General features: G+C 62.2%; 53 protein-coding genes and 1 tRNA gene (1 of these 54 running past the window's edge). 26 read left to right on the top strand and 28 right to left on the bottom strand.

Annotated features, from left to right (window positions below):
- A protein-coding gene (locus tag LQK81_RS00270) for a pirin family protein (protein WP_230802675.1) crosses the window boundary here: on the bottom strand, positions 1 to 78 show its start. It extends 858 nt beyond the left edge of the window; the window shows 78 of its 936 coding nt (coding positions 1-78); it begins with the start codon at positions 76 to 78; its stop codon lies beyond the left edge, outside the window.
- A 613-nt stretch (positions 79 to 691) separates the two neighbouring features.
- On the opposite strand from LQK81_RS00270, the gene LQK81_RS00265 reads away from it, so the two are divergent.
- The gene (locus LQK81_RS00265) at positions 692 to 1150 is read left to right on the top strand and encodes a type II 3-dehydroquinate dehydratase (protein ID WP_230802674.1); all 459 of its coding nucleotides are present in this window, start codon (positions 692 to 694) and stop codon (positions 1148 to 1150) included.
- Complete coding sequence (locus tag LQK81_RS00260; RefSeq protein WP_230802673.1) at positions 1147 to 2076, top strand: 2-hydroxyacid dehydrogenase; 930 nt, start codon at positions 1147 to 1149, stop codon at positions 2074 to 2076. Before LQK81_RS00265 ends, LQK81_RS00260 begins: the two co-directional genes overlap by 4 nt.
- 4 nt (positions 2077 to 2080) lie before the next feature.
- On the opposite strand, the gene LQK81_RS00255 is transcribed toward LQK81_RS00260, so the two are convergent.
- Positions 2081 to 2998, bottom strand: coding sequence for a LysR family transcriptional regulator (locus LQK81_RS00255; protein ID WP_230802672.1), 918 nt, complete (start codon positions 2996 to 2998; stop codon positions 2081 to 2083).
- 346 nt (positions 2999 to 3344) lie between these two features.
- Between LQK81_RS00255 and LQK81_RS00250 the strand changes: the two genes are divergently transcribed.
- The 15 genes from LQK81_RS00250 to argE all read left to right on the top strand — a co-directional run bounded on the left by LQK81_RS00250 (position 3345) and on the right by argE (position 18120).
- Complete coding sequence (locus LQK81_RS00250; RefSeq protein WP_230802671.1) at positions 3345 to 4388, top strand: ABC transporter substrate-binding protein; 1044 nt, start codon at positions 3345 to 3347, stop codon at positions 4386 to 4388.
- A 68-nt stretch (positions 4389 to 4456) separates the two neighbouring features.
- Positions 4457 to 5308, top strand: a complete 852-nt coding sequence (locus LQK81_RS00245; RefSeq protein ID WP_230802670.1) for an ABC transporter permease — start codon at positions 4457 to 4459, stop codon at positions 5306 to 5308.
- Position 5309: 1 nt separating this feature from the next.
- Positions 5310 to 6125, top strand: a complete 816-nt coding sequence (locus LQK81_RS00240; protein WP_230802669.1) for an ABC transporter permease — start codon at positions 5310 to 5312, stop codon at positions 6123 to 6125.
- The gene (locus LQK81_RS00235; protein ID WP_230802668.1) at positions 6109 to 7248 is read left to right on the top strand and encodes an ABC transporter ATP-binding protein; all 1140 of its coding nucleotides are present in this window, start codon (positions 6109 to 6111) and stop codon (positions 7246 to 7248) included. The genes LQK81_RS00240 and LQK81_RS00235 overlap by 17 nt, the downstream gene beginning before the upstream one ends.
- Positions 7249 to 7740: 492 nt before the next feature.
- A complete protein-coding gene (locus tag LQK81_RS00230; RefSeq protein ID WP_230804348.1) occupies positions 7741 to 8724 on the top strand; it encodes a TRAP transporter substrate-binding protein in 984 nt (327 codons plus the stop codon).
- Positions 8721 to 9527 carry a maleate cis-trans isomerase family protein gene (locus LQK81_RS00225; protein ID WP_230802667.1) on the top strand — a complete coding sequence of 269 codons (807 nt, stop codon included), beginning with the start codon at positions 8721 to 8723 and terminating at the stop codon, positions 9525 to 9527. The genes LQK81_RS00230 and LQK81_RS00225 overlap by 4 nt, the downstream gene beginning before the upstream one ends.
- A complete protein-coding gene (locus LQK81_RS00220; protein ID WP_230802666.1) occupies positions 9524 to 10042 on the top strand; it encodes a TRAP transporter small permease in 519 nt (172 codons plus the stop codon). The genes LQK81_RS00225 and LQK81_RS00220 overlap by 4 nt, the downstream gene beginning before the upstream one ends.
- Positions 10042 to 11322 (top strand): TRAP transporter large permease, encoded by a 1281-nt coding sequence (locus LQK81_RS00215; protein ID WP_230802665.1) that lies wholly within the window; start codon positions 10042 to 10044, stop codon positions 11320 to 11322. The genes LQK81_RS00220 and LQK81_RS00215 overlap by 1 nt, the downstream gene beginning before the upstream one ends.
- A gap of 302 nt (positions 11323 to 11624) precedes the next feature.
- Positions 11625 to 12875, top strand: coding sequence for a flavin-containing monooxygenase (locus LQK81_RS00210; RefSeq protein WP_230802664.1), 1251 nt, complete (start codon positions 11625 to 11627; stop codon positions 12873 to 12875).
- A gap of 78 nt (positions 12876 to 12953) precedes the next feature.
- Positions 12954 to 13982 carry an NAD(P)H-quinone oxidoreductase gene (locus tag LQK81_RS00205; protein WP_230802663.1) on the top strand — a complete coding sequence of 343 codons (1029 nt, stop codon included), beginning with the start codon at positions 12954 to 12956 and terminating at the stop codon, positions 13980 to 13982.
- Positions 13983 to 13993: 11 nt separating this feature from the next.
- On the top strand, positions 13994 to 14620 hold the full coding sequence (locus LQK81_RS00200; RefSeq protein WP_442967071.1) for a glutathione S-transferase family protein: 627 nt from the start codon (positions 13994 to 13996) through the stop codon (positions 14618 to 14620).
- 140 nt (positions 14621 to 14760) lie between these two features.
- A complete protein-coding gene (locus tag LQK81_RS00195) occupies positions 14761 to 15174 on the top strand; it encodes a RidA family protein (RefSeq protein ID WP_046796875.1) in 414 nt (137 codons plus the stop codon).
- A gap of 44 nt (positions 15175 to 15218) precedes the next feature.
- The gene (locus LQK81_RS00190) at positions 15219 to 15893 is read left to right on the top strand and encodes a DUF1028 domain-containing protein (RefSeq protein ID WP_230802661.1); all 675 of its coding nucleotides are present in this window, start codon (positions 15219 to 15221) and stop codon (positions 15891 to 15893) included.
- Positions 15894 to 15927: 34 nt separating this feature from the next.
- Entirely contained in the window at positions 15928 to 16866 is a 939-nt protein-coding gene (locus LQK81_RS00185) for a LysR family transcriptional regulator (RefSeq protein ID WP_230802660.1), read from the top strand.
- A 69-nt stretch (positions 16867 to 16935) separates the two neighbouring features.
- The gene (gene argE, locus LQK81_RS00180) at positions 16936 to 18120 is read left to right on the top strand and encodes an acetylornithine deacetylase (protein WP_230802659.1); all 1185 of its coding nucleotides are present in this window, start codon (positions 16936 to 16938) and stop codon (positions 18118 to 18120) included.
- A 330-nt stretch (positions 18121 to 18450) separates the two neighbouring features.
- On the opposite strand, the gene LQK81_RS00175 is transcribed toward argE, so the two are convergent.
- The 10 genes from LQK81_RS00175 to LQK81_RS00130 form a co-directional block, all read right to left on the bottom strand.
- Positions 18451 to 19767, bottom strand: a complete 1317-nt coding sequence (locus tag LQK81_RS00175; RefSeq protein ID WP_230802658.1) for a M20 family metallopeptidase — start codon at positions 19765 to 19767, stop codon at positions 18451 to 18453.
- A 2-nt stretch (positions 19768 to 19769) separates the two neighbouring features.
- Complete coding sequence (locus LQK81_RS00170) at positions 19770 to 20726, bottom strand: ABC transporter permease (protein WP_230802657.1); 957 nt, start codon at positions 20724 to 20726, stop codon at positions 19770 to 19772.
- Positions 20723 to 21700 carry an ABC transporter permease gene (locus LQK81_RS00165; RefSeq protein ID WP_230802656.1) on the bottom strand — a complete coding sequence of 326 codons (978 nt, stop codon included), beginning with the start codon at positions 21698 to 21700 and terminating at the stop codon, positions 20723 to 20725. The genes LQK81_RS00170 and LQK81_RS00165 overlap by 4 nt, the downstream gene beginning before the upstream one ends.
- 18 nt (positions 21701 to 21718) lie before the next feature.
- Positions 21719 to 22705, bottom strand: coding sequence for an autoinducer 2 ABC transporter substrate-binding protein (locus LQK81_RS00160; protein ID WP_230802655.1), 987 nt, complete (start codon positions 22703 to 22705; stop codon positions 21719 to 21721).
- 30 nt (positions 22706 to 22735) lie between these two features.
- Positions 22736 to 23509 (bottom strand): ATP-binding cassette domain-containing protein, encoded by a 774-nt coding sequence (locus LQK81_RS00155; protein ID WP_230802654.1) that lies wholly within the window; start codon positions 23507 to 23509, stop codon positions 22736 to 22738.
- 21 nt (positions 23510 to 23530) lie between these two features.
- Positions 23531 to 24304, bottom strand: coding sequence for a glutamine amidotransferase (locus LQK81_RS00150; protein WP_230802653.1), 774 nt, complete (start codon positions 24302 to 24304; stop codon positions 23531 to 23533).
- Between the two features lie 38 nt (positions 24305 to 24342).
- Positions 24343 to 25521 carry a carbohydrate kinase family protein gene (locus LQK81_RS00145; RefSeq protein WP_230802652.1) on the bottom strand — a complete coding sequence of 393 codons (1179 nt, stop codon included), beginning with the start codon at positions 25519 to 25521 and terminating at the stop codon, positions 24343 to 24345.
- A gap of 182 nt (positions 25522 to 25703) precedes the next feature.
- Positions 25704 to 26948, bottom strand: coding sequence for a Zn-dependent hydrolase (locus LQK81_RS00140; protein ID WP_230802651.1), 1245 nt, complete (start codon positions 26946 to 26948; stop codon positions 25704 to 25706).
- A 10-nt stretch (positions 26949 to 26958) separates the two neighbouring features.
- A complete protein-coding gene (locus tag LQK81_RS00135; protein ID WP_230802650.1) occupies positions 26959 to 27603 on the bottom strand; it encodes a TenA family protein in 645 nt (214 codons plus the stop codon).
- A 1-nt stretch (position 27604) separates the two neighbouring features.
- On the bottom strand, positions 27605 to 28447 hold the full coding sequence (locus tag LQK81_RS00130) for a BtpA/SgcQ family protein (protein WP_230802649.1): 843 nt from the start codon (positions 28445 to 28447) through the stop codon (positions 27605 to 27607).
- A gap of 37 nt (positions 28448 to 28484) precedes the next feature.
- Here LQK81_RS00130 and LQK81_RS00125 point away from each other — a divergent pair, with 37 nt between their 5' ends.
- Positions 28485 to 29396, top strand: a complete 912-nt coding sequence (locus tag LQK81_RS00125) for a ribokinase (protein WP_230804346.1) — start codon at positions 28485 to 28487, stop codon at positions 29394 to 29396.
- 166 nt (positions 29397 to 29562) lie between these two features.
- Here the strand turns inward: LQK81_RS00125 and LQK81_RS00120 are convergent, their stop codons facing one another.
- The 15 genes from LQK81_RS00120 to LQK81_RS00050 all read right to left on the bottom strand — a co-directional run bounded on the left by LQK81_RS00120 (position 29563) and on the right by LQK81_RS00050 (position 47364).
- A complete protein-coding gene (locus LQK81_RS00120) occupies positions 29563 to 30333 on the bottom strand; it encodes a glutamine amidotransferase (protein ID WP_230802648.1) in 771 nt (256 codons plus the stop codon).
- 31 nt (positions 30334 to 30364) lie between these two features.
- Positions 30365 to 31429 carry a phosphotriesterase family protein gene (locus LQK81_RS00115; RefSeq protein ID WP_230802647.1) on the bottom strand — a complete coding sequence of 355 codons (1065 nt, stop codon included), beginning with the start codon at positions 31427 to 31429 and terminating at the stop codon, positions 30365 to 30367.
- Between the two features lie 7 nt (positions 31430 to 31436).
- A complete protein-coding gene (locus LQK81_RS00110) occupies positions 31437 to 32438 on the bottom strand; it encodes an ABC transporter permease (RefSeq protein ID WP_230802646.1) in 1002 nt (333 codons plus the stop codon).
- Positions 32435 to 33250 carry an ATP-binding cassette domain-containing protein gene (locus tag LQK81_RS00105; RefSeq protein ID WP_230802645.1) on the bottom strand — a complete coding sequence of 272 codons (816 nt, stop codon included), beginning with the start codon at positions 33248 to 33250 and terminating at the stop codon, positions 32435 to 32437. The genes LQK81_RS00110 and LQK81_RS00105 overlap by 4 nt, the downstream gene beginning before the upstream one ends.
- Positions 33247 to 34197 (bottom strand): substrate-binding domain-containing protein, encoded by a 951-nt coding sequence (locus LQK81_RS00100; RefSeq protein WP_230802644.1) that lies wholly within the window; start codon positions 34195 to 34197, stop codon positions 33247 to 33249. The genes LQK81_RS00105 and LQK81_RS00100 overlap by 4 nt, the downstream gene beginning before the upstream one ends.
- 37 nt (positions 34198 to 34234) lie before the next feature.
- On the bottom strand, positions 34235 to 35257 hold the full coding sequence (locus LQK81_RS00095; RefSeq protein ID WP_230802643.1) for a LacI family DNA-binding transcriptional regulator: 1023 nt from the start codon (positions 35255 to 35257) through the stop codon (positions 34235 to 34237).
- Between the two features lie 517 nt (positions 35258 to 35774).
- Complete coding sequence (locus LQK81_RS00090) at positions 35775 to 37394, bottom strand: GMC family oxidoreductase (protein WP_442967070.1); 1620 nt, start codon at positions 37392 to 37394, stop codon at positions 35775 to 35777.
- A 2-nt stretch (positions 37395 to 37396) separates the two neighbouring features.
- Positions 37397 to 38926, bottom strand: coding sequence for an FGGY-family carbohydrate kinase (locus LQK81_RS00085; protein WP_230802642.1), 1530 nt, complete (start codon positions 38924 to 38926; stop codon positions 37397 to 37399).
- 103 nt (positions 38927 to 39029) lie between these two features.
- A complete protein-coding gene (locus LQK81_RS00080; protein ID WP_230802641.1) occupies positions 39030 to 39872 on the bottom strand; it encodes a class I fructose-bisphosphate aldolase in 843 nt (280 codons plus the stop codon).
- On the bottom strand, positions 39845 to 41593 hold the full coding sequence (locus LQK81_RS00075; protein WP_230802640.1) for a glycerol-3-phosphate dehydrogenase/oxidase: 1749 nt from the start codon (positions 41591 to 41593) through the stop codon (positions 39845 to 39847). The genes LQK81_RS00080 and LQK81_RS00075 overlap by 28 nt, the downstream gene beginning before the upstream one ends.
- Positions 41594 to 41605: 12 nt before the next feature.
- A complete protein-coding gene (locus tag LQK81_RS00070) occupies positions 41606 to 42601 on the bottom strand; it encodes an aldo/keto reductase (RefSeq protein ID WP_230802639.1) in 996 nt (331 codons plus the stop codon).
- Entirely contained in the window at positions 42598 to 43599 is a 1002-nt protein-coding gene (locus tag LQK81_RS00065; RefSeq protein ID WP_230802638.1) for a sugar-binding transcriptional regulator, read from the bottom strand. Before LQK81_RS00065 ends, LQK81_RS00070 begins: the two co-directional genes overlap by 4 nt.
- 1 nt (position 43600) lies before the next feature.
- The gene (locus tag LQK81_RS00060) at positions 43601 to 44590 is read right to left on the bottom strand and encodes an ABC transporter permease (protein WP_230802637.1); all 990 of its coding nucleotides are present in this window, start codon (positions 44588 to 44590) and stop codon (positions 43601 to 43603) included.
- 16 nt (positions 44591 to 44606) lie between these two features.
- On the bottom strand, positions 44607 to 46133 hold the full coding sequence (locus LQK81_RS00055) for a sugar ABC transporter ATP-binding protein (protein ID WP_230804342.1): 1527 nt from the start codon (positions 46131 to 46133) through the stop codon (positions 44607 to 44609).
- 202 nt (positions 46134 to 46335) lie between these two features.
- On the bottom strand, positions 46336 to 47364 hold the full coding sequence (locus tag LQK81_RS00050; protein WP_230802636.1) for a substrate-binding domain-containing protein: 1029 nt from the start codon (positions 47362 to 47364) through the stop codon (positions 46336 to 46338).
- A gap of 459 nt (positions 47365 to 47823) precedes the next feature.
- On the opposite strand from LQK81_RS00050, the gene LQK81_RS00045 reads away from it, so the two are divergent.
- The 8 genes from LQK81_RS00045 to LQK81_RS00010 all read left to right on the top strand — a co-directional run bounded on the left by LQK81_RS00045 (position 47824) and on the right by LQK81_RS00010 (position 56631).
- A complete protein-coding gene (locus tag LQK81_RS00045) occupies positions 47824 to 49095 on the top strand; it encodes an MHYT domain-containing protein (protein WP_230802635.1) in 1272 nt (423 codons plus the stop codon).
- A gap of 179 nt (positions 49096 to 49274) precedes the next feature.
- Entirely contained in the window at positions 49275 to 50141 is an 867-nt protein-coding gene (locus LQK81_RS00040) for an FAD binding domain-containing protein (protein ID WP_230802634.1), read from the top strand.
- 10 nt (positions 50142 to 50151) lie between these two features.
- Entirely contained in the window at positions 50152 to 50652 is a 501-nt protein-coding gene (locus tag LQK81_RS00035; RefSeq protein ID WP_230802633.1) for a (2Fe-2S)-binding protein, read from the top strand.
- Positions 50649 to 53078 (top strand): aerobic carbon-monoxide dehydrogenase large subunit, encoded by a 2430-nt coding sequence (locus tag LQK81_RS00030; protein ID WP_230802632.1) that lies wholly within the window; start codon positions 50649 to 50651, stop codon positions 53076 to 53078. Before LQK81_RS00035 ends, LQK81_RS00030 begins: the two co-directional genes overlap by 4 nt.
- A 14-nt stretch (positions 53079 to 53092) precedes the next feature.
- Positions 53093 to 53974 (top strand): AAA family ATPase, encoded by an 882-nt coding sequence (locus LQK81_RS00025; protein WP_230802631.1) that lies wholly within the window; start codon positions 53093 to 53095, stop codon positions 53972 to 53974.
- Position 53975: 1 nt separating this feature from the next.
- Complete coding sequence (locus LQK81_RS00020; RefSeq protein ID WP_230802630.1) at positions 53976 to 55163, top strand: vWA domain-containing protein; 1188 nt, start codon at positions 53976 to 53978, stop codon at positions 55161 to 55163.
- Positions 55164 to 55165: 2 nt separating this feature from the next.
- Positions 55166 to 55996 (top strand): XdhC family protein, encoded by an 831-nt coding sequence (locus tag LQK81_RS00015; protein WP_230802629.1) that lies wholly within the window; start codon positions 55166 to 55168, stop codon positions 55994 to 55996.
- Between the two features lie 2 nt (positions 55997 to 55998).
- A complete protein-coding gene (locus LQK81_RS00010; RefSeq protein WP_230802628.1) occupies positions 55999 to 56631 on the top strand; it encodes an SRPBCC family protein in 633 nt (210 codons plus the stop codon).
- Positions 56632 to 56916: 285 nt separating this feature from the next.
- Here LQK81_RS00010 and LQK81_RS00005 read toward each other — a convergent pair.
- Positions 56917 to 56993, bottom strand: a tRNA-Met gene (locus tag LQK81_RS00005).
- Between the last annotated feature and the right edge of the window lie 45 nt (positions 56994 to 57038).

The following is a 57038-nucleotide window of genomic DNA, read 5'->3' as shown; positions in this document are numbered from 1 at the left end:
AGGAACGATAAGGGTCTCGATCGCGTCGATGCCGACGTCGTCGGGACAGCCTGGTTCGATTGCAGGGTTCCAACTCATACGCTTTGACCTCTCCTCTTCGTTCGGCGGCCCGGCCCTGCCCGGAGTGCAGGAGCCGTCATCACCACAGGTGACTAACGGGTGAGCATCCTCGCCACTAGTTGCGCGGCGCGGTGAGCTGTGTCGCAAGAGGCGGAACGCGCGATGGAAGACGTCAACTCGCACCCCTCACATATGCGGGTTTCCTTCGAAGGTTTCGATCAGGAGTTCCGAAAGGATGTGCACTTTTCTCGCCGGGCGAGCTAGGTGACCGTGAACCACCAGCGCGGAAGTCGCTCGTTTGCTCTTCTTCAAGGCCATCGGCGTTTATCAGGCTTGATCGCGATCCGAAAACCGCGACCAGCCGGACATCAGCCCCGTAACTTGCCGATAGCGTACGCCGAGACAGGAGCAGGCTTGCTGTCGCCCGCCTCCCAACCTGCGATGGCAATCCTATATGTTTTCATTCTCTCCGACCATTTGCCGAGCTTGATCAATATTGAGGCTCCGGACAAGTCGGCGGGCCTGGAATTCGCCGCGGACCATATGCGTAGCCGGTTTAGTAGATAGCTTTTTATTATTCGATCGCACCGCTGATTTGGCTATGTTTCTCGCCATATCAAGGAGCGCCACCATGACCCCTTTACCCACCGTGTTCTTTCTGAACGGGCCGAACGCGAACCTCTATGGTCTCGACAAAACCGGGACCTACGGAACCGAGAGTTTCCAATCGATAGGCGACCGCTGCCTGGCCCATGCCGCAGCACTCGGCCTTGATCTGAAGTTTCGCCAGTCCAATCATGAAGGACAGATCGTCGACTGGATTCAGGAGGCACGGCACTCGGCTCAAGGCCTGATCATCAATGCGGCAGGTCTGAGTTACAGCTCCATCCCCATCCTCGACGCTTTGCTCGCTTATGACGGCCCGATCATCGAGGCGCACATGAGCAACATCTGGAAGCGCGAGCCGTTTCGCCATCATTCATATGTTTCCAGGGCCGCCACAGGCGTTATCGCCGGCCTTGGTGCGATCGGTTACGAGCTCGCAATTTCGGCCGCCGCAACCCTGATCCGCGAAGGCGGCCCGAAATGACGAAGTCGCGCATGGTCTTCTACAGCGAACTCGACGACTTCGAGGCCTGGAGAAAAGCGCTGGAACCGGAAGCGATCGAGCTCTGCCGCAACGAGGACATAACCGATGTCGACGGTGTCCGCTCTGCGCTCGTCTGGAAGCCGCCGCATGGCTTTTTCCAATCCTTCCGCAATCTCGAACTCGTCGTCAATCTGGGGGCTGGCGTGGATGCGCTGGTTGGCCGCAACGACCTGCCGGACATTCCTATCACCCGCCTTTCCGATCCGCGCATGGCCCGGATGATGGCAGGCTTCGTCCTGTTTGCCGTCACCCGCTATGCCCGGGACATCCCGCAATTCGAAAAGGCACAGCGGCAACGGCGCTGGCATTACCTTCATCCGAAGGATCCGGCCGATATTACCGTCGGCGTGCTTGGTCTCGGAGAACTCGGCCTTGAGGCCGCCCGGGAATGCGCCAGACACGGCTACCGCGTGCTCGGCTGGTCCCGGACGCAAAAGGATGTGGACGGGATTTCCTGTTCCAGCGGCGCCGAGGCACTGGCTTCCGTCCTTCCCCAGTCCGATATCGTCGTCTGCATGTTGCCCAAAACCCGGGAGACGGACGATCTCCTCGATGCCGGCAGGTTCCGGTCCATGAAGCAGGGCGCATTCTTCATCAACGTGTCGCGCGGCAGTGTCGTGGACGAGCCGGCATTGATCGAAGCCCTGCAGTCCGGCTGGCTCGGCGGGGCCACGCTTGACGTGTTCGCCAAGGAACCGCTTTCCGAAGACAGCCCGCTCTGGGACATGGAAAACGTCCTTATCACGCCGCATCTGGCGTCCATCGCGCTGCCCTCTTCGGCCGCAAGGCAGATTGGTGAGAATGTTCGTAGGATCGCGCGCAACGAGGTTGTTCTAAGCAGGATCGATCCGCGTCGCGGCTACTGATCCGTCAGCTTGGGCCGAACATACCGCCCTTGGCGAAAGCCTCCTGCAAATAATCGGCGAAGGCCTGCACTGCCGGGCGTGCGCCGTGACGCGTCAAACGAAGAAAAGTGACGGAGGCAGGAGGAAGCGGCTCGGAGATCGGCAACAGCGCGATCCTGCTTCCGTCGTATCCAATGGTGGTGCGAGGCAGAACATTGTGCAGCGAATAGCCCTGCCCATGGCCGACGAGCCCCCTGATCAACTCGGAGGAACGCGTTCTGAACGCGACCTGCGGTTCCAGCCCGCAGGCGGCGAAGAGGGAAAAGAAATAGTCTCGTGAATGTGGCAGATCGAGGAGAATGAAAGGCTCGCTCGACAGTTCCGCAAGGCTCACCTCGTCACGCCCGGCAAGTCGATGATCGGCGGAAACCAGGGCATAGGGCGGCAGGTCTGCCAGTTTCTCCCCCGTGATCTCGTCGGGAACGGCGAAATTATACGACAGCGCCAACTCGGTGCGCCCAGAGATCAGGTGCCCGATCATCTCCTGTTGATCCCCCTCCTCAAGCTTGACCGATATCCCGGGGTATCGTTGCGCGAAGCCGGACAGGAGTGCGGGCATGAAACGTATTGCCAATGTCGGGAAACTGCCGACGACGATCTCTCCCCGCAACGAATCGCCGAGCGCCTGTGCGTTGTTGGCAAAGTCACGCGCATGGTTGAGCAATAGCCGCGCATCATTGACGTAGCGTTGTCCTGCGGCCGAAAGCGTAACACCGCGGGCATGGTGGCGAACAAATATCTGGATGCCAAGCTGCGCCTCCACCTGGGCAAGCGCCGTCGATACGGATGGCTGCGACACATTCAGCCTCCGCGCTGCTTCGGTCACGCTTCCATGGTCGGCGGTTTCCACGACATAGCGAAGAACCCGAAGCGACACATTCATAGGTGAAACCTATCCAATCCAGAGGATAATAATATTTTCTGGATGTTAGAGCCTGCATCAATATCCGTCCAGCACAAATTTAGAGCAAACAAGCGGCAGCCGGCATACATGATTATATAATGTGCATCACCAACTGACGATAACCTGAAAAGGCAAACAGAACGGCTTCCACGCGATCCCGTCTCATATCGTTCCAAGACGGGCAACGTCGAACGGTCCGGCGCTTTCGGACGCAACTCCGAAATTCTCCCGCCAGTAGCGGAAGGCAGACCTGCGGGTGCCCGCGGGAAACGGAGAGTGCGAACAACGTACACGGAATTGACCTTCAACAAGAAAGGCAGGGAACATGCATCGCAGATCCATATTGATGGCCGGAGTGGTTTCGGCCCTGACACTCTTCTCGCAAACCTACAGCGCTCACGCCCAGGACAAGCTGATCGTCAGCACCTGGGGTGGCAGCTTTCGCGATCTGATCGACCAGGCGATCGGGCAGAAATTCACAGAGGAAACCGGTGTCGAAGTAGAATATGTCACCGGCGGCACGATGGACCGCCTCAATCAGGCCAAACTCGCCGGTGGCACACCGGAGAGCGATATCACGTTCACCACCGCGCATGTCGGCTGGCTCTACGCCAATGACGGCCTGTTCGAGACGCTTGATCTGTCACAGATCCCGAATGCCGCGCATCTCGTCGAACAGGCAAAGATCAGCCCTTACCACATCGGCGCCTGGGCCTATGTCTACACGATCGGCTACCTGCCCGACCAGTTGCCCGAGGGCGTCAAGTTCGACAGTTGGGAGGGCCTCTGGAATCCAGCGCTCGCGGGCATGATCGCCTCGCCGGACTTCGATCCCAGCCATGTGATCGCGGCGTCCGCGAAACTGGCAGGCAGCGACGCGGCAGGGTGGGAAAAAGGCCAGGAAAAGCTGGCTGCGCTCAAGCCGAACTACAAGGCGTTCTACACCAATGATGCCAACAGCCAGCAGCTGTTCGCCACCGGAGAAACGCCGGTGCAGGTGATCCTGTCGATGAACGCCTACTACATGCGCGACCAGGGCGTGCCGGTAGAGATCGTCATCCCCAAGGAAGGCGGCGTGCTCGGCGTCGATACGATGGGCATCATGAAGGGCTCAACAAAGAAAGAACTTGCCTACAAGTTCATGAACATTGCGCTCGATCCGGCAGTGCAGGCAAAGATCGCCGAACTCAAGAAGGGCAGCCCGGTCGTCGACAATGCTTCGCTCAGCGCCGAAATCGCCGCACTGCCCGGCATCTTCACCACCGCCGACCAGTGGGCGAGCCAGACGCTAATCATCGACCACAAGCTGCGTGCCGAGAAGACCGCCGAGTGGCGCAAATGGTTCGCGGAAAACATGATCGGCCAGTAACGCAGCACACGAGGCCTCCGGCATCGCCTGCCTAGACGGCAGGCGATGCCGCGAGCAGAGGATATCACATGAAGCAACGGCCATTCCTGGGCTGGTTCGTTTCGCCCGCTGCGCTCGTGGCACTCGGACTGACTGCCGCCATGGCAGCCATTCTGCAATACAGCGTGCGCGCCTACGTGCCGGGTTCGCTCAATGTCGGTGGCCTGACACTCGATAATTTCACGGCCCTTCTCCGTCCGCTCTATGCCTGGGCCTTCTGGGGCACGATCCTCCTGTGCCTGTTGACCGCCGTCTTCACGTTGATCCTTGCCTACCCGGTCGCTTATGCTCTGGTGCGCGTCAGAAGCAAGGCGCTGAAATCGTTCATTCTTATCGCCTCCGTCACCCCGCTTTTCCTCGGCGAGGTGGTGCGCACCTACTCCTGGATGATCGTGCTCGGCAACAACGGCTTCATCAACAGCGTTTTGAAATCGCTCGGCATCATCGACCGCCCGCTGCAGATGATGTTTACCACATCCGGCGTCGTTGCCGCCCTCGTGCATGTGACGATGCCGATCATGGTCATCATGCTGGCGGCCGGTCTTTCCCACATCGACAGGAACTACGAGAAGGCGGCCGAAAGCCTCGGTGCCGGCCCGGTCCGCCGTTTCATGACCATCACCCTCCCGCTTTCCATGCCGGGCATCGTCGCCGGCTTCTCCACCGCCTTCGCCTGGACCTTCAGCGCATTTGCAACGCCGCAACTGATCGGCGGTGGCAAGGTCAGTACCGTGTCCACCCTCGTCTACCAGTTGGGATTCGCCTCCTTCAACTTTCCGTTCGCCGCGAGCCTCTCGCTGGCCGGCCTGGTGATGACCTTCGCCGTCATCGCCCTGATGAAGCGGGCGATGCGCCCCGTCGAACGCCTGGGGGAACAGTGATATGTCCTATCCGATGCGCAGATCGCCGCTCGCCGTGGCGGGAATACTACTGGTCGCGGCCATCCTCGGCTTCGTCATGCTGCCGGCGGTCGTCGTCACCATTACCGCCTTCAATGACAAGGCCATCCTGGCATTTCCGCCGCAATCCTATTCCTGGCGCTGGTTTGAGCGTGCGATCAGCTATGACGATTTCCGCAAGGGCTTCTGGAACGGGCTGATCGTCACCGCATGGGCGTCTACGCTCGCACTGATCGTCGGCACCGGCTTTGCGCTCGCCCTGCACCGCTACACGTTTTCGCTCAAATCGACGTTGGAAGCACTGCTTCTATCGCCGCTCGTCATTCCGCATTTCACCATCGGGCTGGGACTGTTGATCCTGTCGGCGCAATTGACGGTCGGTCGCGGCTATCCGCTCGTAGTCCTCGCCCACGTCATCCTTGTTCTTCCCTTTGTGCTGCGCAGCGTCTTTATCTCGCTGAAGAACCTTGACGGGCGGCTGGAACTGGCGGCGAGCAGCCTCGGCGCCTCGCCCCGCCGCGTCCTTTTCACCATCACGCTGCCATTGCTCGTGCCCGGCCTCGTGAGCGGCTGGCTGTTTGCCGCGATCCTTTCCTTCAATGAGTTCACCGCCACGCTCTTCGTCTCCAACCAGGCGACACAGACCTTGCCGGTCGCCATGTACAACTATGTCCGCGAATATGCCGACCCGACGCTCGCGGCCCTTTCAGTGATCTACATCGTTGTCACAGCGCTGCTGCTGACCCTCGCAAACTTCTTCTTCGGGCTTGGAAAGATCCTTAATGTTGATGCGCACTGACACTGGCACGGCCGCCCCGTCGCTCCCTGAAGCCCGGCCTGCCGTACAGCTCGATGGAGTCACCAAGCAGTTCGGCGATGCGACCGCGCTGCACGAGGCATGGCTGAAGATCGTGCCGGGTGAATTCATGACGCTGCTCGGCCCGTCCGGCTGCGGCAAGACCACGCTTCTCAACCTGATTGCCGGCTTCCTGGACGCAGATGCCGGCGAGATATTCATCGACGGCACGCTTGTGACCGAGACACCGGCCCACAAGCGCGAGATCGGCATCGTCTTCCAGAACTATGCACTCTTCCCGCACATGACGGTGGCGAACAACGTTGCCTACGGCCTGAAGACCCGTGGCGTCGAAGCCGGCGAAATCAAGCGGCGCGTCGATGAGGCGCTCGCCCTGGTCAAGCTTACGGGATTCGGCGACCGCAAGCCCCGGCAGCTTTCAGGCGGCCAGCAGCAGCGGGTCGCGTTGGCGCGTGCGCTCGTGATCCGCCCGAAGGTGCTGCTGCTCGACGAACCGTTTTCGGCGTTGGACAAGAACCTGCGCGCCGCCATGCAGATCGAACTCAAGGAAATCCAGCAGCGGCTGGGCGTCACGACCATTTTCGTGACCCATGACCAGGCTGAGGCGCTATCGATGTCGGACCGGATCGCCGTCATGTCGGCCGGGCGCATTCACCAGATCGCTGGCCCGCAGGACATCTACCGTCGGCCGCAGGACCGTTTTGTCGCCTCCTTCATCGGCGACGCCAGCGTCCTGACGGGCAAACTCTTGTCGGCAAACGAAACCATGGCGCAGGTCGCTCTCGGACCGTTGACCGTCGAGGTCTTGGCCGCTCCTCTTGCCGGGCTCACGGCTGGCGCAGATGTCGACCTGTTCGTGAGGCCCGAACATCTGATACCGGTCGATGGAGATGCAGCGGGGACGGGGCTGCCGGGCACGGTCAGGACACAGGTTTTCCAGGGTGGCCATGTAGATCTCTACATTGATATGCCTGGCTACGCCGCACAGCCGGTGCTGCTTCGCTCCTCCGGGGCGCATGCGCCATCGATGCCGAAGACAGGAGACCTCATTCGTATCCGGCCGGCATCTACGGACCTGGTAGCCTTCCCCAGGCAGGGCGATTGAGCAGCCCCTTCGGTCACGCAGGCACCCTGACACCGCCGATGCTTGGGCACGCCTCGCACCGACCCGCGGCCCTGCCGGAGATGGCATGGGCCGTTTCTTTTGCACCGGCACGTCGGTTCACACACCGGGGCATGACACGCATGCGCCAACTCGTTGAGGTGTCTTCCAACACGCTGGCGAAATGCCGCGCACGCCACTTGGAGCCGCGCAGCCAACACCCACCAGGCTGCACTAACACGCCGTTGGAGCCCAGTCTCGACATAGCAAGACTTTGTACGCCGAAGAGATGGAGCCTATCCAGTTCACGGATCGAGATAGTCACGGCTTATGATAGGAATCGCGGAATAATATGGGCTCCAACAATGCGACAAATGACTATAAATTAATCGGAATAAAGCGAAGTATTGCCCATTTTGTAATCACCAAACACCTTGAATTTTCTGACTTTGATCAAGAATAATTGGTCACCAACAAGAGAAGAGGGTGACCAAAATGACCGTGATGAGAAAAATGGGCCTTGCGCTCGGCATCGTTGCCAGCGTCCTGTCCGCCGATCTGGCGGCAGCACAGACGAAGATGCGGCTGGCGGTGGAGACCACCAGCGGCGATCCGACCAATGTCATGCTTGTGGCCTTCCGTGACGAACTCAAGAAGACGACCGGCGATGCCTTTGCCATCGAGTTCGCCGACGGCGGTTCGCTCGGCGACGAAAACGCCCTTGCCGAACTCATTCGCGCTGGCGTGGTCGAAGTCATCCCGCTGGGCTCGGACGGTGTTGCGGCACTCGACACGAAGTTTTCTGTCTTCGATGCGCCGTTCCTGTTTTCCGGCAAGGAACAGGCCCGCGCCGCGCTCGACGGCGAACTTGGCCAGATCATGGCGGCCTCGTTGAAGGAAAAGGCCAATCTCGAAGTATTGGCTTTCGGCGAACTCGGCGTACGCGTCATCAGCAATTCCAAGCGCGCGATCAGCACACCTGACGATCTGAACGGCCTCAAGATCCGCACGCCGAACAGCCCGACCCGCATCATGGCATTCCAGACGCTCGGCGCCGCCCCCACGACGCTCGCCCTCGGCGAGGTCTACATGGGCCTGAAGCAGGGCGTCATCGACGGGCAGGAAAACCCGCTGTCCGTGATCAAGGAATTCTCCCTCTTCGAGACGCAGAGCCACATCTCCCTCACCAACCACATCTATACTCCGATCACTCTGGTGATGAACGGGACAGCGTTTGACGCGCTTTCCGACGACCTGAAGGCCAAGGTCAAGGCCGCTGCCATGGTCGGCGTCGAGAAGACCCGCGCCCTGTCGGACGCAAGCGACGCAAGCCTTGTCGCCGAATTCGAGAAGGCGGGCGTAACCGTGACCAAGCCGGACGTCGCCGCATTCCAGTCTGCCGCCGCTCCGGTTCGCGAGAAGATCGCAGAGGTCGTCACACCAGAATTCATGACCAAGGTCGAGGAGACACTTCGTTGACCGCCGTCGCATCCCAGGTTCCGTCGCAAGCCGGAACCTATCCGCGCTTTCGCTACGACGGCTCGGGCAGCCTGGCGCGTATCGGCCTCATCTACATCGCCTCCAGCGTCGTGATGGAAGAGGAAATGTGGGCGATGTCGGCAGAAGGCGTATCGACCCACACGGCCCGCATCAAACTGCCGAAAGTCACCATTCAGGGCATCGAGGAAATGATGAACGCCCCGGAACTGGAAACCGCGGCACGCATGGCCGGCGCCGCCCCCATCGACGTCCTGTTGTTCGGCGGAACCAGCGCCTCGTTCCTGCATGGCACCGCCTATGACAAGGCGCTGATCGAGAAGATCAGGCAATGGGTTCCAGGCCCCAAGGTGACGACGGCTTCGACGGCGACGCTCGCCGCGTTGAAGAAAGTCGGTGCGGGCAAGGTTGCACTCGCGACGCCCTATCTTCCGGAGATCCACGAACGTGCCATTCGCTTCCTGGAGGAGAATGGCCACTCCGTCGTCAAGAGCGGCTATCTGAGCATCTCGGATGATCACGCGCTGGCGGAAGTCACGATCGAGGAGGTCTATGACCACGTGCTCTCTGTCGACCATCCCGATGCCAGCGCGATCTTCGTCTCCTGCACCAACTTCCGCACCGTCGGCGCAATCGAAGCGCTGGAGGACCGCCTCGGCAAGCCGGTGATTTCGGCGAACCAGGCATCGTTCTGGCACTGCCTGGAGCTTGCAGGCGTTTCGGGTGCCCGCCCAGGTTACGGTTGCCTTTTCAAAGGCTATATCCGTGAGGGGAGCGAACGATGACGCAGGCGGCCGCTCCCACCCCGAGCGAGATTCTGAGCGAGGATATCACGCGTCGCTCGAAGCTGCGTAAAGCGTTCCAGTGGCTGGCCGAAACCGCAGCGATCGTGCTGCTGGTGTTTCTGGTCGCCCTGGTGCTCGCCAATTCACTCGGGCGCTATCTATTCGCAAGGCCTCTGCCCTGGACCGAGGAAATCGTGACCGCGTTGCTGATGTGGCTCGGCGCGCTCGGCATCACCATCGGCGCGCTCAAGAACGAACTCATCAGCTGCGCCATCTGGACAGGACGCCTCACCGGAATCTCGAGGTATGGGCTGGCGACCTTCCAGTCGGTGTTTTCCATCGCGGTCGTGGCAGTGGTCGGCGTGCTTGCCTGGCGCTACCTCGGCATTTTCGGTTCCGACCGCACCCCGATCCTCGGAATATCGAAGGCCGTCGCCATCTCCGGCATCCTGGCTACCTGCGCCGGCCTCGGCATCGCCTTCGTCCTCAATATCGTCGAAGAAAGGAAGGGCTGATGCTGGGTCTTGCAGCCATAACGCTTTTCGTTCTTTGCGCCTTCGTGCTGATCGGGCTGCCGATCGTGATATCGCTTGCGGCCTCGGTCCTGTTCTTCATCGCCTTTAGCGGCGGTTGGGAGCTGGCCTTGCCGCAGCAGACGCTCGGCGGGGTGGGAGACTACATTCTCATAACGCTGCCGCTCTTCATTCTGGCGGGCGGCATCATGAACGCCACGGGGATAGCCGACAAGCTCTTCGATTTCGGCGTCGCGCTGGTCGGCTGGCTTCGCGGTGGCCTTGCCCATGTCGATGTCGTCGCCAGCGTCATGTTCGGCGGCATGATCGGAACCTCGGTTGCCGATCTCGCCGGCAGCGGCTCCGTCACCATCCCGAAACTCAAGGCCCATGGCTATCCGGGCCCGTTTGCCGCCGCGGTCACGGCAACCTCTTCGGGGATCGGCGTTCTTATCCCACCGAGCTCGCCGATGATCCTCTACTCGGCGGTCACCGGAACCTCGCTCGGCGCGCTTTTCCTGGCCGGTGTCGTCCCGGGGCTTCTGATGGCGCTCGCGATGATGATCACCATCTCCATCCTGGCACGCCGAAATGGATGGAAGCCCTTGGGAACGTTCCAATGGGCTGAAGTCCTCCGCACGGGCAAGCATGCGATACTGCCGCTCGGGATGCCAGGCCTCATTTTGTTTGGCCTGATGTTCGGAGTGTTCACCGCAACCGAAGCAGGTGCGTTCGCGGTCGCCTACGCACTAATTCTGGCATCCGTGGTCTATCGGACCCTGACCCTCTCCAACCTGCGCCGTGCGCTTGTCGATTCCTGCATCCTGACCGGCGAAGTGCTGATGGTCGTGGGCTTCTCGACAGCCCTCGGCTGGGCTTTGTCGCAGGCTGGCGTTCCCGCAGCGCTCGCCAGCGGGCTGGAAACGGTATTCCCGTTCGAGAATACGGTGCTCAAGATCTTTGCACTCCTAACCATCGCGCTGATCGCTGGCATGGTTCTCGATCCGCTGATCCCGATGATCATGCCGGTGCTTCTGCCGTCGCTGATGATGATGGATGCCGATCTGGTTCACTTCGGCGTGCTGATGGTCATGACAGTCGTTATCGGCCAGGTGACGCCGCCCGTCGCGATCGCGCTGCTTGTTGCGGCAAAGATCGGAAACGAGGACGTCGTGCAGGTGACGAAGGCAAACATGCCCTTTCTCATCGCGCTCTTCCTGTTCCTGATCCTGTTGACGCTTTTCCCGGTCCTTTCGACGGCCCTTCCGAACCTGCTGAAATAGAGGACGGGAGGGAACGTTATCGGGAGCTGTTGGATCTTTTTTCGCCGGTGCGCGAATGCCGGCTGGACGACGCACGTCCGCACTCAATCCATTGGTCCGGCCTCGCGCCGGGCCGACAAGGCGGAGAGAAAAGCCCGCGGCCGGCCGCTAAGTTTTTCCCGAGCTTCTAGCAAGGAAGATACTTCTTTTCTCCTCGTCCAGTCACCCGCAGGTTTCTGCCGGATATATTTTCGGCCAGCCATCCGGCTTCCGTGGGACGGAACCTCATGTCTGGTCGCGTTGCCAAAATCTAGGAAGTTGAGATGACAATCGAAAAAATCGACACGCTCGTGGTTGGCGCCGGTCAATCCGGGATCGCGATGAGTGAACACCTGAAGGATTGCGGTGTCCCCCACATTGTTCTCGAGCGGAACCGGGTGGCGGAGCAGTGGAGGTCCGGACGTTGGGATTCCCTCGTCGCCAACGGCCCGGCATGGCACGACCGCTTTCCCAACCTCGAATTCGACGACGTCGCCCCCAACACCTTTCCTCCCAAGGAAAGAATGGCACGCTATTTCGAAGACTATGCCAAGATGATCGACGCCCCGATCCGCACCGGCGTCGAGGTCAAGCGCGTCGAGCGCAACAAGGGGCGCCCGGGCTTCCTGGTCACCACCTCCGAGGGCCAGATCGAAGCCCAGCGTGTCGTAGCCGCGACCGGTCCGTTTCAGGTGCCGCACTATCCCGAGATCGTCCCCGCAGACGCCGACATCCATCAGATCCACTCGTCGGCCTACAGAAATCCAGGACAACTGGCGGATGGCGCCGTGCTTGTCGTCGGCGGCGGAGCCTCCGGTTCGCAGATCGCCGAAGAGTTGCAGCGCGCCGGCCGCAAGGTCTACCTGTCCATCGGCGAGCACTACCGCCCGCCCCGATCCTATCGCGCCCGCGACTACGTCTGGTGGCTGGGCGTCCTGGGCAAGTGGGACGAGATCAAGACGATCGCCAAGAAGAAGCACGTCGCCTTCGCCGTCAGCGGCTATGACGGCGGCAAGACCATCGATTTCCGCAACCTTGCCAAGAACGGGGTAACCGTCCTCGGCATGACCAACGGCTACGACAACGGCATTCTCGCCGTTGCCGACGACCTCGCCGTCAACATCGCCGAAGGCGATCGGGCCTATCTGGACGTGCTGCGCGAAGCCGATGCCTATGTCGAGCGAAACGGCATAGACCTGCCGCTGGAGCCGGAAGCCTGGGAGATCCAGCCGAACCCGGACTGCATCGCAAATCCGATCCTCAAGCTCGATCTCGCCGCAGCCGGGATCAAGACGATCATCTGGGCGACCGGCTTCAAGTTCGATTTCAGCTGGCTGGATGTCGATGCCTTCCACGACGACGGCACCCCGTTTCACAAGCGTGGCATCTCGGCGGAAACGGGCATCTATTTTCTTGGCCTTCCTGAACTCACCAACCGCGCATCCTCCTTCATCTACGGATGCTGGTACGACGCGAAATACATCGCGACCCACATTGTAGTGCAGCGGAATTACGTTGCCTACACGAAGGACTAAGGACAGATGCCAGCGCGCGTCGGACGGGCCATCGCCCTGCCCGACGCTGCACATTATTCCTCATTCGGAAGATTCCCCATGACCGCCGAGACCGCCGAGGCTCCTGCCATCCCGCCCACCATGACTGCCGTGATCGCCGAAACCGCCGGTGGGCCGGAAGTCCTGAAATCGGTGCAACGCGACGTTCCGCATCCTGCCGCCGGCGAGGTGTTGATCGCCGTTGCCTGCGCAGGCATCAACCGGCCCGACATCATGCAGCGCTCGGGCGCACTGCCGGCGCCGGCGGAAGTGTCGGACGTTCTGGGGCTGGAGGTGGCGGGACGGGTGATTGCCTGTGGTGACGCCGTCGACCCCGGTCTCGTCGGAACCGAGGTCATGGCGCTGGTCAAGGCGGGTGGATATGCGACACATGTCTGCGCCCGCGCCGACCATTGCCTGCCGATCCCCGCGAGCCTCTCGCTGATAGAAGCTGCCGCTCTTCCCGAGGGGCTCTTCACCATCTGGCATAATCTCTTCGACCGGGGCAGGCTGAACGCCGGCGACGTGCTTCTGATCGAGGGAGGCGCATCCGGCATCGGTACGCTGGCGCTGCAACTCGCCCAGGCTGCGGGCGCAAGCGTGATCGCGACTGCGGGCGGAACGGAAAAATGCGCCCGCCTCACCGCAATGGGCGTCTGCGCGATCGACTACCGTGAACCGGGCGGGGATGACCGCATTCTGGCGCTGACTGAAGGTCGTGGCGTCGATGTCGTCCTCGACATTCTCGGCGGCGAGGCCGTTACCCGTCATCTGGCGGTAATGGCGCCTGGCGGGCGCCATGTCGGTCTGTCCTTCATGACCGGAGTAATAGCCGGTGTCGACCTCGGGCTTTTGATGCGAAAAGGGCTATGGCTGACCTCCTCGACGCTGCGGCCGAAGTCGGATGCGGAAAAAGCCGGTATCGCCAGGGACATCTCCCAGCATTTGCTGCCACATCTCGGTGGCACGGGCGTGCGCCCCGTCATCGCCACCGTCCTGCCGCTCGCACAGGCAGCCGAAGCGCACCGCCTGCTCGAAAGCGGCCGGAACTTCGGCAAGATCGTCCTGCAGATGCCGGAGGAAGCATGACCACGTCCCGCCTGTCGCTTTACTGGGGCTCGGCCTCACCCTTCGTACGCAAGGTCATGGCCTGCGCCCATGAACTTGGCCTCGCCGACCGGATCGACATCCTCGACAGCGCCGCAAATCCGATCGACCGCGATACCCGCATCCAGGCCTACAACCCCTTGGCCAAAGTACCTGCCGCCCGAACCTCGAACGGGCTGGCACTCTATGACAGCCGCGTCATCTGCGAATACATGGATACGCTGGCGGCGGAAGAGAGCGGCATCGCATCGCCCCGACTGTTTCCGCTTGCCGGCCCGGCGCGTTGGTCGGCCTTGCGCCGGCAGGCTCTGGCCGACGGCCTGCTCGATGCGGCATTGCTGGTGCGCTACGAGAACCTCCTGCGGCCGGAGCAGCTGCGCTGGTCCGAGTGGATCGACAAGCAGAGCGAAAAGGTGGCGGATGCGCTCGATGCCATGCTCGCGGACGTTCCCGACCTGAGCGCCGTGGATATCGGCACGATCTCCTATGCCTGCGCGCTGGGATGGCTCGATTTCCGCTTTCCCGATCTCGATTGGCGAAGCGGCCGCCAGCAGCTGGCCGATTGGCAGGCCACCTTCGACGCTCGCCCCGCAATGACTGCAACACGGCCCCGGGCATAGGAACGCGGCGATGACGCGATCCCAAGACTGCACTGACTTCAGTGTCCGCCAGCACGAGAGCAAGAGCCGGCGAATTCCAAGCTAACCGACGCCGCGCCGAACGGGCGCGGCAACAACCAGCCAAAAAGGTACCAGCTCATATGGCACATATCCGTCATCGCAAGTTCAATACCCGCGAAACCTATCCGGAGCAGAAGCTCGACAACGATCTGGCGCAGGCGGTGGTCGCGCGCGGGACGACCATCTTTTTGCGTGGCCAGTGCCCGCAGGATCTTGATACGGCAAAAAACATCGACAGCCACGATCCGGTCGAGCAGACCCATAAGGTCATGCAGAACATCCGCCAGCTCGTCGAGGAATGCGGCGGCAGGATGGAGCATGTAACCAAGCTCGTCGTCTACCTCACCGACGTGCGTCACCGCGAAGCCGTCTATCGCACCATGGGCGATTATATTCGTGGCGTTCACCCGGTCTGCACCGGCCTGGTGGTCGTAGCACTCGCCCGTCCGGAATGGCTGGTGGAAATCGACGCTACGGCCGTCATTCCGGATTGACCAGCTAGTGCCCGATCCAAATTCCATTCCATTGAGGAATCGCCATGACATTTTCAATCGTCGGTCACTGCCCCGAGACGGGGATGTTCGGCCTCGCCATTTCCTCCTCGTCTCCCGCCGTGGCGGCGCGCTGCGCCTTTGCCCGCGCGGGTGTCGGAGCCGTCTCCACCCAGAACGTCACCGATCCGCGCCTCGGCCCCCAGGCCCTGGACCTGATGGAGCGCGGCGCCACGCCTGGCGAGGCATTGGCGATCCTTGAACGCACCGGCAATTACATGGCATGGCGTCAGGTACTGGCGGTCGGGCGTACCGGCGAAAGCGCCATTTACTCCGGGACGGAAGTTCTCGGACGATGGAGCGAGGCACAGGACATGAACGTCGCCGCGGCAGGCAATCTTCTTGCCGATACAGCTGTCCCGGAAGCGATGGTCGCCACCTTTCGCACGACGACCGGCGGGCTCGGCCATCGGCTGATGGAGGCGCTCGTGTCCGGTCTTGCCTCGGGTGGCGAAGCCGGGCCGGTGCATTCGGCGGGGCTCCTGTTGGTGGATCGCCAAAGCTGGCCCCTTGCCGAATTGCGCATTGACTGGACCACCGATTGCCCGATCGCAGCCCTCTCGGAAGCGTGGAAGGTCTTCGAGCCGCAGATGGATGCCTATGTCACCCGCGCGCTCGATCCACGCAGCGCTCCTTCCTATGGTGTGCCCGGCGACGAGTGACCGGAGGCGCCGACAGCGAGAGGAGACGGAAAACATGCCGCTTCGGTTCACGCTTCGACAGCTCGAATATTTCATCGCCGTTGGCGAGGTGGGCAGCATAGCCATGGCTGCCGACAGGAAGAATGTCTCCGCCCCCTCGATGTCGTCCGCCATCGCCCAGTTGGAATCCGGGTTCGGCGTCCAGCTGTTTACCCGTCGCCATGCGCAGGGGTCCGTTCTGACGCCGACGGGCAAGCGGTTCATGGAACAGGCGCGCGCGGTATTGGCGGAAGCCGCCCGACTGGACGACCTGGCGACGGTCTTCGCCGACATGGTGAGGGGTTCTCTGCGCATCGGCTGCATGCGCACGTTCGTCCAGATCATCATTCCGCAATTGCGGCGCGGCTTCGAAGAGAAGCACGAGAACGTCGATTTTTCGCAGCAGGAACTGGATCAGGCGCAAATCTTCGAGGCGCTGGGACAAGGCCGCATAGACGTCGCGTTGACCTACGATCTCGCGCTTCCCAGCGACGTCACCTTCAAGCCACTGCACACGTTGCCACCATTCGTGATGATCAGCCCCGACGATCCGCTCGCAGGGCGAGAACGACTGCGGCCGGAGGACCTTCTGGACCGTTCCATGGTCCTGCTCGACCTGCCGCATAGTGCCGATTACTTCATGTCCCACTTTCGTCATCTGGGACGACGTCCGCGCATCTCCGAACGCACTGTCGAGATCGCGGTCCAACGCAGCCTCGTCGCATCCGGATACGGTTTTGGCATCACGAACCTGCGCACGATTTCGACGGAATCGCTCGATGGCAGGCCGCTGAGATTCATTCCGCTGGAAAGCGATGTCCGACCGTTGCAGCTTGGGTTGGCCATGTCGCGGGTCGCCCATGTGTCGCGTACGATTAAGGCCTTCATCGATCATTGCCACGAAGCGGCGGACAACGGCGGCTTGCCCGGCATCGTGACCTCTTCGAGGACGTGACCGACACATTCAATCAATCCCGTGCTGTGTACGGCCCGGCCATAGACAGCAGAACCGGACCGTAAGCCAATGCCAACTGAAATTCCCGAGATCCTGTCCCGACTGATCGGTTTCCGCACGCTATCCCTGCAATCGAATCTGGCGCTTCTCGACTATGTGGAAAGCCTGTTCGCGCCGGCAGGCATCACGGTCCGGCGGTTTGCCCATCCCGATGGCACCCGGGCCAATCTGTGGGCGACGATCGGGCCGGAGATTGACGGCGGCATCATCCTCTCCGGACACAGCGACGTGGTACCGGTGTCAGGTCAGGATTGGAGCTCCGATCCCTTTATCCTCCGACAGGAAGGTGGACGCTGGTATGGTCGCGGTACCGTCGACATGAAAGGCTTCGTCGCCGTCGCGATCCATACACTGCTGAAGGCAGCGCACCGCGACCTGAAGCGCCCGTTGCACCTCGCGCTGTCCTACGATGAGGAAGTTGGATGCCTCGGCGTAAGGAGCATGATCGAAAGTCTTGCTGAGGAGCCGCTGCGACCCGCCTTCTGCCTGATCGGAGAGCCGACGGGAATGCGCATTGCGACGGGCCACAAGGGAAAGACGGCGCTCAGGGCCTGTTGTCAGGGCCAGACAGGGCATTCTGCCTTGGCACCGCAAGCCCTCAATGCCCTTCATCTCGGTGCAGCCTTCCTGCAGCGTTTGCAGGAGCGCCAGACAGAACTCGCCACAAGCGGTGCGCAGGATCCCGCCTACGCGGTACCCTATTCGACGATCCATGCCGGCATCATGCGTGGCGGTGAGGCCCTCAACATCGTGCCCGGCGCCTGCGAGATCGACTTCGAGATCCGCCATGTCGCTGCGGACGATCCCGATGCAATCCTGCAGAAGCTGTTTGTTGATGCCGAAGCCATCGTCGCCCCCCATCGAGATCGCTTTGCAGGCGCGGCGATCAGGATCGAGACGCTGTCAGGCTATCCGGGGCTCGATACGCCGCCCGACAGCCCCATCGTGACGCTCCTGGCAGCGCTTCTTGATACCGATCTGCCGACAATCAAGGTGGCCTTCGGCACGGAGGGTGGCCTTTTCGCCGAAGGACTCGATATCCCCGTGCTGATCTGCGGCCCTGGCGAGATGGCGCAAGGGCACAAGCCCGACGAATATGTCGAAATGGATCAGATGGAGAAATGCGCGCGCCTCCTCGACCGCATGGTTGATGTTCTGGAGGACGGCCTGCCTCCCAGTTCCATCCCGTTGTGAGTTCACTCTGGCGGTCTTTGGTTGCTATATTCGGGTCGGTAGCCGCCAATTGCGGTGCGGCGCGATCTCAACTGCGCAACACCGGGCCTGAGCCCAATTATCCTCCGGCAATTCATCCCGGAAACGCAAAAACCCCGTCGCTATGCGACGGGGTTTTTGCGATCGATTTGGTTGCGGGGGCCTGATAGCACAGAGACTTATAAAGTCTCCGCTCTTGAGCGCAGCCAACATTCGACCCCGATGCTCGCAATCTGCAGCCTTGCTTATCGGTGACACGTAATCAGAGACTTTCTCATGATAGAGCCGATCGATACAGCCTGTGCGTCCAGGTCAGCCGGACCACTTGTGAACCGCGAGTGCAATCGCCTTGGTGCAATCGACGAGGTCGCGAACCGACACCCTCTCGTTCGGCTGATGCGCCTGTGCCGGATCGCCGGGGCCGAAGTTGACCGTCGGGGTGTTGCCAAGTCCGGTCGGCAGGCCGATGTCGCTATGGGCTCCGAAGCCTGAAAGCGCAGGCGACAGATTGGCTGTCTCGACCGCCTGCTGGAAGATCGAGACGAACGGGCTGTCGGCCGGGATTTCCGCGCAATCCGCATCGAGGATCCATTCGACACGCGCCGGATGCTCCCGCAGATACGGATCCGCCTGGCAGACGTTTCGAACGTGTTCCTCGATCTCGCGCTTCACATGGCCGCCGAGGCCGAACTCGTCCTTCTCGCTCGGCAGATATTGTGCGTCGATGATGATCTCGGCACGGCCGGCCATGGAGGACGGATGTTCGCCGGCGTTCATCTGGGTGACGATGATCTGGTTCGGCAGGTCCATCAGCGGGTGGTTCTTCTTCGGATCGAACATCCAGCGGCGGTTGAGGATATCGATGCCGTCCAGCATCTGGCGGCAGAGCTGCACGGCATCGACCGGGCCGCTCGTATACCAGGCATTCGGTGTGAGTTCGGCATGGCCGCCGATACCGTCGATGACGATCCTGCCCCAGAGAATGCCGTGGCAGAGCGGGGCGATGCGGTTTGCGGTCGGCTCCGTCATGATGCCGGCATCAGCCTTGAAGCCGCGATCGACCATGGCAAGCGAGCCCATGCCGCCGATCTCCTCATCCACCACGGTGGTGAACACGACATCGCCCTTCAGTTCGATCCCCATCTCCTTCAGGATCTCGACCGCCATCAGCATGCAGGCGACGCCGCCCTTCATGTCGACGGTGCCACGGCCATGCAGGAAGCCATCCTTCAGGACCGGGACGAAGGGATCGGTGGTCCAGTGTTCTGCTGCTCCCGGCGGCACCACGTCGATATGGCCGGTCAGCATGATCGAGCGGCCATCGCCGGTCCCTTTCAGCGTCCCGCCGAGGTTCGGGCGGCCTTCGAATGTGCGGCCCTTGTTGGCGCCGGGGCGGCCTTCATACTTGGCGTAGAGCGCCGGGCCGTCCGGGTCCCACAGGTCGGTGGTGAAGCCGAGTGCTTCCAGCCGCTTCTGCAGGTAGAGCTGGCAGTCGCGCTCGCCGGGCCCTGCTTCCTTCGGGTTCGACTTGACGATCGACGGGAAGGCGACGAGGTCGCTCAGCGTCTGGACGATGCGCGCTTCTGCGGCTTCGACGCGGTCGGCGATCTGTTCTTCGATGGATGGCATGCTTAACTCCAGCGTTTTGAAAGACGTTCGATGAGCAGGACGGCGATCAGCAGCCCGCCGACGATGCCGACCTGCCAGACGGTGTTGACGTTGAGCTGCAGAAGCCCGGTCTTCAGGGTGACGAGGAGGATCACGGCCGCGATCACGCCGCCGACGCCACCGACACCACCGGTGATGGCAACACCGCCGAGCATCACCGCCGTCAGCGATTCAAGTTCCAGGTTCTGTCCGATATTCGGCCTGGCGCTTCCGAGCCAGGCAAGCGACACAAGCCCCGCCAGCCCAGCGAACAGGCCGCTCAGGCCATAGACAAGCAGCCGGGCGCCATCGACGGGAATGCCGACGAGACGTGCCGAGCGTTCGTTGAAACCCATGGCAAACAGCCAGCGGCCCCAGGCGCTGTAGAGAAGCAGCACGGCGGCGATGATGAAGACCGGCAGGACCACAGTCACGAAGGGCATCGGCAGCGACAGGATCATTCCCCGCCCCCAGGGAAGCAGCCAGGTCGGCACGCCCGACTGTGCCGCGCCACCGGTCAGAGCCAGCGCCAGCCCGGAATAGACGAAGAGCGTGCCGAGCGTCGCGATCAGCGGCAGGATCTTCAGCCGCGTGACGAGGATGCCGTTCAGCAAGCCGAGCAGGAGGCCCGCTAGGATACAGCCAACCGGCAGAAGCGCCGGCGGCAGACCGGCCTTGACCGCGAGCATGGCGAGCACGACGGACAGCGAAACGATGCCACCGACCGAGAGATCGATGCCGGCGCCGCCCGCCAGAATGACGAGGCATTGGCCGAGCGACACGAGCGCCAGAATGGTCGAGAATTGCAGAATGGTCGTCAGCGTCGAGGCGCTGAACATCGTCGGCTTCAGGGCCGCGAAAAGCAGAATGACGGCAAGCCACAGGACGGCGAGAAGCAGAAGGATGCGGCTGGAGCCGGCCGGTTTCAAAGGGCTCTTCATCGCTGCATCCACTTCGTCTTCATCTCGCCCATGCGCGAGACCGGAAGTTCGAGCGCGAGCACGCCAATCAGCAGCGCTCCCGTCACCACCGGCTGCCAGAGCGATGGCACGCCCATCAAAAGCAGGCCGTTCTGCAGGATGCGCAGCAGGATGACGCCGAGCGCGGTGCCCAGCAGGCTGCAGCGCCCGCCCATGATGCTGGTACCGCCCAGAACGACAGCGGCGATCGCATCGAGCGCCAGCGTGCTGCCGATCGCCATTTCGACATTTCGGTAATTTGCGACGTAGAAGCTCGCTGCAAGGCCGGTCAGTGCGCCGCTGATAACGAAGGTCGCGATCCTGACCTTGGTCACGGGAACGCCTGAGAGCCGCGCCTTCTCCTCGGCGTTGCCGATCGAAAGCAGATGCGGGCCATAGGGCGTACGGCGAAGCGCCAGCCACACCGCGAGATAGGCGAGCCCGATGACGAAGACGGAAAGGGGTATGCCGAACAAGGCGCTCGACAGCAGCGCCGTCAGGTCGGCGGGCAGCCCGGAAAGCCACTGCCCCCCGAGAAGGGCGAATATGCCCATGCGGTAGACCCCGAGCAGGCCGAGCGTGCCGACGATCGCCGGCACGCGGCCAAGGACGACGACCAGCGCCGTCACGAGGCCGAGGCCGGCACCGGTGACCGGGCCGACGAGCAAGGCGAGCGCCGGAGATACCGACGCCAGCAGGGCGTGGGCGACAGCGATTGCGGCAAGCCCCATGAGGATGCCGATCGACACGTCGATGCTGCCCATGGCAAGCAGCAGGGTCATGCCGAGCCCCGCCAGCATCAGCTCGGTGCTGTTGCGGACGATGGTCGCGGCATTGCCTGCCGTCGCGAAATAGGGTGACGCGACAGAAAAGACGATCGAGGCGAGAATGACGGCGCCAAGCAGCGCCCATTCACGTCCGCCGATGGCGAGAAGACGTGGACTTGACTGTCGCATCACAGACTTTATCCGGCCTTAGAAGTCGAACTTGTCGACGTTTTCAGCAGTGAAGACGGCCGGCGGGCCGAGCAGCAGGATGCCGCTGTCGGCGTCGTAGGTGACCGGCGAGGCAAAGCCCGGCACGCTGTTTTCGGCCTCGAATGCTTTGCCGTCGATCAGTTGCTTGCCGGCCCATACCGTCAGGTAGCCGAGCTGCGCCGGATCCCAGAGCACCGAGAAGCCGAACGAGCCGCTCTTTAGGTAGGCGCGGGCGGTGTTCGGGCTGCAATAGCCGGTGCCGACAACCGTGCCTGTCTTGCCGGCCGTCTCGATCGCCTGGGCGACGCCTGGGCATGTCGAGGATGCGACCGCGATGATGCCCTTGATATCAGGGTTAGCGGTCATCAGGTCGCCGGCGATCTGCGCCGCACGCTGGGCGGTGCCACCGGCATATTGCGGCTCGAGCAGCGTCAGCTTCGGATACTTCTCCTTCGCGTGGCTCTGCATGAAGCCGATCCAGGCATTGAGGTTGGAGGCCGTCGCCTCGCCCGAAACGATGCCGATCTTGGCGTCTTCACCGACGCGCTTGACCAGTTCGTCGATGATCGTCGTGCCGAGGCCCTCGTCGGTCGCCTGCGCGACGTAGACGGCGCGACCGCTGTCGGGAGCGTCGCTGTCGCTAGTGAACAGCTTGGCGCCCTTGGCCTTGGCGGCCTCGACGACGGGAGCTATGGCAGACGCGTCGAGCACGCTGACCGAGACGGCGCTGACGCCTTGGTCGATCAGGTTCTGGACGATCTGGAGCTGGTCGACGGGGTTGGTATCGACCGGGCCGGAATAGATGAATTCGACGCCGAGTTCTTCAGCGGCACGCTTGCCACCGGCCTCCATGGCGTTGAAATAGGGAATGCCGATCAGCTGCGGCACGAAGGCGACCTTCGGCTTGTCCTGGGCGAAGGCAGTGGAGCTGAGGGCGAGTGTCAATGCTGATAAGACAAAGGCATTCTTGACTGTATTGAGCATGGGAACCTCTCTGGAACGGTTGGACGCGCTTTATTGATTGTTTTGTTCAAGCGCCCGCACGTCGGGATGAGCGCCTGTGATGAGGGAGACGATCTCTTCGGGATTGGTCTCTTCCTTTCGCCGCTCGGCGACCTTGCGGCCGCGGCGGAAGACGACCATGCGGTCAGCGACCTCGAAGACATCGGCAATGTTGTGGCTGATTAGCACGACCGCGCAGCCACGTTCTGCAAGCTTGCGGGTGAGTTGGAGCACCTTTCGGGTTTCGGCGACGGCCAGGGCCGCCGTCGGCTCGTCCATGATGACAAGCTTTGCATTGAGATTGAGCGCCCGGCAGATCGCAACCGCCTGACGCTGGCCGCCAGAAAGGCTGCCGACCGGCGCTTCCGGATCGGAAATATGGGCGTCCAGCTCATGCAGAAGGCCATCCACCCTGTCGCGCATCGCCTTGCGCCGCAAAAACGGAATCCCAAGCACCGAGCGCTTCAGCTCCCGTCCGAGAAAGACGTTCTCAGAGATCGACAGGTTCTCTGACAACGCGAGTTCCTGGAAGATTGTCGCAATACCGGAGCTTGCAGCATCCTTCGGCGAGGAGAACTGCACCGACTGCCCCTCGACCAGAAGTTCACCTTCGCTCTGGGGATGAGCACCGGCAAGGATCTTGATGAAGGTGGACTTGCCGGCGCCGTTGTCGCCGAGAAGTGCCAGAACCTCGCCGCCATTGATCTCGATATCGACGCCCTTGAGTGCTGTAAGGGCGCCGAAGCGTTTCGTAATGCCGGTTGCGCGCAGGAATGGAACGGTCATCGTGCTATCCTTTGCGGCCGCTCAGTTGGCCTTAGCTGCCCAGCGAAGAATGTTCTTCCAGATTGTCGCGTAGCCGGGCCAGGCAATGAATTCGTTCGGTACCCAGTGCGGCCCGATGTCGGATGTCCAGGCGACGGTGCGGCCCTTGCCGTAGCTGCCGGTGACGAGGAGCGGATGGCCGCCTTCCTCTTCCGGAAGCTTGGCAAGCACCTCGACGTCTTCGCCTTCCTTGGCGACGACCTCGTTGGCTCCAAGAAGCAGCGGCCACTCCCCGTCGATGCCTACGAGAATGGGGTGGGACTTCGCACCCGTGACGACCGCCTTGAAGCCGTCCGGAACCTCCAGCCGGTCGTCATAAGGCAGGCACGTGACGGGGAGAGCCTCTTCCACCGGTGTGCGGCGCCAGCGCGCCTTGCCGTCTATGCCCTGGAAGGAGAAATAGCCGCCGGCCATGACGAGGCCACCACCGGCCTTGATCCACTCGCGGATGATTTTCAGGCGGTTGGGAACCGGCTTGCCATGCAGCCATACGGCCGGCGGCAGGAGCAGTGAATTCGCGCCGATATCGGAGAGCAGGATGACCTGATATTCGGACAGGCCCTCGAGCGTGAAGGGAAACTTTTCGACGCAGTCATGCGCCGTCATGTAGGTGATGTCGAACTCGTCGCCCTGAAGTGCTGCGACCAGCGGTTCGGCGCCGAGATGGAAGGTTACGCTGCCGAACTGGTCGAACCCCTTGTAATGGGTTGCCGAGCTGACCCAGCTCTCTCCTACCAGCAAAACCTTCGTCACCATGTCAGTCTCCTTGTCCTTGGATTCCATATGTCTTGAGATCAGCCCGCCTTCGCCTCCACGGCGCAGAGCAGGGTTTCGAGTTCCTGTGCTGTCGCGGTGCGGCCCTGCGCCCCTTCGGCGGTCGTGGTCAGGCTTGCGCCCACGGCCGCGTGGCGCGCCGCCTCCAGGAGGGAGCGCCCATGCAGCCAGAGGCTCAGGAAAATTCCGGCGAATGCATCGCCTGCACCCGTTGCGTCGACCCGGCTGACCGGAAGCGCCGGCACCTCGATCGGCGGACCGCCGCCGTTGCGAAAGACGACGGCGCCGAATTCGCCAAGCGTCAGCACCACGTCGCCGCGCGGCCGGACCCGCGCGATCGTGCGGGCGGCTTCCTCGATCATCGAGGCAAGCGGCGTGCGAATGGAATAGATCTCGCGCAGCGTGTCGTCGTTGATGAAGGTGAGGTCGACCTGGCCGATCAACCGCTCGAAGGCTTCCGGATTGCGCGAGCCTTCCGGCAATCCTGCCGTATGCAGGCTCACATTCCAGCCGGCCTGATGGAAGCGCGCGATCGACGGCATCATCCGCTCGTAGTGGAAGCCCTCGATATGCAGGCAGGAGCGCACCGGACCGGGGGCAATATCCATGTTCGCGGTAAGGTCGATCTCGCTGAGTTCGAAGGTCTCGTGGATGATCGTACGGCCGCCATTGGCCTCGATGATCACCATTGCCCGCGGCAACCGGTTCTTGCCCGGCCGGCGGATCGGCAGCACGTTGATGCCATGGGCGAGCAATTCCGCCATGGCCCATTCGCTGTCGGCATCATCGCCGACAGCCGTGGCGAGATCGATCTGCAAACCAAAGGGATCGCCGACCGCGGCAGCCGCGACGGCAAGGTTCGCCGCCGGACCGCCAAGCGCCTTGTCGATATGGCTCGCCGCCACCCGGTCGTCGCGATGGGGCAGGACCTGCACGCGGCAGAGATAATCCACACAGATGTGGCCGACCACCAGAAGCCGCGGATTGCCCTCAGCAGCCTTGACCCTGCGGGCCGACATCATCGGCAACGATCGCGCAAACACGCTTGGCCGATAGGCCAGCTTCTGGATTGCGACCTGGATCTTCTCAGCGGTCTCGGCTTTGACGGGCACTGTCCCATTGAGGAAATTTGACACGGTACCGACCGAAACACCGGCTGCACGCGCAACATCCGTGATGGTGGGACGGCCCTTTTTCATCAGTTCCCCGCCGATTGAAGCGCTTCAAAGCGTATGGGTGGGCCTTGCAGCCGTCAAAGAAACATTTTTCCAATTATCCGGGAAATTCACCTTGAGCACCAAGCGCCTCGCCCCATCCGTTAGAACGCATGGCTTCAAAATCCTGAAATTGAAAATATTTCAATCCATCCGCTCGGCACATTTCAACGGCGCGTTTCGCCCGCGAGAGACACCGTGGCACGCGCCAGCACCTGGCAGCCGGCGACCGCGTGTCGGGGCTCGACGAATTCCGCCTCGTTGTGGCTCAATCCGTCTCGGCAGGGAACGAAAATCATCGACGCCGGTGCGACACGATTGACGAACAGCGCGTCGTGAAATGCTCCAGACAGCATGCGCGTGCTCTTGAAGCCTGCGTTCGCAGCAGCCCGCTCGATCGTGTCCTGCAGTTCCGGCGGGAACGTGCAGGGAGGCATGTCGAAGGATCGCGCGATGGAGACCGAGCAGCGCTGCTGTCCGGCCTCTTTCTCGATGGCGGACGCAACCTGTTTCTCGAGTTCATCCAGCCTGTCCGGATCGGGGTGTCGGATGTCGACCGTGCAGCGGGCTTCCTCGGGAATGGCATTGACCGAGCCGGGCTCGACCGAGATGCGCCCGATCGTGAACCTTGCATCGGCATCGGCGGGCATGATGGCTTCATAGAGGTTGGCAAGTCCCGCAGTCAGCGCCCGCAACGGGTCTCTGCGATATGCCAACCCCGTGGTGCCGGCATGCGCCGTCTGCCCCCTCACCGTCACATCCAGCCACCGCGTACCCTGGATGCCGCCGACGACGCCGATCGGGATATCGTTCGCCTCAAGCGACGGGCCCTGTTCGATATGCACTTCGAGATAGGCATGGACGGGAAAGCCGAGCGGGACCATCTGTGCCCCCGGCAGACTTTCGATCGTCGCGGTCAGTTCGCCGGCGAACGGCGCCCCATCGGTCGCAAGCTTCCTATGCCATTCGCTCGGGATTTCCCCCGCAGAAAACGCCATGGACCCCATGCAGCCTGGCGCGAAACGGCAGCCTTCCTCGTTCGTCCATGCCACCACCACAACCGGACGCTCCGTCTCGATACCGGCATCCTCGAGGCTTTCCAGCACCTCGAACGCTGACAGCGTGCCAAGCGCACCGTCGAAACGGCCACCTGCCGGCTGGCTGTCGAGGTGGCTGCCGATCAAAAGCGGCGCGAGGCTGTCGTCCCGACCTTCGCGACGAATGAAGAGGTTCGCCATCGGGTCCTGCGAGACGGAGAAGCCCCTGGCCCGGGCGAGATCTGCGAGAAGCTGTCGAGCGCGGCGGTCGCCCTCCGCCAGGGCTTGGCGATTGACGCCCCCCTTCTGCGTGGCGCCGATGACAGCGAAGGCCTCGACCCTGCCATTGAGACGGTTGCCGTCGATCTCGATCATTCGCTTTTCCTCAGAGATAGGGAGCATCGTGGAAGGCGATCTCGAGTGCCTGCGCATGGCCGAAAATACCGCTGAGGCGCGAACGCTCCTCCAGGTCCATGCCCTCGCCGGCCGCGTCGAGTTCCGCCTTCAGCCACCTGGCCTGCGCCGCGAAATCCTCGTGCGCGTGAAGATCCACCCACTCCTTCAGGAGTGGATCGCTCATCGGATGCCGCGCGGTCTCCTTCGACCATGTCCAGTACATCCACTCGGCTGCGAACATGGCAGCGACCGTGTCGAGATAGCCGCCGTCACGAGAGATTGCGAACATGCCGTCGCAGAACGCCGCGACTTCGGGGATGGACGTATCGAAGGCAGCGGGATCGATACCGCGCTCGGCAAAGGTCTTCTCGAAATAGGCGATCTGCTGGTTGGCCAGTGCGTCGAGCACGCCGATCAGCCATCGCTTCTGCGCGATCGTCTCCGCCTTGGCGGCAGCAAACGCGAAGATCGAGATGGCGGTATCGACGAAGGCGCCTTCGAACACGAGGTAGCGTTCGAACACCGCCTTGGGCAGGCGATCCGCCTTGATATCCTCGACGAAGCGATGGCCGACCATCGCATCGAAGACAACCTTGTTCTCGCGCAGAATCTGCTCGGACAGCGTCTCGCTCATCTCACGCACCCAATGCCGGGCGAGCGGCTTCGACGAACGCTTTCACGCGGGCAGGCTCGACCGGGTTCCACCACACCCCGCCTTCCTTCAGCGAAGAGGCGACGATGACGCCGTTGGTGCGCTTCAGGATCTCGACGATATTGTCCTTGGTGACGCCGGACCCGACGAGAAGCGGCAGATGGGTGGCGGACGCAACCGTCTCGATCTCCTCCACCGTCGCGGAATTGCCGGTGCGCTGGCCGGTCGCGATCACCGCGTCGGCATCGAAGAAGGCGAGGTCGCGGGTCAGTTCCTCGATCGTCCGGTCGGCGGTGATCGCATGCGCGCCGTGCTTCACATGGCTATCGGCAAAGACCTTGATATGTTCGGCGCGCAGGAGCGAGCGGTAGCGCATGGCTTCAGCCGCACGGCCTTCCATGAAGCCTTCGTTGGCGACATAGGCATTGGCCCACTGATTGACGCGGATGAACTTGGCGCCGCCGGCCATGGCGATGGCAAAGGCCGGGATCGGCGCGTTTGCCAGGACGTTGATGCCGAGCGGGATGCCGGTCGCACGCGCGATCCGGTCGGTGATGACGGACATGAACGCGGATGTCTCGGGGCCGATATCATCAGGCTTGGAAAATGGGATGTCGCCGTGGTTTTCGATGATCAGCCCGTGCAGCCCGCCTTCTATCAAAGCCTCGGCGTCCCGCATGGCCGCGTCGTAGACGGTCTCAATCGGGGCCCCGCGATAGCGCGGCGCGCCGGGAAACGGCTGGCAATGGATCATGCCGATCAGCGCCTTGTCAGTGCCGAATATTTCCCTTATGGCGCTCGAATTGTTGTCCGATATCGTCTGCATTTTCATTTCCTTTCGAAGGCCAGACATGCCTGACCAAATGCCTGCCACTGTTCGTGCCTATGTCATCGGTAACGTCTGCGTCGACGAAACCATATCCGTATCGACCATGCCGGAAGCCGGAGCTTCGATCCTCGGTCGCGAAGAAACGCGCGACCTCGGCGGCAAGGGTGCGAACCAGGCCGTGGTCATGGCCCGAACGGGGCTCTCCACCGCCCTTGTCGCGGCCGTGGGCGAGGATTTCCGCGCCCAGACCATTCATGATCAGCTCGTGCCGGAACCTGTCGACGCGAAGCTGATCGCGCTTGCCGGCCATTCCAGCGACTTCTCCATCATCTTCACCACGCCCGACGGCGAGAACGCCGTCATCACCACCACCGATTCCGCCGGCTCGCTTTCGCCGGACGAAGCGATCGCCGCACTCGATACCGCCACCGCCGGTGACCTCATGGTCCTGCAGGGCAATCTCTCCGAAGCCACGACCTTTGCGCTTCTTGAAGAGGCGCGCCGCCGCGGCCTCGTCACCGCCTTCAACCCCTCGCCGCTCAGGCCGTATTTCGCCAGGTTCTGGCCGCTGATCGACATCGTCTTCCTCAACCGCGGCGAGGCTGAACGCCTGACCGGCTCTTCCGACATCGCCGCGACCGAAAAGCTGCTGCAGTCCGGCGTCCGCCATGTCGTCCTGACACTCGGCGGCGACGGCGCCCTGCTTGCGAGCCGCGGCGCGGAAATCGCCAGCATTCCGGCGGTCGCCACGACCGCGATCGACACCACAGGCGCCGGCGACACGTTCATGGCGGTCGCCCTTGCCTCGGCCGCCCTGCGCGGCGTCGAACTCGACACCCGCGCCATCGGGCATGCCGCCGCAGCATCCGCACTGACCGTCAGCCGCCGCGGCACCCGCTCGGCCTTCCCGACCGGCGCCGAGCTTGGCAAGATTTTGGCGGGCTGACCGGCCCCTTTTCCATCATCCCGGACTTGATCCGGGATCCAGCCACCGCGCGTCTGCGTGGTGGAAAGAGTTTCTTGCGATCAAGGACTTGATCGCGCTGGATGCCGGGTCAAGTCCGGCATGACGGAGGAGAGCTAACGGGCGCGTTATGGATCTCCAGCCCCGATCACCCCTTCTCGCTCAGCCACCCCAAGATGTTCTTCCACAGTCGGCCATAGCCCTCCCATTCGCAGAATGCGGGTGACAGCCAGTGCGGTCCGATGTCCGAAGTCCAGGCGGCACTGCGACCCTTGCCGAATGCGCCGGTCACGAGCAGCGGATGGCCGCCCTGATCTTCAGGCAGGCGGGCAACGACATCGACATCATCACGGTCGCGCACTTCCACTTCGTTGACACCTAGTAGCAGCGGCCATTCGCCGGTCATGCCGGCAGCCGTCGGATGCTCCGCCTTGGTGACGACGGCCGTTGCGCCTTCCGGGATCTCGACGCGATCGTCATAGGGAAGGCAGGTGACCGGCAGTACGTCCTCAACCGCCGTGCGGCGCCAGCGTGCCTTGCCGTCTATCCCCTGGAAGGAGAAATAGCCGCCGACCATCAGCAGGCCACCGCCCTTTTCCACCCATGCCTTGATCAGCTTGAGGCGGTTCGGCACGGTCTTCGAATGCAGCCAGACGGCGGGCGGCAGCAGCAGCGAGTTAGCCCCGATGTCGGAGAGGATGATCACGTCATAGGCGTCGAGCCCCTCCATCTCGAAGGGGAATTTTTCCACGGCCTCATGGGCGGGCATGTAGGTCAGATTGTACTCGCTGCCCTCTAGCGCCTTCACCAGCGGCTCGGCGCCGAGATGGAAGGTTACGCTGCCGAACTGGTCGAAGCCTTTGTAGTGGGTGGCGGAGCTGACCCAGCTCTCGCCGACGAGGAGGACTTTCTTGGTCATGGTCTTTCCATTCCTGTGGTCGTTCTGGTGATCAGGGACTGGCCTCGAACACCGATCTCGGATTGTCGCGCATGAGGATGTCGAGCTGCGCATCAGTGACGCCATGCCGCTTCAGGCGCGGCAGGAAATGCTTGAGGATGTAGGCGTATCCGTTGCCGCCATATCTTGTCAGCATCATCTTCAGGAACACGTCGTGGGACAGCAGGATGCGGTCGATATGGCCACGCTCGATCAGCTTGACGATCGCACGCGCCGCCTCTTCGTCGCTCGGGCACTGCACCTGCTGATCGGCATAGAAGAAGTCCATGCCGATCATGTCGTATTCCAGGAATGCGCCGCGGGATGCCAGCTCTTCCTGATAGGCGAGGTCATCATGCGACGGGTTCATGTGGCAAAGGACGGTATGACGGAGCCCTGCCCCCTCCTCGGCCGCGATGTCGAGCACCTTGTGGCCCAGCCGGAACCATCCCGGCAGATGCACCATCAGGGGCAACCCGGTCCGCGCCTGCGCCCGGGCCGCCGCCCTCAGCGACTTCTCTTCCTGATCGGTGAAGTCCGACGACACGCCGATCTCGCCGATCAGCCCGACCTTGATGTCCGTGCCGTCGACGCCGACTGTCGCCTCATGAACGATCTCGTCGGCGATCTCGTCGATCGACATTCCGGCGACCTTCGCCGGATGGGAGGAGCCGAGATAGTAGCCGGCGCCCATGATGATGTTGAGCCCGGAGCCCTGCGATATCCGCTTGAGCGCCCGTGGATCGCGGCCGATCCCCTGGCAGGTCGGCTCGACGACCGTGTGGCCGCCATGCCTGGCAAAGTCCTTGAGCTCGGTGATCGCCAGCGGTTCGTCGTCCAGCGTGATATTGTGCTTGTTGACGAAGGGGTCCTGATGCAACTCGCTCAGGATCTCGATGCAGACGAAGCTGTCGGCCAGATATTGCCGCTCCGGCGTCTTCGGCGCATGCCACCAGCAGCGGCAGTCGTTGAGGATGTGCTCGTGCATCAGGGTGACCCCGAGGTCGGAGACGGGGATCGCCCCCGCCACCGTCATCACCCTGCCGGAGTGCACATGGGCTTCCGATAATTCGCTCATCCCACCCTCACGTCTTCTTTCCGCCGAAGCGGAAGTTGGTGGTGAAGATCTTGGTGTTGAGCCAGATCGCCACGAGGATGATCGCGCCCGTCACGATCTGGGTGAAGAAGGGCGAGATATGCATCAGGATCAACCCGTTGCCGATGACCGCGATGGTCAGGGTACCGAGCACGGTGCCGAGAATGCTGCCACGCCCGCCCATCAAGGACGTGCCGCCGAGCACCACCGCCGCAATGACCTGCAGCTCGAAACCGACCGCCGCGTTGGACGAACCGGAACCGAGGCGCGCGGCGATGAGAAGTCCCGCCAGCGCACAGGCGATGCCGCAGACCATGTAGACGGAGGCAAGGATCCATTTCGCCGGCATGCCGACCCGGCGGGCAGCCTCGAGATTGGAGCCGACGGCAACGACCTGTCGGCCGTATTTCGTATAGGCGATGATGACATAGCCGATCGCTGCCACGAGTATCGCGATCAGTGCCGGCACCGGAATGCCGAGAAGTTCACCGCGTCCGAGCGCGAAGAAGCCGGGCGCGTCCTTGATCGGGATCGAATAGCCCTGTGTCAGCCAGAGTGCGAAACCACGCAGGATCGAAAGGCCCGCAAGCGTCACGATGAAGGCCGGGATACCCTGATAGGCGACGAACCATCCCTGCGCCATCCCGAGAAACGCGCCGAAGGCGATCATGCCGACGACGACAACCGGCCAAGGATAGCCCATTGCCATGATGATGGCTGCGACTGCATTGACCAGCGCCACCTGCGAGCCGACCGAAAGGTCTATGCCGCCGGTGATGATGACAAGCGTCATCGCGACGGCCACGACGAGGATCGGGGCGGCCTGGCGCAACACGTTGAGGATGTTGCCGAGCGTCAGAAACGTGTCCGTGGTGACGGAGAAGAACAAGAGGCAGGCGAGGAAGAATGCGGTGATCGACAGGACCTGCGCATGCTCGGAAAGGAAGTCTGCGACCGGCGATCCGGCCGCGCGTTCGGTATAGGCGCTCAATGTCTGCCTCCGACGATAAGCTGCACGAGGTCCTGCAGGTCGGTCTTGCCGATATCGCGCTCGGCAACCTTGGTGCCCTCGTACATGACGGCGATACGATCGCAGACGCGGAACAGATCCTGCAGGCGGTGGGTGATGAGGATCACCGAGACGCCCTTGGCCTTGACCCGGTTGATCAGGTTGAGCACGGCCTCCACCTCGGCGACAGCCAGCGCGGATGTCGGCTCGTCCATGATCAGGACCTTCGGATTGAACGAGGCCGCCCGGGCGATCGCAATCGCCTGTCGCTGGCCGCCGGACAGTTTCTCCACCTTGGCCCCGAGGCGCGGAATGCGGATTTCCAGCGCATCCAGCATGGCGCGGGCTTCCGTCATCATGCGCGGGCGATCGAGGAACGGCCCCTTGGTCAGTTCACGGCCGAGGAAGAGATTGCCCACCACATCGACATGGTCGCAGAGGCTCAGGTCCTGAAACACCATCTCGATGTTGCGGTCACGGGCATCGGCCGGCCCGCTGAAGCGGACCTCCTGCCCCTCGATCGAGATCGAGCCATCGTCGGGAATGTAGGTGCCGGAGATGATCTTGGTCAGAGTCGATTTGCCGGCCGCATTGTCGCCGACCAGACCGAGGCATTCTCCCGGATAGATATCGAGATCGACGCCGCGCAGCGCCTGATGCGAACCAAAAGTCTTGCGGATGCCCTTCAGAGAAATTCTGGGCTGGCGAATGGCGCTCTCGCCGGATTGCCGGGAGAGGATATCCCCTCCCCCGGCCCCTGCGACAGCGGTTGGGAGCTGTCGGTCAGAGATCATTTGAAGACGGCCCGGTATGGTTCGACATTCTCCTTGGTGACGATGGTGATCGGCACGGAAATCGTCTTCTCGACGCTTCCGCCATCCGAAAGCGTCTTCAGCGCATCGACGGCTGCCGCACCCATGGCCGCCGGATCCTGCTGGATCACTGCGGTCACGTAGCCGGCATCGATCCCGGCGATCGCCTGGGCGGTGAGATCCCAGCCGAAGATCTTCACGTCGGCCTGCTTGCCCTGGCTTTCGACGGCGGCGATCGCGCCCATCAGGGCCGGTTCGCCTGTCGCGTAGACCGCGGTCATGTCCGGATTGCCGGTGATCAGGTTCTCGGCAGCAGCCAGCGCGTTGTCCTGAATGTTCTGGCCATCGACGACGCCGGCGGTCTCGACGCCTTCCGCGCCCTTGACAGTCGTTTCGAAACCTTCCTGGCGAACGTTCTGGATGAAGGAGTTCAGCGCGCCGACGACGCCATACTTCACCTTGCCGTCCATGTCGCTCTTCACGTAGTCGAGGAAGAACTTGCCCATGTCGGCGCCAGCCTTGGCGTTGTCGACGCCGATCTGCGCCTTCTGCGGACCTTCCGGCAGGATCGCGTCGATGGCGACGACCGGAATGCCGGCGGCGGCGGCCTGCTGCACGGCCGGCATGATGCCGTTGACGTCGATGGCGACGACGGCGAGACCGTCGACCTTCTGCTGGATATAGGTCTCGATCGCGCTGTTCTGTGCAGCCGGATCGTTGTTGGCATTGAAGATGACCAGCTTGGCGCCGGCCGCATCGGCAGCCTTCTGTGCGCCCTCGTTCATCTGGTTGAAGAACAGCGCCTGCTGGTTGATCTGGACAAGGGCAAAGGTCTTCTCAGCGGCATTGGCCACTGAACCGAGCGAAATGCCGGCAAAGGCGGTTGCGGCCAGGGCTGCGGTCAACATCCTGCGTGTCAGAATAGTCATGTGTTCGTCCTCTGGTTTGGTTCATCGTCGTTGCTCATTATGATTTCGACGGCGGTGCAACGGAGTTCCGCACGACGATTTCGACTGGAAGCAATTCCTCCGAGCTCAGGCTCTCGGTCTCCTGCCAGTTTGTTTCGAGAAGCAGTGCGACCGCCCGCTCGCCAAGTGCCCGTATAGGCTGGCGTATGGCAGTCAGGGGCGGTGCAAAGAGGTGCAATGGGCCGACATCGTCGAAGCCGATGACCGACACTTCGTCGGGAATGGAGACGCCCTGGGCAAGCAGGACCTCGATCAACCCGATCGCGATTTCGTCAGAACTGGCGAAAATCGCCGTCGCGGGCATGCCTTCGTCGAGGAAACGGCGTGCGGCCTGTCGGCCAAATTCCACCGTAAAGCTGCCCTCGTAACGGATCACCCGGACCGGCTCTCCTCGCTCCTCAAGGGCGCGCTCAAGCCCCTGGGAACGACGGCGGGTACTAATCATCTCCTGCGGCCCACCGATATAGGCGACGCGCCGGTGCCCGTGATCGGCAAGATGCCGGCCGGCGAGATAACCGCCCTGCTCATTGTCCGAAAAGAGCTTTGGCACCATCGCGTTCGGTACATCCTCGTCGACGATGACGACCTTTCCCGCCTGGTTGATCAGAGCAGCCAGTTCGCCATCGTCGGGATGGTTGGTGACGAAAATCAGCCCGTCGACATGGTTGCGGGCAAGAGCCGTCACGTAGGAGATCTCACGCCCGGAGCGATTGAGCGTCGCGTGTAACGACAATGCGAGCCCGCGCTTGTCTGCCTCCTCTTCGACGGCTGCAACCAGCGTCGCGAAGAACGGATTTGCGATATCGGGCACCACGAGCCCGATCGTCTCCGAACGACCACGGCTCAGACGGCGGGCATGTGGGTTCGGCTGGTAGCGGAGATCCCGGATCGCATTGTCGATGCGCTGTTTGGTTTCGGGAGGCAGTTGGAGCGAACCGTTGAGCAGGCGCGAAACCGTCGTCACCGAAACGCCGGCGGCGTCAGCAACATCCTTCAGGCTTACGGCACGCTTTGCGGACATGATGTCTCCGTGACTCGACCCTGTCGTTCCCATCTAGGTAAAGCGATTTACTAAACCGCTTTACAATGTCAGTCATGCGCCGCCTGTCAAGCCACAAAAACAGGCATGCAATAAAAATAGGCGCAGCTTGGTTTTGCGATACTTCTCCGGCGGCCGCTGAAAGAATGCCCACCCCTGAACGTCCTGCAATGTCTCTGAGACCGCCGTAACAGGAGGCCGACGAACTGAAGCGTGTACGGCTTACGGACGAGCAGATTGCCAGCAGAATTCGCCATGAAAATGGCTAGGCCGTGTGGACGAATTTGATCAGGCATAGGCCGGTTGCGAAACTGACGATGGAACGAAAGTTTCGAGCGGTCTTTGGTTGCGGTGACCTGAATACACAGAGGCTTACAAAAAAGACCTGCATTTCGACAGATGTGCGCGGTACGTCGACCCTGGCACAAGGCCGAACTTGAATATCCGGGGCACTTTTGGATGCTTCCGGATGTCTAGCCGGATGGAAGAAATCGTTCCGCTACTGCCTCCTCAGCACCATCTCCGCTGCCTTTTCCGCGATCATGATCACCGGGGAGTTCGTATTGCCGGACACGATTGTCGGCATGATCGACGCATCGACGACGCGCAGCTTCTCAAGCCCGTGCACGCGCAGCTTTGCATCCACCACCGCCATCGGATCGCTGCCCATCCTGCAGGTGCCGACAGGATGGAAGATCGTGGTAGCGATGTCGCCGGCACGGCGGATCACCTCGTCATCGCTCTGATATTCCCGGCCGGGCAATACCTCCTGCGGACGGAAGCGCGCGATCGCCTTCGTTTCCATCAGGCTGCGGGCATGGCGGATGGACTTTGCCGCCAGCAGCCTGTCGCCCGGCGTCGAGAGATAGTTGGGGCGGATCTCCGGGGCCATAGAGACATCCCTCGTCGTGACGTGCACCGTGCCGCGGCTCTCCGGCCGGAGATTGCAAACCGAGACCGTGACAGCCGGATAGCGATGCAGAGGCTCGCCGAGCCTGTCTGTGCTGAGCGGCTGGACGTGATATTCGAGATCGGCGGTCGCGACGGCGGGATCGCTTCTGGCAAAGATGCCGAGTTGGCTCGGGGCCATGGAAAGCGGGCCGGAGCGGCTGATCGCGTATTGCAGCCCCATGCCGGCGCGGCTGAAAAGGTTGTGGTAGAGTTGGTTCAGCGTCCGCGCGCCCTCGATCCTGAAGACCGTGCGGATCTGCAGATGGTCCTGCAGGTTCTCGCCGACGCCCTGCAACTGGTGGTGAACAGGGATGCCAAGCGACGACAAGACATCCGGCCGCCCGACGCCCGAAAGCTCCAGGACCTTGGGCGAATTGATCGCGCCAGCCGACAGCACCACCTCGCGGGCAGCGCGAGCGATGCAGGTCCGCCCGTTCAGGTGAAAGCGCACGCCGGAGACGGCCTTGCCATCGAATTCCAGCCGCTCAGTCTCGGCGCCCGTCAGCACGCGCAGGTTCTGCCGTTTCATCGCCGGACGCAGGAAGGCCTTGGTCGTATTCCAGCGCAGACCACCCTTCTGATTGACCTCGAAATAGCCTGAGCCTTCGTTGTCGCCGCTGTTGAAATCGTCCGTCTTGCGGATACCGAGTTCCTCGGCCGCATCGCGGAAGGCATCGAGGATCGGCCAGGACAGCCGCTGCCGTTCGACGCGCCATTCGCCGCCGGCGCCGTGCATGGTTGAGTTGCCGCGATAATTGTCCTCCGATTTCAGGAAAAATGGGAGCACGTCCTCCCAGCCCCAGCCGGCATTGCCCGCCTGCCGCCAGCCTTCGTAATCCGCCGCCTGCCCGCGCATGTAGATCATGCCGTTGATCGAGGAGCAGCCGCCGAGCACCTTTCCGCGCGGATAGTTGAGCGCGCGGCCGTTGAGGCCGGGCTCGGCCGCGGTCTTCATCATCCAGTCGGTGCGCGGATTTCCCATGCAGTAGAGATAGCCGATCGGCACATGCACCCAATGATAGCGATCCGAGCCGCCGGCCTCGAGCAGCAGCACCCGGTTTTTCGGATCGGCCGAGAGCCGGTTTGCCAGCACGCAGCCGGCCGAACCCGCGCCGACGATGATGAAATCGTAGCGGCCTTCGTCCACCGGCGCCTCGTTCATGGGCATGGTCACGCTGCAACTCCCGTCGCGAGGCCTTGCGTCTCCGAAAGCCGCCGCCAGAGCGGCGTCATCGCCTCGGTGATATCCTTGTAAAGTCCATATCGGCGGTCGTAATGGGGAAAAAGCGCGGCATTCGGCCGATAATGCCGATCGGTGCGCACCATGGCGGTGGCGCCTTCGCTGAAATCGGCAAACAGCCCGACACCCGCCCCGGCCGCGATCGCGGCACCGAGCGCCCCGGTCTCCCGCGACACCGCAACGGTGACGGGAACGCCCAGAACATCGGCAAAAATCTGCGGCCAGAGCCTGCTGCGCGAACCGCCGCCGGAGAGTACGGCCTCCTCGAAGGTCGCGCCTGCCTTGCGGATTGTCTCGACATGCTGGCGATGGCCGAAGGCGACGCCTTCCAGAAGTGCCCGGATCAGATGCCCTTTGGTATGCCAGCCGGCCATGCCATAGAAGCCGGCCCGCGCATGGCCGTCCTGCTGGGCGCCGTAGAGATAGGGGTGATAGAGCGGATCGTCCGCCGCCGGCGTGATGGCCGCGGCAAGGGCGCAGGCCGTATCGAAGGGCGAAACGCCCTCCTGATGCTCGCCCTCGAAGAATTCCCTGACCAGCCATTCGAGATTGGCCGCCGACGTTGCGCTGTTTTCCATCGCCATGTAGCGGCTGCGGTCGAAGGTGGAGGACATGAAGACAGGGCCACTGAGATCGGGGCCATCGACGATCACCTGGTTGATGCTCCAGGTGCCTGCGATGATCGAGGCGGTGCCGGTGCGCGACACCCCCGATCCGAGCGCGGAGGCCACGACATCGAACAGCCCGCCGACAACCGGCGTGCCCGCCGCAAGCCCGGTTTCAGCCGCCACCTCTTGTGTCACATAGCCGGCGATGTCAGCGCTTTCGATCAGCGGAGGCAGCATGTGCATGCTGTCGGCAAGGCCATAGGCGGCCATCAGCGTCCCGTCATAGCGGCGGGCGACGAGATCGAGCAAGCCGGCGCCGGACATGTCGGAGACCTCGCTGATACGGCTCCCGGTCAGCCGGTTGACGACGAAGTCCTTGGAGAAGAACACCGTGCCGATGCGATGAAAGAGCTCGGGACGATGGCGTTTCAGCCAGGCGAGCAGCGTCGGCGTCTGGGAGGGCCAGGGGCGCTGGCGGGCAATCGGTGCCGTGCGGTCGCCGACGCCTTCGGCCGCCCATTCCTCGACAAGCCCGGTCGCGCGCGTATCGAGCGACTGGATGCCAAGAAGCGGCAGGCCATCGCGATCAAGCGCATAGAGCCCATTGCCATGGCCGGCGCAGCCGATGGCCGCGATATCCCCAGCAGCAATGCCCGCCTTGTCGAGGCAGGAACGGATCACCCTTTTTGCATTGGACCAGAGTTCGTCGAGATCGCGCTCCACATGGCCGGGGCACGGCATGCGGCTGCGGCACTCCTCCCCCGCATAAGCCACCTCCCGGCCCTTGAGATCGAAGATCACGGCTTTGATGACGGTGTTTCCGGCATCGAGCCCCAACAGAAATTTTTCCATTCCGAACCCCTCCCAAGGTTCTGACAGTCTTGCGCGATTTCGGCCGGAAACACAGGCCTCGTTCCCTCCTCTCCCCAACGGGGAAAAGAGGGAATTCATGACCTCATCCCTGCCGATATCTGGCAAATGCCTCCTCGCCGCTCTGGCCCTCGTGGATGATCGCCATCAGACCGCGCACGACGGCGCTCGGGTTGGCATGCTGGTAGATATTGCGCCCATAGACCATGCCCATCGCGCCTTGTCGCATCAGGGCAGCGGATTTGGCGAAGACTGCGGACAGGTCTTCCTTGCCGCCGCCGCGCACCAGCACCGGGCAGCGCGCCGCCTCGACCACGCGGTGGAAATCCTCCGGGTTGGTCGTCGGGTCGGCCTTGACGATATCGGCCCCCATCTCGCGGGCAAGCCGCGTCAGGGTCACGATCTTGTCCGCATCGCCATCGACCATGTAGCCGCCGCGCTCCGTCACCGGCTGCATCACCAGCGGCTCGATCATCAGCGGCATGCCGTATTTCTCGCAATCGGCACGAACGCGGGCAATGTTCTGGACGCACTGGCGGAAGAGATCGGGCTCGTCCGGCAGCATGAAGAGATTGACGACGACACAGGCCGCATCCATCTGCAGTGCACCGATCAGCGGTTCGGCTTCGTTCTGCAAGACGGCCCACATATCCCGATGACGGATGCGGTTATAGGGGTTTCCCATGTCAATGCGCATGACAAGCGCCGGCTTGTCCCTGCCGGGCAGAGCCTGAAGCAAGTCCGCCTGACCGTAGTTCATCTGGATCGCATCAGGCTTCGCGTCGACCAACGCCTTCAGAACGGCCGGCATGTTTTCCAGCCCGTCGAGGAAAGACGGCTCGTTGCAGACGCCATGATCGATCGCCACGTCCAGGCAACGGCCGTTGCCGAACAGCCGGTTCATCCGGACCTTGTTGATGTCTCGCATAGTTCGCTCCTTTGTTCGTTCCTTACGGAAAGGGTTTCCTCCGAAACACCGTGGCGGTCGTTCAGGAGGGTCAGAAAACGGGCGCGCTCTTCTGTCGCGCGCGGCGGCGGCCAGCTCTTCTCGGTCGCGAGCACGGCAAGCGCCGCATCAGTCATTTCAAGGGAAAGCTCGCCGCTGATGGCCAACGTCGTGCGCCGCAGGAGCAGGTCGTCCAGATGCTCGACCGCCTCGTGGCGGATGAGATGGATGAGCTCGCGGGCGCTATAGCCGGCATGGGGCAAGGCATGATCCGGACCCGCTGACATGAAGCGGGCAAGCTCGCTGGCATCGGTGCCATAGCGCGTGAAAAGCGTGGCGACGCGATCCACGGCAAGACCCGTCGCGGCCGAAAGCCGCCGCAGCCAGTCGCCGGGATCATCGGGAAAGCCGCGCCCTCCCCCCAAGGTTCGCTCAGCCGTATCCAGCCGGCGCGGCAGGCCGAGCCGTTCCAGCGCCAAGTCGGCGGCAAGCGCGCCGAAGGAGCGGAAGGTCGTCCACTTGCCGCCGATCATGCAGAGCACCGGCGGCCCGCCATCTCGACCTTCGAATGTCGTGCAGAAATGATCGCGTGGAATACGGCCGGTAAAACTGTCGTTGCTGGCGGGCAGCGGCCGCACGCCTGCAAACTGGAAGACGATCTGCTCCGGCTGGATGGAGATGCCCGGGAGCACGAAGGCGAGCGATTGCAGGATATAGTCCCGCTCGTCCGCCTCGCAGCGCACTGTGCCTGGATCATCCACCCGGATGTCGGTCGATCCGACCAGCACCTTGCCGAGATAGGGGAACAGGATGCAGATCCGTCCATCCTCGTTCTCATAATAGATCATATGCCCATCGAGCATGTCGTGCAGGCCGGGATGGTCGATGATCAGGTGGGAGCCCTTGGTGCCGCCCATCAGCGGCGCGGGGCGATCCCCGTCAGGAAAGAGAGACGCATTGGCGATGTCGATCCAGCCGCCGGTGGCGTTGATGATGAGGGACGGCCTGATCGTCAGCGTCTCACCGGAAATCCCGTCGCGCAGCAGGAAACCTCCCGCCGGGGCCTGCTCGACCGTGGCGTAATTCAGGCCGGCTGCATTCGGCCTGGCGGAGAGCCCGTCGCGCAGGAGCTCGATGCCGATGCGCTCCGGATGGCTTACCCAGGCGTCGTAATAGGTGACGGCGCTGCGGATCGCCGGGTTGAGCGCCGGCCATTTGGCAAGCGTGCTGCGGCGGCCGCGAAACTGATGCTTCGGCATCAGCCCGCGCTTGCGGGTGAGGAAATCATAGATGCCGAGCCCCGCCTTGATGGCGATGGCGCCACGGCGGCTCGGGCGGCGGGTGAGGCCGAGGAAACGAACGATGCCGTTGCCGAGTCCTGAGAAGACATCGAAGATCGGAACCGTGGTCGGAAGTGGCGCGACGTAATGCGGCGCATTGCGCAGCAAACGGTCGCGCTCCACCAACGATTCCCTGACAAGGCTGAACTCGCCGTTTTCGAGATAGCGCAGGCCGCCATGCACCATGCGCGACAGCGCAGCACTGGCGCCCGAGCAATAGTCGCCCTTTTCGACGAGAAGCACGTTCACGCCCTGCAGCGCGAGCTCACGGAATACGCTGAGCCCGTTGATGCCGCCACCGAGGACGCACACGTCCACCTTCGGGCTTTTGCGAAGCCCGTCCAATGTCACTTCACGGTTCATGATGACAGCCTGTTATCCGTCCATGTTGGCCAGGTTCGCAGCCAGCGCCGCATCGATGGCCGAAAGATCGTCCGCGGAAAGCCTGAGTGTTCCAGCCCGCGCATTGTCGAGCGCCTGCGCCGGATTGCGCGCGCCACACAGCGCAAAGGTCACGCCCGGCTGCGCCAGCGTCCAGGCGATCACCACCTGTGCGATGCTCGCCCCGTGCCGCTCCGCAACCGGACTGATCGCGTCGGAGAAATCCTTCGCCTTCTCACGGTTGGCGACGGAGAAACGCGGATTGTCCTTGCGCTGGTCGTCGCCGGAAAAGATGCGGTCCGGCCCGATGGTGCCGGAGAGCAGGCCGAGCGCCAGCGAGGAATAGCTGAGCGTCGATACGCCGTTTTCAACAGTGAGCGGCAGCAGGTCCGCCTCGATCTGACGATCGATCATGCTGAACCGCTCCTGGATCGCATCGAGCGATCCGGTTTCGATGTATTGCTGCAACTCGGAGCGATCGACATTGCTGGCGCCGATGGCGCGGATCTTGCCGGCCGCCTTCAGCTCCTCCAGCGCCCGCATCGTCTCCTCAATCGGCGTCGTCGCGTCCTGCCAGTGGGTGATGTAGAGATCGATATAGTCCGTGCCGAGCCGCCGCAGACTTTCCTCGACTTCATAGATGATCGATTGGCGCCCGAGATAGCGGTGCACCGGCTTGCCATCCTGATCGAAGAAATGCGTCCCTTTCCGGGTGTGCCAGACAAGACCGCATTTGGTGGCGATGACGGCCTTGTCGCGGCGACCGGCAATCGCCTTGCTGACGATCTCTTCCGAGCGGCCGAGACCATAGGCCGGAGCCGTGTCGATGAGGTTGACGCCGGCTTCGAGCGACGCCTGAATGGCGGCGACGGATTGCGCCTCGTCGGTTCCGCCCCACATCCAGCCGCCGATCGCCCAGGTGCCGAGCCCGACGGCCGACGCCTTGACGCCGGAGCGCCCGATTTCGCGGATCAACTGTTCACCACTCATGCCGAAAACCCTTCCGCTATTTCAAGAATGCGCGCCCCGGTCGCCTCGTCGGTGACGAGCGTATCGAGGTGGTTGCCACGCAGGACGCTCAGGATGGAGCCGGCCTTGTTGAGGCCGCTCGCCACGCCGATCTTGGTCGGGATGGAAGCGAACTCGTCCAGCGTCAGAGAAACCAGTACGCGATTGAGGCTATAGTCGCAGACCCGGCCTTCGCCATCCAGCAGATGGGCCAGCAGTTCGGCACTCGCGCCGGAATGCTCGATGGCCGACCGGTCGGTGCTGGAGGACGGATGCAGGTCGTAATAGGTCGAATCCGAACTCAGGATCGACCCGATGCCGACAACCGCAACCCTCGCCTCCCGCGCCCGTTTGAAGACATCGGCGACGGAACGCATATTCATCAGCATGCGCCGCTGCTCGGCATCGTCAGCAAAGAGCGGCGCATGGATCTGGTAAGAGCGGCCTCCGAGCCGGTCTGCCATCAGGGTGGAGACGTGGTTGACATCGGTATAGTGCTTGCCCTGCACGCAGCCGGTCGCCGGTATCACCTCGACATCGAAGCGACGGGCGGGCTGCAGGCCGGAAACGACGGCACCCACCCCCTTGCCGCCGGTAATGCAGATGGTATCACCATCAGCGATTTCCTCGATCAGCAGCCGGGCCGCAGCCTCGCCGACCGCCTGCAGCGCGGTCTGCGGATTGTCGGAAACGGTCGGCACCACGACGGCGCGGCTGATGCCACCCAGCGCCAGCAGGCGTTCCTCCATATCCACCAGCGGCTCGACCGGCGACTTGATCTTGATTTCGACGAGACCCAGCTGGCGGCCGCGCTTGATCAACCGGTTGACGGTGGCATGCGAGATGCCGAGCTGATCGGCGATCTGCGCCTGCGTCAAACCTTCGAGGAAGTGCAGCACGAGCGCCTGGTGCATCTGACGCGCGATAACGATTTCCTCGCGCGGCGCTGTCGTCCTGGGTTTCAGTTTGGCAATCGGCATATCAGGCGGCCTTCCGCATGTGCAGGAGATGGTCGATGGAGACGGCAGCGAGCAGAATGCAGCCTTTGATCATGTCCTGCCAATAGACGGACACGTCGAGCAGGATCAGCGACGAGGTGACCACCGAGAGCAGCGCGATACCGAGGATGGCGCCGAAGATCGTGCCTGAGCCGCCGTTCAGCGAGGCCCCGCCGATGACGGCTGCGGCGATGATGTTTAGCTCCATGCCGACGCCGAAGGTGGGCGTCGCGGCGCCGAAGCGGGACATATAGATGACGCCTGCGACGCCGGCGAGCGTGGAGCAGAGAACCGTTACCCAGAACTTCACCTGGTTGGTGCGGATGCCGGAGTAGAGCGCCGCCTTCTCGTTGCTGCCGGTATAGAAGACCTTGCGGAAGGCCGTTGCCCGGCGCAGCAGGAAATCGAACAGAATGACGACGGCGACGAAGATCAGGATCACATAGGGAACGCCGTAGAAGGTGCCCTGCCCGACGGCCTTGAAGCCGGCCGGCAAGGTGAAGAGCGAGAGCGGCGTGCCCTTGGTGATGACCAGGCAGAGACCACGCACGATCACCATGCCGGCAAGCGAGGTGATGAAATGGCTGAGCCCCACCACCGTCACGAAGAACCCCATGATCGCCCCGATGACGCCACTGGCAAGGATGCCGATCAGCGAGGCCGTCCATGGATCGAGCCCGGCAAGAAACAGCGACCCCGACAGCACCATCGCGAAACAGACGACCGAGCCGACAGCAAGATCGATGCCACCGACGATCAGCAGGATCGTCATGCCCACGACGACGATGCCTTCCACCGAAAAGCTCATCAGCATGGCGCGGAAGTTGCCGAGCGTGAGGAAGTGCGGCGAGGCGAAACTCATGATCACGCAGAGCGCCAGGATGATCGCGATCAGCCCCGCTTCGCGCATGGTGCCGATGCGTTTCCAGTGCCCGGTTTTCGGCATGTCCGCCGCCATCGTGTCGATTGCCATTCCCGTCTCTCCCTCCTTACGCGGCATGATCTGCCGTCCTTGTTGCCGTGACCCCCGATGCAAGGCGGATCACGGCCTCCTCCGTCATATTCTCCGCGCCAAGTTCACCCGCGATACGTCCCTCCCGGACGACCAGCACACGATCGCAAAGCCCAAGCAGCTCCGGCAGTTCCGAAGAGATGACGACGATGCCGATGCCCGAGCGCGCGAGATCGCGCAGCAGCCGATGGATTTCGGTCTTGGCGCCGACATCGATTCCGCGCGTCGGCTCGTCCATCAGGATCACCCTGGGCTTCACCGCAAGCTGCTTGGCGATCGCCACTTTCTGCTGGTTGCCGCCCGACAGCGACTTCACCGGCGCCTCGACACCACCCATGCGTACGCCAAGCCGCCGCGCGAGATCCTCGGCAAAAGCCGCTTCGGCACGACCGTTCAGCAGTCCCGCCCGGTTGGTGAGCGCCTTGAGGTTCAGCACCGAGATATTCTGCGCGATCGACATTTCCAGGAAGATGCCAGAACCCTTGCGGTCCTCCGACAGATAGACGACGCCCGCCTTGACCGCATCCGCGTAGGCACGGATCGCCTGCGGCTTGCCATGCAGGCGCACCTCGCCGGCTGTGTGTGCACGAAGCCCGCAAATACCTTCGGCGATCTCCGTGCGGCCCGAGCCGATGAGCCCGCCGATGCCGAGGATTTCGCCCCGTCGCAGGTTGAAGCTGATGTCGTGGAAACGGGCACCATCGCCAAGGCCGTCGACTTCCAGGATGGTTTCGCCGGAGGCATCCTCGACGTTGAGCTTTTCCGGATAAAGCTGGGTGATCTCTCGACCAACCATGCGACGTACCACGTCGTCGGCTGTCACGTCGGCGATCTTGTCGGTGCAGACATAACGGCCATCACGAAAAACGGTCACGCGGTCGCACAGGCTGAAGATCTCGGCCATACGGTGGCTGATATAGATGATCGAGATGCCGTTCGCCTTGAGATCACGGATGATGGAGAAGAGCCGCTGCGCCTCGGTCTCGGTGAGGGCCGCAGTCGGCTCGTCCAGAATGAGAACACGGCAGTCGAGCGTCAATGCCTTGGCGATCTCGACGAGCTGCTGACTGGAAATCGGCAGGTCGGCGACCTTCTGGCGGACATCGATCGCGGCCAGCCGGTTCATCACCGCCTGCGCATCACGCTCCAGGGCGCGGTAATTCATGAAAGGAGAACGGCGTCGGTTGGTCGCAGCCATGAACATGTTCTCGGCTACGGTCGCATCAGGGCAGAGGGCGATTTCCTGATGCACCAGACCAATGCCGAGCGCCTGTGCGGCCGCGGGTGACGTCATGCGGACAGGTTTTCCCCCGACACGGATTTCGCCTTCGGTCGGCTGCAGCACGCCGGCGATGATGTTCATCAGCGTTGACTTGCCCGCGCCGTTTTCGCCGCAGAGCGCATGGACCTCGCCGCGCTCGAGCGTGAAGTCGACATCCGTCAGCGCGCGGATTGCCGCGAAGTGCTTGCTTACGCCATGAATGGTGAGCACCGGCTCCGCCATCGTCATTTTCCTTGTCCAGCACCGGACCTCGATCGCGGCGACTGCGAAAATCTGCCGCCTCTCCCCTTACGGAGAAGCACCGAACTACGAGGCGATGAGAGGATGAGAGGGGATAGTGCGGCAAGCTCAGAGCCTACCATCCCCTCCCCCGGCCCCCTTGGCCACCTTCTGCCCCCGCCCAGATGGGCCAAAGGCCGATGACCTACTCCTCGATGCCCTTCGTGCCCCGGCGCTTCAGGTACTTGTCCCAATAGAAGTCGTCGGCATTTTCGGCAGTGACGATCGACAGACCATTATCGACCACCGGGATGCTCATCGGATTGAAGCCCGAGCGCTTGGCGTCGTTCATCGGGTCGATCAGCTCCGGATGCTTGGCAAGCCACAACAGCATGAAGCCCATGTAGCCCTGCATGCCCTGGTTGGGGTTGATCGAGCCGAAGACTTCGCCAGCCTTGATCATGTCGAGGATGTTGGCATTGACGTCGGCGCACATGACGAGAACCTTGCCGCCGTTTTCCTTGGAGGCCTGCGATGCGCCGATCGCCGAGTTCGCCTCCGGCATGAAGACCGCGCCGAGACCCGGATTGGCCTGAATGATGCTCGAGAGGCCCTGATAGGCCTTGGTCGGGTCCTGGTTGGAAGCGGCGCGACCGACGAGTTTCATGTCCGGCCACTTCTCTTCCATACGGCCGATGAACGCTGCGATGCGCTTGTCGTGGTTGTCCTGGCCCGGATTTTCCAGCACCGCATATTCGCCCTTGCCACCCAGCTTCTCGGCGATTGCGTCGGCGGCATAGATGCCTTCGCGGGTATTGTCCGAGGTGATGAACGAGACACGCTTGGAAAGCGGCGAGTCGGCGGCAAACGTGACGACGGCCGTCCCCTGCTCGATGGCACGGTTGATCGGCTCGATGAACGGATCGGAGTTCATCGGATGGACGAGGATGCCGGCCGGGCTCTGGGCCAACGCCTGGTCGAAGGTGGCGATCTGCTTGTTGACGTCGTATTCCGGCGTGCCGGTATATTCTGTCTCGCAGCCGAACTGCTGGCCGGCCTGCTTGAACATCTCGTAGACAGGGAACCAGTATTCCACGCCCGAGACCATGACGTTCATGACGTATTTTTCGCCCGGCTTGCAGCGGAACGGATTGTCCGTTTCCGCAGATGCCGTGCCGGCAAAAAGCGTTGTGGCAAGAACCGCCATGGCGGTCGAGCTGAAAAATTTGCGCAAGATTCCTCCTCGAGGCCGAAGCCCCTCCCAATAACCTGAGGGCGTTTCGTGGACGCCGCTGAGCGTGTTGAAGCCGGACTTCCTCCTCGAAGTCCGATGAGACCAATAAAGGCGAAGATGAAATGAGTGTCAATATAATTCATGCATTGAAATATATTTCATATCTGCATGAGGCAGACATAATTCATTGCAAGCTGCCGACAGATCGAACCGCTTACAACGGCCGACCGTCTCGGGATGGAGTGAGCGACCTGTGAGGAGCCACGGATAGCGCTATGCTCACGCCCCGTGCCAGTCGGGCTAATTCCCGTTGGCCGCAGTGTAACTGTAGAGAAGATCTACAGCTTTCTCAGATTTCAGGCTTCTCGACAAAGCGCCGAGAATGTCGCTACACTGACTGTGGTTATGTTGGGTGCATGACCGGGGAGGTTTACCGCTCTTTGGCGTAGGCGCTAAGACTTGGACCCGCTCGTGTCCCGACATGAGCGGCCGTCATGCTTTGAAGGGCTTGGTATCGACAGCATGAATGAAATGGCCGCTTCCTTCAGCTACAATCTGGTCCTTGTTGTGTTGTCGATCCTGGTGGCGATCCAGGCCGGATATGTCGGCATCAGCCTGGCGATCCTCATTCCCGGCGCCTTCGCAAATCGTCGACGCCTGCTGATCGCGGGTTCGGCAACAACACTCGCGGTCGGAATCTGGAGCATGCATTTCATCGGCATGCTGGCCGTCACTACGGACATCACGATTGATTATGCCGTCCTGCCGACACTTCTGTCATTTTTCGTGTGTGGTCTGGTGACCGGAATTGCCATCTATCTGGCGAGTCTGCGCTCCCAGCGTCTGCTGGTTCTGGCCGCAATCGCCATGGGACTTGGAATCACCACCATGCACTATGTCGGCATGGTTGCGATCCATTCCGTCGTACATCTGAGCCATGATCCGGCCTACATGCTGGCAAGCGTTACGATCGCCATTGCGGCATCTGGCCTTGCCCTCTGGCTGGCATTCTCTGCCGACCGACGGCCGCCGCTCTTTCTATGCGCCGTGGTGCTTGGCTGTGCCGTCTCGGGCATGCACTATTTAGCAATGGCCGGAACGACCATGCATGTAGCCGGGTCAGATGTGACGACAGTGAAGTCCGTCATTTCCAGCGACATGCTAGCCATCATTGTCAGCGTGATAGCCTGTTCCATCTCCGCGGTCTTCATGCTTGCGCTCATTCCGGCCGACGCGAACGATACGAAGGGCGACGCAGGATGGACGTCCGCCATTTCGGTCGCGACGCCGCGGGAAGCAACCGCGACCCGCGGAGAACGCGACCCTGACGAGGGACTGGCCCCCACAGTAACAAACGGTTCAGCCATCGACCTCCTGCCGATCGAGAAGAACGGCAATCGCTTTCAGATCGCAGTCGATGAAATCGCCTCGGTCCATTCCAACGCGCACTACACCTACATCTTCAACGGTCGCGACGATCTGTTCTGTCCCCTGTCGATTACCGATATCGACAATCGGTTGCAAAAGACCACCTTCTTCAGGACCCACCGCAGTTACATCGTCAATCTGGATTTCGTCATCCGGATCAAGAAGGCGGGCGATGCCGGCGTTGCGGAACTCGATACGCCAGTGCGGCGCACAGTGCCGGTGAGCCGAGCGCGCATGGTCGCGTTGCGCCAGGAACTCGCAGCCTTCAAGGCCACCAATCCAACCGACCAATCCCAGACTTAGGTCAGCCCTGCTGTCGCAGTTCGTGCGCGCCGGGCATGCATTTCGTGCATATCGGTGCGTTTGGTGTGGTTGTGCTTGTCATGCAATGCCGATGACGTCCTCGTTGCTACAGCGGGTGTGGTGACCGAGGAAACACGACCGCTGGCCATGGACGACGGCGCTTTGGGAGGAGCGGCATCATGATACCTGGGACATTCGCCTATCATCGCCCGACGACGATCGACAGCGCTGTCGCGCTGCTGATCGAACTGGGTGAAGACGCGCGCCCGCTGGCGGGCGGTCACAGTCTCATCCCCCTGATGAAGACACGGCTTGCATCTCCCGAACATCTTGTCGACCTTACGGGCATCGACGGTCTGAACGGGATCGAGCGCTCGGATGGCGATGTCGTCATCGGTGCGATGACGACTCAGCACAGCCTTATAGGCTCTTCGCTTCTCTCCGAACTGGTGCCGATCGTTCGCGAGACGTCGCTGAGGATTGCCGACCCGCAAATCCGCTACAAGGGAACGCTCGGCGGCAACTGTGCCAACGGTGATCCCGGCAATGACATGCCTGCGCTGATGCAGTGTCTGAACGCCCGTTATGTGCTGACGGGCAACGAGGGACCCCGTGAAGTCGCGGCGCGCGATTTCTACCTCGGTGCCTATGAAACCGCACTGGCTGCCGGCGAGATCCTGACTGCGGTTCGCATTCCCATTCCAGCACCGGGCCACGGCTATGCCTATGAGAAGCTCAAGCGCAAGGTTGGCGACTATGCGACGGCGGCAGCGGCAGTGATGATCACCATGGCTGGCGATACCTGCACGAGCGCCTCGATCGGCCTCACCAATGTCGCCGAAACCCCACTGTGGGCGGAAGAAGCGGGGCGCCTGCTCGTCGGCACAAAACTCGACGAAGGTTCCATCGCAAGCGCAGTCGCAGCCGCCGAAGCGATCACCGATCCCGCCTCCGACATGCGCGGCCCGGCGGACTATCGCACCAAGATGGCCGGCGTCATGCTGCGCCGCGCGCTCGAGCGGGCCCGGTCCCGCGCCAAGGCTTGAGGAAGACACGATGACCAAATCGCACATCAAAGTCACGATCAACGGCAAGGTCGTCGAAGCGCTCGTGGAGCCGCGCACCCTGCTGATCCATTTCCTGCGCGAGCAGCAGAACCTGACAGGCGCCCATATCGGCTGCGACACCGGCCACTGTGGCGCCTGCACCGTCGACATGGACGACATGTCGGTAAAGAGCTGCATGACCTTCGCCGTCCAGGCAGACGGCGCCAGCATCACCACGATCGAAGGCATCGCCAATGCGGACGGCACGCTGAGCGCGTTGCAGGAAGGCTTCCGCATGATGCACGGCCTGCAGTGTGGCTACTGTACGCCGGGGATGATCGTGCGCGCGCACCGGTTGTTGCAGGAGAACCCTGATCCCTCCGAGGACGAGATCCGCCACGGGATAGCCGGAAACCTCTGTCGCTGCACGGGCTACGTCAACATCGTCAGGGCCATCCAGTATGCGGCCGCCAAGATTAACGGAACTCCATTCCAGGAGGCGGCAGAATGAATGAGCAAGTCAAGATCGACCTGGATCGCGCTGAGCGCGCCGAAAAGCTGCAGGGCATGGGATGCAAGCGCAAGCGCGTCGAAGACATCCGCTTCACGCAAGGCAAGGGCTCCTATGTCGATGATCTGAAATTGCCAGGCATGGTCTTCGGCGATTTCGTCCGCTCTCCGCACGCCCATGCCCGTATCGTCTCGATCGACACCTCGCGTGCGAAAGCGCTGCCGGGCGTCATTGCCGTATTGACCGCGGCCGACCTGAAGCCGCTCGGCCTTCATTACATGCCGACGCTGGCGGGTGACGTTCAGGCCGTCCTGGCGGAAGAAAAAGTCCTGTTCCAGAACCAGGAAGTGGCCTTCGTAATCGCAGAGGATCGCTACATCGCTTCGGACGCCACCGAGTTGGTCGATGTCGAATACGAGGCCCTGCCATGCATCGTTGATCCGTTCAGGTCGATGCTGCCCGACGCGCCGATCCTGCGCGAAGACATCAAGGACAAGATGACCGGTGCGCACGGGCCGCGCAAGCATCCCAACCACATCTTCGAATGGCAGATCGGCGACAAGCAGGCGACGGACGACGTGTTTGCGAAGGCCGATGTGACGATCAAGGAAATGCTCGTTGATCATCGGACTCATCCCTCGCCGCTGGAGACCTGCCAGTCGGTAGCATCCTTCGACAAGGTGAAGGGCGAACTGACGCTATGGGGCACATTCCAGGCGCCGCATGTCATCCGAACCGTCGTGTCGCTGATCTCCGGTCTGCCGGAACACAAGATCCACGTCATCGCACCCGACATCGGCGGCGGTTTCGGCAACAAGGTCGGCGCCTATGCCGGCTATGTCTGCTCCGTCGTGGGTTCGATCGTGCTCGGCGTTCCGGTCAAATGGGTGGAAGACCGGATGGAGAACCTCTCCACCACATCCTTTGCCCGCGACTATCACATGACCACGGAACTCGCCGCGACGAAGGAGGGCAAGATCGTCGGCATGCGCGTGCATGTGCTGGCCGACCATGGCGCCTTCGACGCCTGCGCCGACCCGTCCAAGTGGCCGGCCGGCTTCATGAACATCTGCACCGGCTCCTACGACATTCCCGTGGCGCATCTGGTGGTGGACGGCGTCTACACCAACAAGGCCTCGGGCGGCGTGGCCTATCGCTGCTCGTTCCGGGTGACGGAGGCAGTGTTCGCCATCGAGCGCGCCATCGAGGTGCTGGCGCAGAAGCTCGGCATGGATTCGGCCGAATTGCGGATGAAGAATTTCATCAGGGCCGAGCAGTTTCCCTACCAGTCGGCGCTGGGCTGGGAATATGACAGCGGCAACTATCATGTGGCGATGCAGAAGGCGATGGACACCATCGGCTACAGGCAGTTGCGCGCAGAACAGGCGGAAAAGCGCGAAGCCTTCAAGCGTGGCGAGACGCGAGAACTGATGGGCATCGGGATTTCCTTCTTCACGGAGATCGTCGGCGCGGGCCCCGCCAAGAACTGCGACATTCTCGGCGTTGCGATGTTCGACTCGGCCGAGATTCGCATTCATCCGACCGGCTCCGTGATCGCCCGCATGGGCACCAAGAGCCAGGGGCAAGGGCATGAGACCACCTATGCCCAGATCATCGCGACCGAACTCGGCATTCCCGCTGACGACATCATGATCGAGGAAGGAAACACCGATACCGCGCCATACGGCCTCGGCACCTACGGCTCGCGCTCGACGCCGGTGGCCGGCGCTGCCACCGCGGTCGCCGCCCGCAAGATCAAAGCCAAGGCGCAGATGATCGCAGCGCACATGCTTGAGGTGCACGAGGGCGATCTGGAGTGGGACATCGATCGCTTTCGGGTCAAAGGCCTGCCGGAAAAGTTCAAGACGATGAAGGAGATCGCCTGGTCTGCCTACAACGCTCCGCCTCCCAACATGGAGCCCGGCCTCGAGGCGGTGAACTACTATGAGCCACCGAACATGACCTACCCTTTCGGCGCCTACTTCTGCATCATGGACATCGACGTCGATACCGGAGTCGCCAAGACCAGGCGCTTCTATGCGCTCGACGATTGCGGCACCCGCATCAATCCGATGATCATCGAAGGCCAGGTGCATGGCGGATTGACTGAGGCCTTTGCCTGCGCAATGGGCCAGGAGATCCGCTACGACGAGATGGGCAACGTCATGGGAGCGTCCTTCATGGACTTCTTCCTGCCGACCGCAGTCGAGACGCCGAAATGGGAGACGGACTTCACCGTGACCCCGTCTCCGCATCATCCGATCGGAGCCAAAGGCGTAGGCGAAAGCCCACATGTCGGCGGCGTTCCGTGTTTCTCCAACGCAGTCAACGATGCCTATGCGTTCCTCGGTGCCGGGAACATCCAGATGCCGCACGATGCCTGGCGTCTCTGGAAGGTCGGCGAGCGGCTCGGCCTGCACGCATAAGTGGGAAGACAGCGATGGCCGTTACGCTTCCGCAGGAGGAGATCGCCGCGCAAATGGCTTCGGTCGGGTACATTCCCGATCGCGACCTTGCGACAGCGCTCTGGCTGATGGGCAGCCTGTCGCGCCCGCTTCTTTTGGAAGGGCAAGCGGGTGTGGGCAAGACGGAGGTCGCACGCGCGCTTGCTCTTGCCAACGATACCAGGCTGATCCGGTTGCAATGCTACGAAGGCCTGGACCAGAGCTCGGCGCTCTACGAGTGGAACTATCAGCGCCAACTGCTCGCCATCAAGGCGCGCGAGGGGGCGGATGCAGACGAAGTCGAGGCGCAAATCTTCTCGGAGAGATACCTGCTCGAACGGCCACTTCTCGCGGCCATCCGGCAGACCAAGGCGCCGGTTCTCCTGATCGACGAGGTCGACCGCGCCGACGAGGAGTTCGAAGCCTTTCTGCTGGAGCTTCTTTCCGACTTTCAGGTTTCGATTCCCGAACTCGGAACGATAACGGCAACGACCATCCCACGCGTCATCCTGACCTCGAACGGCACACGCGAACTGTCGGATGCGCTACGCCGCCGCTGCCTCTACCACTATGTCGATTATCCGGATGTGGATCGCGAAGCACGGATCATCCTGTCGCGTCTGCCTGGCATCGACGCAGCCCTTTCACTGCAGATAGCCACCATGGTGAGCCTGATCCGCAAGGAGGAACTGCGTAAGGCGCCCGGTGTGGCGGAGACGCTGGACTGGGCCGCAACGCTTGCCGGCCTCGACATTCGCCACCTGCGCGACGAGCCAGAAGCAGTTCATGCGACCCTGATGTGCCTGGTCAAGACGGCGGAAGACAAGGCAGGAATGACGCGGCAGGTCTCCGACCGGCTGCTTGGCAAGGTGGCCTGAGATGCGGACGGCCGAAATCGCAACCACGGACCTCGGTGCGGCCATGCGCGAAAAGCTCAACGGCTTCGTGGCCACGCTCCGCCTTAACGGCTTCGTTGCTGGCCTTGCCGAGACACGCGATGCGCTGGTGATCCTCAGCGGAGCGGCCTCGGTGCGTCCGTCCCGTCTTCGTCCCGCATGGCGCGCGCTCTTTTGCAGCGGCCAGTCGGACTGGCAGAAATTCGACGAGATTTTCGACGCCTACTGGCTGCGGCGCGGCATGAAATCCGCAACGCGCCTGTCGGGCGCGCCCCAGAAAGCGTCGGCAGGTCTGCAGTCCGCCGCGCCCGGCACCCTCGGGCTTGGCGACAAACGGACTGCAGACCATGTGCAACGTGGCGAGGACATCGAAACGGCGGATAGCGGCCGATCAAGGCGGGAAGGCGCTTCCAGCTCGGAGCTTCTGAGCCAGACGGATTTCCGTCATCTGACGCAGCCTGAGGATCTGGCGAGGGCGCACGAACTGGCGGAGCGTCTGGCAAAAGGCATGCAGGCCCGGATTACGCGGCGAACGCGCTCAGCGCAAAAAGGTGAACGGCTGGATTTGCGGCGTACCATTCACAAGAGCATTTCCCACGGTGGCACGCCGATGGAACCGGTCTTCCGCAGGCGCAAGGAAAAGCCGCTGCGGCTGGTCGTATTGCTCGACGCATCGGGTTCCATGAGCCTTTATTCGGCGGTGTTCCTTCGTTTCATGCATGGCGTGCTCGATGCTTTTCGTCAGGCCGAAGCCTTTGTTTTTCATACGCGCCTCATCCACATCTCGCCGGCGTTGCGAGAACGGGATCCGCAGCGCGCGGTGGAGCGTATGTCGCTGATGGCAGAAGGTACCGGCGGAGGCACCCGCATCGGCGAGAGCCTTTCCACCTTCAACCGCTGGCACGCCAAGCGCTGCATTCATTCGCGCACCTGCGTCATGATCGTTTCTGACGGCTACGACACGGGTCCTGCGGAAATACTGGGCACCGAGATGAGGGCGCTTCGGCGCCGCTGCCGGCGGATCGCGTGGCTGAATCCGATGATCGGCTGGCAGGACTATGCACCGGAGGCGGCCGGTATGAAGGCGGCACTTCCATTTATCGATCTCTTCGCTCCAGCCCATAATCTGGAAAGCCTGGAAGCACTTGAACCCTATCTGGCGAGGATCTGACCATGCAGGCCCCTTCCGATATTCTCGATCTGGTGAGCCAAACCAAGGCCCGCGGCGAACCCTTTGCTGTCGCCACCGTAGTACGTACCGTATCGGTCACGGCGGCCAAGGCGGGCGCCAAGGCGGTGGTTCTGGCTGACGGGCGGTTTTCAGGTGGCTGGATCGGCGGCGGCTGCGCGCGCAGTGCCGTGCTGAAGGCGGCGGGTGAAGCGATCCAGGACGGTCAGCCGCGCCTCGTCAGCGTCCAGCCGGAAGACCTGCTGGAAGTCCAGCACGTTGCTCCTGGCGAGGTGCGCGACGGTATCGTCTATGCCCGCAATATGTGCCCGAGCCAGGGCACGATGGATGTTTTCGTGGAACCGGTGTTGCCGCGCCCGGATCTGATCATTCTCGGCGCTTCGCCCGTGGCTGTGGCATTGGCCGATATCGCCCGCCGCCTCGGCTTCTTCGTCACCGTCTGCGCCGCGGCCACCGATCATGCGTCCTTTGGCGAGCCAGATCGATTGATCGACGGGTTGACCTTGCCGGCTAACGGCACGGCACACGGGTTCATTGTCATCGCCACCCAGGGCCGCGGCGATGCGGTGGCGCTGAAGGCGGTCATCAACGCGCCCGCGCGGTATATCGGGTTCGTGGGTTCACGCAGGAAGTTCGCCGCCCTTCGCCGCGATCTTGACGGCGCGGGCATCGATGTCGGTGCAATTGATGCCATCCGCTCTCCTGCAGGGCTGGATCTTGGCGCAATCACGCCGGACGAAATTGCACTTTCGATTGTCGCCGAAATGATCGCCGTTCGTCGGCGCGGCCAACGTATGGTTTCAAAGGGAGAATGACTATGGATATGAGCGGCTCGCAGCGCATTGCTGCCTCACGCGAAGCGGTCTACGCCGCCCTCAACGACGTCGATGTTCTGCGCCAATGCATTCCTGGATGCGAACAGATCGAAAAAACCTCCGATACCGAGATGGTCGCCATGGTGACCTTGCGCATCGGTCCGGTAAAGGCGAGCTTTTCGGGCAAGGTAACGCTTTCCGATCTCGACCCACCGAACGGCTACACCATTTCCGGCGAAGGTTCCGGGGGTATGGCCGGCTTTGCCAAGGGCGGTGCCAAGGTGACGCTTGAGCCCGACGGCGACGCAACCATACTCCACTACACCGTCGATGCGGAAATTGGCGGGAAGCTGGCACAAATGGGCAGCCGCCTGATCGATAGCACGGCCAAGAAGCTTGCAGGTGAATTCTTTGCGAAGTTCGGCGATATCGTCGGGGCGACCCAGGGACAACCGCAGCCCCTAGAGGATGGTCCCGTCGAGAAGAAGGGCTGGGTTGGCCGGTTGCTCGGCACGAGCACGACGGCCCTCCTGCTCTTTGCCCTCAGCCAAGGGATCTGCTGTCTCGTGGACGGACATCATTTGCCGGTCGACACTGCGGCATTTTCGATCTGCAGCTCGCGCCCGGTTATATGAGTCAATTGCGCTGATGGGAGAGACAACGCCCACACTCATCGCTGGGCAACATCACGCCCACAGAATTCGCCGCGAAAATAGCTACGGAAAATCGGGCCGCTTGAGGCCAGATGGAGTACCATAGACACTCCCGGAGGCTGGAGGGAACCAGGGGCCCAGGTCACTATCTCGCGCGGATTGAGACCGGCGAGTTGGATACGGAGGCCAAACGCAAAAAGCTCCTCGACGCTTACGCGGAGGAGCTTTCTGTAAGGCGACTTGAATGGGCAAACATTCAAGTTTCAGTGGTTGCGGGGGCAGGATTTGAACCTGCGGCCTTCAGGTTATGAGCCTGACGAGCTACCGGGCTGCTCCACCCCGCGTTATCCGGTCTGTTCTGTTCGTTTTACCAAAGCAAAAGGGCCGCT

The organism is Rhizobium sp. GN54 (assembly GCF_021026345.1).
In the GTDB taxonomy this organism is placed as follows: Bacteria; Pseudomonadota; Alphaproteobacteria; order Rhizobiales; family Rhizobiaceae; genus Mycoplana.
This window is presented reverse-complemented; position numbering and strand designations above follow the sequence as displayed.

What these genes read in the sequence shown, in the direction of transcription:
- LQK81_RS00265 (WP_230802674.1), top strand. Translation starts at nt 692, where the DNA reads ATGACCCCTTTACCCACCGTGTTCTTTCTGAACGGGCCGAACGCGAAC.
- LQK81_RS00260 (WP_230802673.1), top strand. Translation starts at nt 1,147, where the DNA reads ATGACGAAGTCGCGCATGGTCTTCTACAGCGAACTCGACGACTTCGAG.
- LQK81_RS00255 (WP_230802672.1), bottom strand. Translation starts at nt 2,998, where the DNA reads ATGAATGTGTCGCTTCGGGTTCTTCGCTATGTCGTGGAAACCGCCGAC.
- LQK81_RS00250 (WP_230802671.1), top strand. Translation starts at nt 3,345, where the DNA reads ATGCATCGCAGATCCATATTGATGGCCGGAGTGGTTTCGGCCCTGACA.
- LQK81_RS00245 (WP_230802670.1), top strand. Translation starts at nt 4,457, where the DNA reads ATGAAGCAACGGCCATTCCTGGGCTGGTTCGTTTCGCCCGCTGCGCTC.
- LQK81_RS00240 (WP_230802669.1), top strand. Translation starts at nt 5,310, where the DNA reads ATGTCCTATCCGATGCGCAGATCGCCGCTCGCCGTGGCGGGAATACTA.
- LQK81_RS00235 (WP_230802668.1), top strand. Translation starts at nt 6,109, where the DNA reads ATGTTGATGCGCACTGACACTGGCACGGCCGCCCCGTCGCTCCCTGAA.
- LQK81_RS00230 (WP_230804348.1), top strand. Translation starts at nt 7,741, where the DNA reads ATGACCGTGATGAGAAAAATGGGCCTTGCGCTCGGCATCGTTGCCAGC.
- LQK81_RS00220 (WP_230802666.1), top strand. Translation starts at nt 9,524, where the DNA reads ATGACGCAGGCGGCCGCTCCCACCCCGAGCGAGATTCTGAGCGAGGAT.
- LQK81_RS00215 (WP_230802665.1), top strand. Translation starts at nt 10,042, where the DNA reads ATGCTGGGTCTTGCAGCCATAACGCTTTTCGTTCTTTGCGCCTTCGTG.
- LQK81_RS00210 (WP_230802664.1), top strand. Translation starts at nt 11,625, where the DNA reads ATGACAATCGAAAAAATCGACACGCTCGTGGTTGGCGCCGGTCAATCC.
- LQK81_RS00205 (WP_230802663.1), top strand. Translation starts at nt 12,954, where the DNA reads ATGACCGCCGAGACCGCCGAGGCTCCTGCCATCCCGCCCACCATGACT.
- LQK81_RS00195 (WP_046796875.1), top strand. Translation starts at nt 14,761, where the DNA reads ATGGCACATATCCGTCATCGCAAGTTCAATACCCGCGAAACCTATCCG.
- LQK81_RS00190 (WP_230802661.1), top strand. Translation starts at nt 15,219, where the DNA reads ATGACATTTTCAATCGTCGGTCACTGCCCCGAGACGGGGATGTTCGGC.
- LQK81_RS00185 (WP_230802660.1), top strand. Translation starts at nt 15,928, where the DNA reads ATGCCGCTTCGGTTCACGCTTCGACAGCTCGAATATTTCATCGCCGTT.
- argE (WP_230802659.1), top strand. Translation starts at nt 16,936, where the DNA reads ATGCCAACTGAAATTCCCGAGATCCTGTCCCGACTGATCGGTTTCCGC.
- LQK81_RS00175 (WP_230802658.1), bottom strand. Translation starts at nt 19,767, where the DNA reads ATGCCATCCATCGAAGAACAGATCGCCGACCGCGTCGAAGCCGCAGAA.
- LQK81_RS00170 (WP_230802657.1), bottom strand. Translation starts at nt 20,726, where the DNA reads ATGAAGAGCCCTTTGAAACCGGCCGGCTCCAGCCGCATCCTTCTGCTT.
- LQK81_RS00165 (WP_230802656.1), bottom strand. Translation starts at nt 21,700, where the DNA reads ATGCGACAGTCAAGTCCACGTCTTCTCGCCATCGGCGGACGTGAATGG.
- LQK81_RS00160 (WP_230802655.1), bottom strand. Translation starts at nt 22,705, where the DNA reads ATGCTCAATACAGTCAAGAATGCCTTTGTCTTATCAGCATTGACACTC.
- LQK81_RS00155 (WP_230802654.1), bottom strand. Translation starts at nt 23,509, where the DNA reads ATGACCGTTCCATTCCTGCGCGCAACCGGCATTACGAAACGCTTCGGC.
- LQK81_RS00150 (WP_230802653.1), bottom strand. Translation starts at nt 24,304, where the DNA reads ATGGTGACGAAGGTTTTGCTGGTAGGAGAGAGCTGGGTCAGCTCGGCA.
- LQK81_RS00145 (WP_230802652.1), bottom strand. Translation starts at nt 25,521, where the DNA reads ATGAAAAAGGGCCGTCCCACCATCACGGATGTTGCGCGTGCAGCCGGT.
- LQK81_RS00140 (WP_230802651.1), bottom strand. Translation starts at nt 26,948, where the DNA reads ATGATCGAGATCGACGGCAACCGTCTCAATGGCAGGGTCGAGGCCTTC.
- LQK81_RS00135 (WP_230802650.1), bottom strand. Translation starts at nt 27,603, where the DNA reads ATGAGCGAGACGCTGTCCGAGCAGATTCTGCGCGAGAACAAGGTTGTC.
- LQK81_RS00130 (WP_230802649.1), bottom strand. Translation starts at nt 28,447, where the DNA reads ATGCAGACGATATCGGACAACAATTCGAGCGCCATAAGGGAAATATTC.
- LQK81_RS00125 (WP_230804346.1), top strand. Translation starts at nt 28,485, where the DNA reads ATGCCTGCCACTGTTCGTGCCTATGTCATCGGTAACGTCTGCGTCGAC.
- LQK81_RS00120 (WP_230802648.1), bottom strand. Translation starts at nt 30,333, where the DNA reads ATGACCAAGAAAGTCCTCCTCGTCGGCGAGAGCTGGGTCAGCTCCGCC.
- LQK81_RS00115 (WP_230802647.1), bottom strand. Translation starts at nt 31,429, where the DNA reads ATGAGCGAATTATCGGAAGCCCATGTGCACTCCGGCAGGGTGATGACG.
- LQK81_RS00105 (WP_230802645.1), bottom strand. Translation starts at nt 33,250, where the DNA reads ATGATCTCTGACCGACAGCTCCCAACCGCTGTCGCAGGGGCCGGGGGA.
- LQK81_RS00100 (WP_230802644.1), bottom strand. Translation starts at nt 34,197, where the DNA reads ATGACTATTCTGACACGCAGGATGTTGACCGCAGCCCTGGCCGCAACC.
- LQK81_RS00095 (WP_230802643.1), bottom strand. Translation starts at nt 35,257, where the DNA reads ATGTCCGCAAAGCGTGCCGTAAGCCTGAAGGATGTTGCTGACGCCGCC.
- LQK81_RS00090 (WP_442967070.1), bottom strand. Translation starts at nt 37,394, where the DNA reads ATGCCCATGAACGAGGCGCCGGTGGACGAAGGCCGCTACGATTTCATC.
- LQK81_RS00085 (WP_230802642.1), bottom strand. Translation starts at nt 38,926, where the DNA reads ATGGAAAAATTTCTGTTGGGGCTCGATGCCGGAAACACCGTCATCAAA.
- LQK81_RS00080 (WP_230802641.1), bottom strand. Translation starts at nt 39,872, where the DNA reads ATGCGAGACATCAACAAGGTCCGGATGAACCGGCTGTTCGGCAACGGC.
- LQK81_RS00075 (WP_230802640.1), bottom strand. Translation starts at nt 41,593, where the DNA reads ATGAACCGTGAAGTGACATTGGACGGGCTTCGCAAAAGCCCGAAGGTG.
- LQK81_RS00070 (WP_230802639.1), bottom strand. Translation starts at nt 42,601, where the DNA reads ATGAGTGGTGAACAGTTGATCCGCGAAATCGGGCGCTCCGGCGTCAAG.
- LQK81_RS00065 (WP_230802638.1), bottom strand. Translation starts at nt 43,599, where the DNA reads ATGCCGATTGCCAAACTGAAACCCAGGACGACAGCGCCGCGCGAGGAA.
- LQK81_RS00060 (WP_230802637.1), bottom strand. Translation starts at nt 44,590, where the DNA reads ATGGCAATCGACACGATGGCGGCGGACATGCCGAAAACCGGGCACTGG.
- LQK81_RS00055 (WP_230804342.1), bottom strand. Translation starts at nt 46,133, where the DNA reads ATGGCGGAGCCGGTGCTCACCATTCATGGCGTAAGCAAGCACTTCGCG.
- LQK81_RS00040 (WP_230802634.1), top strand. Translation starts at nt 49,275, where the DNA reads ATGATACCTGGGACATTCGCCTATCATCGCCCGACGACGATCGACAGC.
- LQK81_RS00035 (WP_230802633.1), top strand. Translation starts at nt 50,152, where the DNA reads ATGACCAAATCGCACATCAAAGTCACGATCAACGGCAAGGTCGTCGAA.
- LQK81_RS00030 (WP_230802632.1), top strand. Translation starts at nt 50,649, where the DNA reads ATGAATGAGCAAGTCAAGATCGACCTGGATCGCGCTGAGCGCGCCGAA.
- LQK81_RS00025 (WP_230802631.1), top strand. Translation starts at nt 53,093, where the DNA reads ATGGCCGTTACGCTTCCGCAGGAGGAGATCGCCGCGCAAATGGCTTCG.
- LQK81_RS00020 (WP_230802630.1), top strand. Translation starts at nt 53,976, where the DNA reads ATGCGGACGGCCGAAATCGCAACCACGGACCTCGGTGCGGCCATGCGC.
- LQK81_RS00015 (WP_230802629.1), top strand. Translation starts at nt 55,166, where the DNA reads ATGCAGGCCCCTTCCGATATTCTCGATCTGGTGAGCCAAACCAAGGCC.
- LQK81_RS00010 (WP_230802628.1), top strand. Translation starts at nt 55,999, where the DNA reads ATGGATATGAGCGGCTCGCAGCGCATTGCTGCCTCACGCGAAGCGGTC.